48 protein-coding genes, 3 pseudogenes and 1 riboswitch (2 of these 52 cut by a window edge) are annotated in these 57,671 nt (G+C 43.4%); of the genes and pseudogenes, 16 read left to right on the top strand and 35 right to left on the bottom strand.

The window, feature by feature from the left end; genetic code table 11:
- On the bottom strand, window positions 1-578 hold the beginning of the coding sequence (cpsA, locus tag INT76_RS10935; protein ID WP_212570784.1) for an LCP family glycopolymer transferase CpsA. The gene continues 868 nt to the left of window position 1, outside the view; 578 of the gene's 1,446 nt are visible here — the first part of the coding sequence; the start codon lies at window positions 576-578; its stop codon lies beyond the left edge, outside the window.
- A gap of 114 nt (window positions 579-692) precedes the next feature.
- A complete protein-coding gene (gene yaaA, locus INT76_RS10930) occupies window positions 693-1,424 on the bottom strand; it encodes a peroxide stress protein YaaA (RefSeq protein WP_212570782.1) in 732 nt (243 codons plus the stop codon).
- Window positions 1,425-1,526: 102 nt separating this feature from the next.
- On the opposite strand from yaaA, the gene INT76_RS10925 reads away from it, so the two are divergent.
- From INT76_RS10925 to INT76_RS10915, 3 genes are all read left to right on the top strand, one after another.
- Window positions 1,527-1,967, top strand: coding sequence for a DUF1836 domain-containing protein (locus INT76_RS10925; protein WP_212570780.1), 441 nt, complete (start codon window positions 1,527-1,529; stop codon window positions 1,965-1,967).
- Entirely contained in the window at window positions 1,957-2,607 is a 651-nt protein-coding gene (trhA, locus tag INT76_RS10920; protein WP_212570778.1) for a PAQR family membrane homeostasis protein TrhA, read from the top strand. Before INT76_RS10925 ends, trhA begins: the two co-directional genes overlap by 11 nt.
- A 61-nt stretch (window positions 2,608-2,668) precedes the next feature.
- Entirely contained in the window at window positions 2,669-3,928 is a 1,260-nt protein-coding gene (locus tag INT76_RS10915; protein ID WP_212570776.1) for an aminotransferase-like domain-containing protein, read from the top strand.
- 27 nt (window positions 3,929-3,955) lie between these two features.
- On the opposite strand, the gene INT76_RS10910 is transcribed toward INT76_RS10915, so the two are convergent.
- Window positions 3,956-4,429 carry a rhodanese-like domain-containing protein gene (locus INT76_RS10910; RefSeq protein ID WP_212570774.1) on the bottom strand — a complete coding sequence of 158 codons (474 nt, stop codon included), beginning with the start codon at window positions 4,427-4,429 and terminating at the stop codon, window positions 3,956-3,958.
- A 45-nt stretch (window positions 4,430-4,474) separates the two neighbouring features.
- On the bottom strand, window positions 4,475-5,320 hold the full coding sequence (locus INT76_RS10905) for a DegV family protein (RefSeq protein ID WP_212570772.1): 846 nt from the start codon (window positions 5,318-5,320) through the stop codon (window positions 4,475-4,477).
- Between the two features lie 226 nt (window positions 5,321-5,546).
- Between INT76_RS10905 and INT76_RS11210 the strand changes: the two are divergent.
- Window positions 5,547-5,804 (top strand): annotated as a pseudogene (locus INT76_RS11210) (TetR/AcrR family transcriptional regulator); the annotation flags it as partial.
- Window positions 5,805-6,142: 338 nt separating this feature from the next.
- On the opposite strand, the gene proC reads toward INT76_RS11210, so the two are convergent.
- The 4 genes from proC to INT76_RS10880 all read right to left on the bottom strand — a co-directional run bounded on the left by proC (window position 6,143) and on the right by INT76_RS10880 (window position 11,855).
- Window positions 6,143-6,928, bottom strand: a complete 786-nt coding sequence (proC, locus tag INT76_RS10895; protein WP_212570768.1) for a pyrroline-5-carboxylate reductase — start codon at window positions 6,926-6,928, stop codon at window positions 6,143-6,145.
- Window positions 6,929-6,940: 12 nt separating this feature from the next.
- A complete protein-coding gene (locus tag INT76_RS10890) occupies window positions 6,941-8,179 on the bottom strand; it encodes a glutamate-5-semialdehyde dehydrogenase (protein ID WP_212570766.1) in 1,239 nt (412 codons plus the stop codon).
- Between the two features lie 17 nt (window positions 8,180-8,196).
- A complete protein-coding gene (gene proB / locus INT76_RS10885) occupies window positions 8,197-9,273 on the bottom strand; it encodes a glutamate 5-kinase (protein WP_212570764.1) in 1,077 nt (358 codons plus the stop codon).
- A gap of 122 nt (window positions 9,274-9,395) precedes the next feature.
- Window positions 9,396-11,855, bottom strand: a complete 2,460-nt coding sequence (locus tag INT76_RS10880; RefSeq protein WP_212570762.1) for a bifunctional DnaQ family exonuclease/ATP-dependent helicase — start codon at window positions 11,853-11,855, stop codon at window positions 9,396-9,398.
- Between the two features lie 135 nt (window positions 11,856-11,990).
- Here INT76_RS10880 and INT76_RS10875 point away from each other — a divergent pair, with 135 nt between their 5' ends.
- Window positions 11,991-12,626 carry an MBL fold metallo-hydrolase gene (locus tag INT76_RS10875; RefSeq protein WP_212570761.1) on the top strand — a complete coding sequence of 212 codons (636 nt, stop codon included), beginning with the start codon at window positions 11,991-11,993 and terminating at the stop codon, window positions 12,624-12,626.
- Between the two features lie 135 nt (window positions 12,627-12,761).
- Here INT76_RS10875 and ftsX read toward each other — a convergent pair whose 3' ends face one another.
- The 11 genes from ftsX to INT76_RS10820 all read right to left on the bottom strand — a co-directional run bounded on the left by ftsX (window position 12,762) and on the right by INT76_RS10820 (window position 26,767).
- The gene (ftsX, locus tag INT76_RS10870; protein WP_212570759.1) at window positions 12,762-13,691 is read right to left on the bottom strand and encodes a permease-like cell division protein FtsX; all 930 of its coding nucleotides are present in this window, start codon (window positions 13,689-13,691) and stop codon (window positions 12,762-12,764) included.
- A complete protein-coding gene (ftsE, locus tag INT76_RS10865) occupies window positions 13,684-14,376 on the bottom strand; it encodes a cell division ATP-binding protein FtsE (RefSeq protein ID WP_212570757.1) in 693 nt (230 codons plus the stop codon). The genes ftsX and ftsE overlap by 8 nt, the downstream gene beginning before the upstream one ends.
- A gap of 37 nt (window positions 14,377-14,413) precedes the next feature.
- A protein-coding gene (gene prfB, locus INT76_RS10860) for a peptide chain release factor 2 (RefSeq protein ID WP_212570755.1) occupies window positions 14,414-15,509 on the bottom strand; the annotation gives its coding sequence in 2 pieces (ribosomal slippage) (window positions 14,414-15,436 and window positions 15,438-15,509; 1,095 coding nt in all).
- Between the two features lie 33 nt (window positions 15,510-15,542).
- Window positions 15,543-16,670, bottom strand: coding sequence for a tRNA epoxyqueuosine(34) reductase QueG (gene queG, locus INT76_RS10855; protein ID WP_212570753.1), 1,128 nt, complete (start codon window positions 16,668-16,670; stop codon window positions 15,543-15,545).
- A 40-nt stretch (window positions 16,671-16,710) separates the two neighbouring features.
- Entirely contained in the window at window positions 16,711-17,202 is a 492-nt protein-coding gene (locus INT76_RS10850) for a VanZ family protein (protein WP_212570751.1), read from the bottom strand.
- A gap of 132 nt (window positions 17,203-17,334) precedes the next feature.
- Entirely contained in the window at window positions 17,335-17,691 is a 357-nt protein-coding gene (locus INT76_RS10845; protein ID WP_212570749.1) for a TM2 domain-containing protein, read from the bottom strand.
- A 96-nt stretch (window positions 17,692-17,787) separates the two neighbouring features.
- Entirely contained in the window at window positions 17,788-18,396 is a 609-nt protein-coding gene (locus INT76_RS10840) for a TM2 domain-containing protein (protein ID WP_212570747.1), read from the bottom strand.
- Between the two features lie 291 nt (window positions 18,397-18,687).
- The gene (locus tag INT76_RS11195) at window positions 18,688-22,122 is read right to left on the bottom strand and encodes a MucBP domain-containing protein (protein ID WP_212570744.1); all 3,435 of its coding nucleotides are present in this window, start codon (window positions 22,120-22,122) and stop codon (window positions 18,688-18,690) included.
- A 396-nt stretch (window positions 22,123-22,518) separates the two neighbouring features.
- Window positions 22,519-25,206, bottom strand: a complete 2,688-nt coding sequence (locus INT76_RS10830) for a cation-translocating P-type ATPase (RefSeq protein WP_212570742.1) — start codon at window positions 25,204-25,206, stop codon at window positions 22,519-22,521.
- A 273-nt stretch (window positions 25,207-25,479) separates the two neighbouring features.
- Window positions 25,480-25,866 (bottom strand): YwiB family protein, encoded by a 387-nt coding sequence (locus tag INT76_RS10825; protein WP_212570740.1) that lies wholly within the window; start codon window positions 25,864-25,866, stop codon window positions 25,480-25,482.
- Window positions 25,867-25,876: 10 nt separating this feature from the next.
- Window positions 25,877-26,767: a sulfite exporter TauE/SafE family protein gene (locus INT76_RS10820; protein ID WP_212570738.1), complete on the bottom strand. Its 891-nt coding sequence runs from the start codon at window positions 26,765-26,767 to the stop codon at window positions 25,877-25,879.
- A 107-nt stretch (window positions 26,768-26,874) separates the two neighbouring features.
- On the opposite strand from INT76_RS10820, the gene INT76_RS10815 reads away from it, so the two are divergent.
- Both INT76_RS10815 and yidA read left to right on the top strand, forming a co-directional pair.
- On the top strand, window positions 26,875-28,188 hold the full coding sequence (locus tag INT76_RS10815; RefSeq protein WP_212570736.1) for an HD domain-containing protein: 1,314 nt from the start codon (window positions 26,875-26,877) through the stop codon (window positions 28,186-28,188).
- Window positions 28,178-28,987, top strand: a complete 810-nt coding sequence (gene yidA, locus INT76_RS10810) for a sugar-phosphatase (protein ID WP_212570734.1) — start codon at window positions 28,178-28,180, stop codon at window positions 28,985-28,987. Before INT76_RS10815 ends, yidA begins: the two co-directional genes overlap by 11 nt.
- A 302-nt stretch (window positions 28,988-29,289) precedes the next feature.
- Here the strand turns inward: yidA and INT76_RS11260 are convergent.
- The 4 genes and pseudogenes from INT76_RS11260 to INT76_RS10795 all read right to left on the bottom strand — a co-directional run.
- Window positions 29,290-29,871: pseudogene (locus INT76_RS11260) on the bottom strand (GH25 family lysozyme); the annotation flags it as partial.
- A gap of 105 nt (window positions 29,872-29,976) precedes the next feature.
- A pseudogene (locus INT76_RS10805) lies at window positions 29,977-33,216 on the bottom strand (GBS Bsp-like repeat-containing protein); the annotation flags it as partial.
- A 432-nt stretch (window positions 33,217-33,648) separates the two neighbouring features.
- Complete coding sequence (tpiA, locus tag INT76_RS10800) at window positions 33,649-34,401, bottom strand: triose-phosphate isomerase (RefSeq protein ID WP_212570730.1); 753 nt, start codon at window positions 34,399-34,401, stop codon at window positions 33,649-33,651.
- 169 nt (window positions 34,402-34,570) lie between these two features.
- The gene (locus INT76_RS10795; RefSeq protein WP_212570728.1) at window positions 34,571-37,585 is read right to left on the bottom strand and encodes an RICIN domain-containing protein; all 3,015 of its coding nucleotides are present in this window, start codon (window positions 37,583-37,585) and stop codon (window positions 34,571-34,573) included.
- 404 nt (window positions 37,586-37,989) lie between these two features.
- Here INT76_RS10795 and INT76_RS10790 point away from each other — a divergent pair, with 404 nt between their 5' ends.
- From INT76_RS10790 to INT76_RS10780, 3 genes are read left to right on the top strand one after another with little or no spacing between them, the layout of a single operon-like run.
- The gene (locus INT76_RS10790; protein ID WP_212570726.1) at window positions 37,990-38,559 is read left to right on the top strand and encodes a DUF3796 domain-containing protein; all 570 of its coding nucleotides are present in this window, start codon (window positions 37,990-37,992) and stop codon (window positions 38,557-38,559) included.
- Between the two features lies 1 nt (window position 38,560).
- Window positions 38,561-38,779, top strand: coding sequence for a helix-turn-helix transcriptional regulator (locus tag INT76_RS10785; RefSeq protein WP_024382478.1), 219 nt, complete (start codon window positions 38,561-38,563; stop codon window positions 38,777-38,779).
- A complete protein-coding gene (locus tag INT76_RS10780) occupies window positions 38,772-38,963 on the top strand; it encodes a hypothetical protein (RefSeq protein ID WP_212570724.1) in 192 nt (63 codons plus the stop codon). The genes INT76_RS10785 and INT76_RS10780 overlap by 8 nt, the downstream gene beginning before the upstream one ends.
- Window positions 38,964-39,120: 157 nt before the next feature.
- Here INT76_RS10780 and tuf read toward each other — a convergent pair whose 3' ends face one another.
- From tuf to INT76_RS10740, 8 genes are all read right to left on the bottom strand, one after another.
- Entirely contained in the window at window positions 39,121-40,317 is a 1,197-nt protein-coding gene (gene tuf, locus INT76_RS10775; protein WP_212570723.1) for an elongation factor Tu, read from the bottom strand.
- 193 nt (window positions 40,318-40,510) lie between these two features.
- Window positions 40,511-42,280, bottom strand: coding sequence for a glycoside hydrolase family 13 protein (locus tag INT76_RS10770; RefSeq protein WP_212573076.1), 1,770 nt, complete (start codon window positions 42,278-42,280; stop codon window positions 40,511-40,513).
- A gap of 122 nt (window positions 42,281-42,402) precedes the next feature.
- Complete coding sequence (locus INT76_RS10765) at window positions 42,403-43,488, bottom strand: anti sigma factor C-terminal domain-containing protein (RefSeq protein ID WP_212570721.1); 1,086 nt, start codon at window positions 43,486-43,488, stop codon at window positions 42,403-42,405.
- Window positions 43,475-43,942, bottom strand: coding sequence for an RNA polymerase sigma factor (locus INT76_RS10760; RefSeq protein WP_212570718.1), 468 nt, complete (start codon window positions 43,940-43,942; stop codon window positions 43,475-43,477). Before INT76_RS10760 ends, INT76_RS10765 begins: the two co-directional genes overlap by 14 nt.
- 243 nt (window positions 43,943-44,185) lie before the next feature.
- Complete coding sequence (gene ppc, locus INT76_RS10755; RefSeq protein ID WP_212570716.1) at window positions 44,186-46,882, bottom strand: phosphoenolpyruvate carboxylase; 2,697 nt, start codon at window positions 46,880-46,882, stop codon at window positions 44,186-44,188.
- 29 nt (window positions 46,883-46,911) lie between these two features.
- Window positions 46,912-48,123, bottom strand: coding sequence for a cell division peptidoglycan polymerase FtsW (gene ftsW, locus INT76_RS10750; protein WP_212570714.1), 1,212 nt, complete (start codon window positions 48,121-48,123; stop codon window positions 46,912-46,914).
- 135 nt (window positions 48,124-48,258) lie between these two features.
- Entirely contained in the window at window positions 48,259-48,627 is a 369-nt protein-coding gene (locus tag INT76_RS10745; RefSeq protein WP_212570712.1) for a DUF4430 domain-containing protein, read from the bottom strand.
- Window positions 48,624-49,112, bottom strand: coding sequence for a hypothetical protein (locus tag INT76_RS10740; protein ID WP_212570710.1), 489 nt, complete (start codon window positions 49,110-49,112; stop codon window positions 48,624-48,626). The genes INT76_RS10745 and INT76_RS10740 overlap by 4 nt, the downstream gene beginning before the upstream one ends.
- A gap of 129 nt (window positions 49,113-49,241) precedes the next feature.
- Between INT76_RS10740 and INT76_RS10735 the strand changes: the two genes are divergently transcribed.
- The 6 genes from INT76_RS10735 (at window position 49,242) to lysS (ending at window position 54,549) form a co-directional block, all read left to right on the top strand.
- Complete coding sequence (locus INT76_RS10735) at window positions 49,242-50,081, top strand: glycoside hydrolase family 25 protein (RefSeq protein ID WP_212570708.1); 840 nt, start codon at window positions 49,242-49,244, stop codon at window positions 50,079-50,081.
- 25 nt (window positions 50,082-50,106) lie between these two features.
- Window positions 50,107-50,203: riboswitch (TPP riboswitch) on the top strand.
- Between the two features lie 69 nt (window positions 50,204-50,272).
- Window positions 50,273-50,836: an energy-coupled thiamine transporter ThiT gene (gene thiT, locus INT76_RS10730; RefSeq protein ID WP_212570706.1), complete on the top strand. Its 564-nt coding sequence runs from the start codon at window positions 50,273-50,275 to the stop codon at window positions 50,834-50,836.
- Window positions 50,837-50,968: 132 nt separating this feature from the next.
- Window positions 50,969-51,811: a DUF368 domain-containing protein gene (locus tag INT76_RS10725; RefSeq protein WP_212570704.1), complete on the top strand. Its 843-nt coding sequence runs from the start codon at window positions 50,969-50,971 to the stop codon at window positions 51,809-51,811.
- Entirely contained in the window at window positions 51,808-52,296 is a 489-nt protein-coding gene (locus INT76_RS10720) for an aminoacyl-tRNA deacylase (RefSeq protein WP_212570702.1), read from the top strand. Before INT76_RS10725 ends, INT76_RS10720 begins: the two co-directional genes overlap by 4 nt.
- Window positions 52,293-52,940, top strand: coding sequence for a histidine phosphatase family protein (locus tag INT76_RS10715; RefSeq protein ID WP_212570700.1), 648 nt, complete (start codon window positions 52,293-52,295; stop codon window positions 52,938-52,940). The genes INT76_RS10720 and INT76_RS10715 overlap by 4 nt, the downstream gene beginning before the upstream one ends.
- A 118-nt stretch (window positions 52,941-53,058) precedes the next feature.
- Entirely contained in the window at window positions 53,059-54,549 is a 1,491-nt protein-coding gene (gene lysS, locus INT76_RS10710) for a lysine--tRNA ligase (RefSeq protein WP_212570698.1), read from the top strand.
- 170 nt (window positions 54,550-54,719) lie between these two features.
- Here lysS and INT76_RS10705 read toward each other — a convergent pair whose 3' ends face one another.
- The 4 genes from INT76_RS10705 to cshA form a co-directional block, all read right to left on the bottom strand.
- Complete coding sequence (locus tag INT76_RS10705) at window positions 54,720-55,331, bottom strand: NAD(P)H-dependent oxidoreductase (protein WP_212570696.1); 612 nt, start codon at window positions 55,329-55,331, stop codon at window positions 54,720-54,722.
- Between the two features lie 73 nt (window positions 55,332-55,404).
- A complete protein-coding gene (locus INT76_RS10700; RefSeq protein ID WP_212570694.1) occupies window positions 55,405-55,824 on the bottom strand; it encodes a GNAT family N-acetyltransferase in 420 nt (139 codons plus the stop codon).
- 117 nt (window positions 55,825-55,941) lie between these two features.
- Window positions 55,942-57,057, bottom strand: coding sequence for a bacteriocin-associated protein (locus INT76_RS10695; protein ID WP_212570692.1), 1,116 nt, complete (start codon window positions 57,055-57,057; stop codon window positions 55,942-55,944).
- A 313-nt stretch (window positions 57,058-57,370) separates the two neighbouring features.
- Window positions 57,371-57,671, bottom strand: partial view of a degradosome RNA helicase CshA gene (cshA, locus tag INT76_RS10690; protein ID WP_212570690.1) — the final stretch only. It continues 1,274 nt past the right edge of the window; only the last 301 of its 1,575 coding nucleotides appear in the window; its start codon lies off the right edge, out of view; its stop codon occupies window positions 57,371-57,373.

Here is a 57,671-nt window from a genome sequence, read left to right as displayed (position 1 = left end):
GATTCAATCAGGCTGGCAAACACACCATTCAATACCATTGCCTGTGCCTCTCCAGCCATGAGAGATTGATAGGCAGAGGAATAAGAGGCGGCTGGTGTTGTGCTTAAGTCAACCGATTTCATCTGACTGATATTTTCGAGTAGAGCCGTGATGTTGTCTTGATCAATAGCTGTTGGAGCTAGCAGACTGGTCACTTGGCGCACATCTGTAATCTCGCTATCAACGGGAACCACAACACTCATCTCATATTCTGAGTAAGTTGAAGTGGATTGAATGGACGTTGATAAGTCTAATACGCTCTTGATTGCTAGCATGCCAATAGAGTTTGCAATCAAAGCGAGCACTAATACAACGGCTGTAAAAACCCTAGCTTTTCTTCGTACCATCAAGAAGACGGTCAGACAAGCTAGAGCAAGTGTTAATCCTGTTATCAAATGGTTGAGGTACCGAAAATCCAATATCTGGTACCGATACATGGTGAAAAGAAAGAGTCCAGCCAGTAAGGCAAACAGGATGAACAGCGCAATATTAACATACTCCAATTTTGAACGCTTGGAGTGGTTTTTTCTTTTTCTCATAACCTTAATGAAACCTTTTGTAAAAAATTTGTAACACCCTATTATAGCACAAGTAATATTTTTTCGCTACTGCTAGTAAAAAAAGAAAACGTTATTTTTGTAATAACGTTCGCCTTAAAACTTGTTTCTCAGAAAGACAACAGTGCTTTCTTGGTTCAAATCCGAACAATAAGAAAAGCCATCAAAACATAAATTCTTAACTTCCTCTAAATTGCTACAATTTTCTTCAGCTAATTTGGACAGTAACCGACCACGACCTTTTTTGGAGATGGTTGAGTGAACCTGTAACTTTCCTGCTACGGACTCCATAAACACGATACGAATCATACGTTTCTGCACTGACGGTGAAAAGACCTGTTCAAACTCTGACGACAAGAGAGAGAGAATCAAGTCATCATCTGCCAGCAAGGCATCATACTTTTTGCGCCAAAACTGTTTGAGCGATTGTTGACCGATTTTTAAACTGCCCTGAAAGTCCAAACGATGAGGAGAAATCAGTTCAAAAGGGGAAATCAGGCCATAAAAGCCGGTCGCAATCAACACTTTATCTTGCAAGTAGTCTATTTCTGACTCTGATAGATCACGTCGCTTCATATAGCGGTACATTAGACCATCATAAAGTTGCCAAGCGGGGTAGGTTTTAGCCTGCTGCGTCTGAATACGATGCCAGCGATTCTCTTCAAGTTCTGCCTTCTCTGGTTTTAATTTATAAAAAGCAGCTAATTCTTGCACAGTCATCGCTTCCATGACAGCCAATACTGCTTGACTTTCTGAACTTAAAGACTGAAAAGGGTGATTGTCAATTCTTGTGTTTAATTCTTTAGCATTTGGAAGTAAAATTTTCATACTTCTAGTATATCATATTGAGGATAATCCACTTTTTTCTTGCCTCGTTATTTAAAAAATGATATTATCTAGTTATAAAAACTAGATTGAGTGGTATGCAAAATGAACCAACTACCAAAGTGGCACCAACTGCCTGACCTGGATCTCTATCTGGATCAGGTCCTCTTTTATATCAACCAACAGACTAGCTCTGTCATTTCCCAAAAAGAAAAACCACTGACTGCCGCAATGATTAACAATTATGTCAAGCACGGCTACCTCCCCAAGCCAAACAAGAAAAAATACACCCGCAGGCACTTGGCACGTCTGATTGTTCTCACCATTTGTAAGCCAATCTTCCCTATCGCGGCCATCCATGCCATGATTGAACGATTATCGCAAGAAGAAGACTCTGCTCTTCTCTACGATTGCTTCGTTAGGTGTTTTCAGGGAGATAGTCAGGATGCCCCTATCCTCATTCAAAAAACGTGTCAAACTATCCATGCCTATCAGGAAACCTTAGCGCTTGTCCAAGAGTTAGAAGGAGATTATCATGAACTCTAATTTTAAATTCTCCATCCGTTTGTCTTTTGGTGAAGAAGTCGGTAATGCTGTTACACACGCTGTAGCTGCTCTAGCCATGTTGATTTTATTGCCGATTTCAGCTATCTTTAGCTATGAAAAAGCTGGCGCTATGCAGGCTTTCGGAGTGTCTGTCTTTATTATCAGCCTCTTTCTCATGTTTCTTTCTTCTACCATCTACCACTCCATGGCCTATGGTTCAACCCACAAGTATATCCTACGCATCATCGACCACAGCATGATTTATGTTGCCATTGCCGGGAGTTATACACCTGTGGTTTTAGCACTTATGAATAATTGGCTAGGCTATCTTATCCTCATCGTTCAGTGGGGAACTACAATCTTTGGTATTCTTTATAAAATTTTCGCCAAAAAAGTCAATGAAAAATTCAGTTTAGCTCTCTATTTGATTATGGGCTGGCTGGTCATCTTTATCCTCCCTCAAGTTGTCAGTCAGACCGGCCCCATTTTTTGGAGCCTGATGTTAGCTGGAGGTATAGCTTACAGTATCGGTGCTGCTTTTTACGCTAAAAAAAGGCCTTATTTCCACATGATATGGCATCTTTTCATCATATTAGCCAGCCTTCTGCAATACCTAGCCATTGTATACTATATGAATTAATTCTTGTATTCTGCCTCTATTTAAGCTAAAATAGAGGCAATTCATCTGTAGGGGGACAGATATGCCTAATAAGTATCAAGTCATCATCCGAGATATTCTGGAAGGAATTGAAAATCATCGCTTTAAAAGAGGGCAGAAACTGCCCTCTATTCGCCATTTAAGTCAAGTTTACAAATGCAGCAAGGATACCGTTCAAAAGGCCATGATGGAATTAAAATACCAACATCGCATCTACGCTGTGGAAAAAAGCGGCTACTATATCCTAGAAGACCAAGATTTTCAAGATAATACCGTGAAACTCAATCCAGATGATTTTCAACACCTGCCTTACGAAGATTTTCGGTCTTGCCTTAATGAAAGCCTAGTCGGTCGTGAAAACTATCTGTTTAACTACTATCACCAACAAGAGGGCTTAGAAGAACTCATTGACTCCCTTCAACGGCTGCTGATGGATTATGATGTTTATACAAAAAAAGACCAGCTAGTTATCACAGCTGGAAGCCAGCAGGCTCTTTACATTCTCACCCAAATGGACTTTGGAACCAAAGGAACGGATATTCTGCTGGAAGAGCCAACCTATCATCGCATGAAGGAATTGGTTGAGCACCAAGGGCTAGCTTATCAGACCATCGAAAGAACCTTAGACGGTATTGACTTAGAACAGCTAGAAGCTATTTTTAAAACCGGCCGTATCAAGTGTTTTTACACCATTCCCCGCCTGCATAATCCGTTGGGAACGACCTATCATTTGGAAACCAAGAAGGCCATTATCCGCCTTGCTCAGCGCTACAAGGTCTATATCATCGAGGACGACTATTTAGCTGATTTTGATTCTTCTAAAAGCTTACCACTGCATTATTTGGACACTGATAATAAGGTTATCTATATCAAATCCTTTACTCCCACTCTCTTTCCTGCCCTTAGGATTGGTGGAGTGGCTTTGCCTCACAAATTGGTTCCAGCCTTTTTAGGCTACAAAAGCCTCATTGACTATGATACCAATCTTATCATGCAAAAAGCTCTCTCCCTCTACATCGATAATGGGATGTTTGCTCGAAACAGCCGCCATCTCTTCCAACAAGTCCTGGATAAAAGGTTGCATATGGAAGCTGCCTTGGCTAGTTGCCAATTGGCCTATCCCTATCAACTGGCAACCGATTTGTTAACCATTCAGCTTCCTCACCAAACCGTCACCCCTCAGTTGAAACATAGTCAATTAGGAATTGAAATCATCAGCTGTCCTTCTTTTTCCTACTTACAACTTCCTTATAGCCAGGACTTCAAAGAAAAATTGCAACAGATTCTCACTTATTTACACTAAAAAGAACCTTCTCAGGTTCTTTTTTCATTATTCAATTTTTCCGCCAATGGCTTCAACTTGTTCAAGACCGCCTAAATCGTAGACGTATTGAAAACCCGCTTCTTTGAAGAGTTGGGCAGCTAGGGCAGATCTCCTCCCGCTGCGACAATGAAGGTAAATGGGTTTTTCTTTACTGATTTCCGGAAAGCGTCCTAGCTCTAGTTCAGAAAGCGGTAGATTTTCTGCCAGTGCAAAATGACCAGACTGAAATTCTAATGCATCGCGTACATCATAAAATTTGGCTCCATTACCCACTGCGGCTACGACTTCTTCAAAGTCGATGGTATACTTCTTAGCATCCGGACTGGCCTTGGACCAGTCAATAGTTTGAGAGCTAGAGCTTGTTTCTTTTGTCGTTGTCTGCTCTACCTTCTGGGGGCGAATGAATCCAGTGGCGATGAACCCCAGCCCCAAACATAGAACAACCACAATACTTATCAAAATAATAGTCATTCGTTTCATAAATTTCTTCATATTAACTGGAAAACAGCTCCTTCCATGATGCGACTAGATTTCATACCCCATAAGCAGGCCGTTTTCTTCTGCGTAAAAACTGCAGAGTCCAGAAGTTGGAACTATTTCAATCACAGCTGCTGGGTAGCTTGCCAGAACAAGGTCAGAAAATTGCTGACAGAACTTGTCATTATTGCGGTGGGCAATAACAATGCGTCCTCCATGATAACCAGCCTTTTGCATTTCTTCAAAAGCTGCTGAAATGGATTTCTTATGCCCACGAGCCTTTTGGAGCAGTTCCAAGGTTCCTTCGCTGCTAGCTTCTCCCACCATACGGATATTCAGAAGACCAACGACAGTTCCCAGCAACTTACTCAAGCGTCCATTTTTCACCAAATTGTCCACTTTCGCAAGGACAAAAAGCAGTTTGGTATGACTTTGGTAGGCAGTTATCGCCTCTACCACTTCTGGAAATTCTAAGCCCGAAGCAATCAAGCGATTCACTTCTTTGGTCAACAAATCCATTTCTCCGCCAGCAGAAAGACTGTCAATCAAGTGAATGTGAACATCTGGATGCTCCTCGGCATAGGTTTCGCAAGCCAGACGAGCACTGTTGAAACTTCCTGAAAGAGTTCCTGTCAGGGTGATGACAATGATGTTTTCAGCCCCTGCAAAAGCTGATTCATAAGCTTGCGGGCTTGGACAGGCAGAGCTAGCCGCCTGTGAAGAAGCATACATCACCTCCATCATGCGATCAATGTTCAAATCCGGGCTATCGACAAAGGTTTCTTCTCCAACTTGCACAGTTAGAGGGACACTTTCAAATACCGTATCTGGTGCTAGATTTTCAAGTTGTCTGTAATCACAGCCACTATCTACAACAATCTTCCATTTGGTCATGTTTCAAATCCATTCTAAAATAAGTCGTATTTCTCTACGAATATCAAAACAAGCACTTTCATAAGGAGTAAGGGTCGAATGGTTAGACCTTCTCATTAGAGGAGTTTGGTTGATTTTCAAAGAGGTGAGATATTATTTGACAAGCAAATCATCTTACCTTACAATTATATCATGAAGGTCAGGCTACTGGAAGCAAATGCTTTCGGATGTCACACAAAGGAGAGTCATGTCTACACGCAAAATTTCCCCCATTTCTCTGAAAAATCTCACCCAATCCAATAAAGAGGTCAACCAACTGACTCGTGAATCTATCGAAACTGCTCTGCTTTTTCTCCTAGAAAGAAAAGAGATGAAGCATATCTCCGTGTCAGAGCTAGTTAGGAAAGCTGGGGTTTCTCGCAACGCTTTCTATCGTAATTACAAGTCAAAAGAGGAAATTCTGGAACTTTACTACGAGCGCACTTCGCAATCTGTTAAAGAAAAATGGAATGCCCTTCAGAAAAAAGTACAACAAGACGGAGTGCAGCAAAGTTTCTCAGACTTTCTCCACCATCAGATGGAAAAGACCGACTACAACAAGGCCATCTCCAATGTTAGCCAATGGATAAAAGAAAAAACCAAACGAGGATAGAGTTTTCAGGCTCTTCCTCATTTTTTATCCCCGAATTGAGCGACAAGACTACAAAAACACCAGCCTAGTGACTGGTGTTTTAAGGAGATTATGAAAAATATTTAGGATTATCTAAAGTATACTCTCTCCTGTTTATTTTCTCATCGGTCTTAAGGCTGATTTTCAACCCTTGCACCTGATGAAGGGGTGGACTACTGTTTCCCTAGTTTTTTGGTTCGTTTCAATGCTTTTTGAACTGCATCAATGACGGCATAGCGAAAGCCTTTCTTTTCCAGAGCGACGACACCTGCGATGGTAGAACCGCCTGGTGATGTAACTTCTTGCCGCAGTTGAGCAGGGTGTTTTTCACTAGACAGAACCATCTGTGCAGAACCAATCAGAGTCTGAGCTGCCAAATAGGTAGAATCTTGAGCAGATAAGCCTGCTTGCACCCCAGCATCTGCCATAGCTTCGATAAATTGGTAGACAAAGGCTGGGCCACAGCCGGCCAGAGCTGTCGCAGCATCTATCTGCCGCTCTGCAACCTGCTTTACGTGACCTGATGATTGCATCACTTGTTCAAACAGAGGAGCTAACGCTTGGTTGGTCAAACAGTAGGTCGTCATCCCCTGTCCAATCGCTACCGGTGTATTGGGCATCATACGAATCAACTGCTGGGAAGGAATATAGTCCATCAACTGCTTCAGGTCAATTCCTGCTGCCATGGAGATCCATATTGCTGTGGGATTGCTGGCAATTTCTTCTTGTAGAGACTCTAAAACTGGAATGACTGAATTTGGTTTGACCCCAAGAAAGATGAAGTCTGCCTGACTGGCAATCTCTGCATTGGAAAGAACCTCTCCACCTAGACTGGTCTGCAGTTCCCGAGCACGTTCTTCACCATGATTACTAAGGAGCAGGTGATAACTCTCTTCTTTTGCCACTGCTTGTGCAATCGCAGCTCCCATATTTCCTAGACCGATAAATCCAATTTTCATCCTTCGTCCTTTCTAGCGCACCTGACCATTTCCTGTAATAATGTATTTATAGGTGGTCATCTCGCGAAGCCCCATTGGACCACGAGCGTGCATTTTCTGAGTAGAAATTCCCAATTCACAACCCAAGCCAAATTCGCCCCCATCAGTAAAACGGGTCGAGGCGTTAACGTAGACTGCCGCTGCATCGACATGAAGACAAAAATCATGCGCAACTGCCTGATTTTCTGTCACGATGGCTTCGCTGTGGCCTGTCGAATGCTGAGAGATATGTGCAACTGCTTCTTCTACATCTGAGACAACCTTAACAGCTAGGATATAATCCAAAAACTCAGTATCAAAATCCTGCTCTCCTGCTGGAGTAGATTGACTAAGCAGCGCTTGGCTCGCCTGATCTGCGCGCAATTCTACTTTGCCGTCCAATTCCTGCTCTAAGCGACTCAAATAAGTCTTTGCAATCTCTTGGTGAACCAACAAGACCTCTGCTGCGTTGCAGACAGATGGACGGCTAGTTTTGGCATTGATAAGAATCTGCACGGCCTTTTCTAAATCTGCATCTTTATCCACATAGATATGACAGATTCCTGTACCGGTTTCGATTACCGGAACTGTTGCCTGCTGAACCACAGCCTGAATCAGGCCCGCCCCACCCCTTGGAACCAATAAATCTACCTTGCCCTTGGCCGTCATCAACTCAACAGCAGATTCCCGACTAGTATCCTGAACCAATTCAATGACCTTCTCTGGTAAGCCCGCATCATGCAAACCTGATTTAAGAGCCTTCACAATAGCCTGAGCCGAGTGAAAGGCCTCTTTTCCGCCTCGTAAAATTACTGCATTTCCACTCTTGATAGCCAAGGCTGCCGCATCCGAAGTAACATTTGGGCGGCTTTCATAAATCATGCCAATCAATCCGAAAGGAGTAGAGCGTTTATGGATTAGAAGTCCATTGGGGCGCTCTACTTCTTCAAGAATGAGTCCAACAGGATCTGGCAGGGCAATCAGAGCTCGTATGCCATCTGCCATGGCCTGAATGCGTTCAGCGGTCAAAAGAAGTCTGTCCTGCATAACAGGTGAAATTTTCCCTTGTGCCTGAGCCATATCAAGGGCATTAGCTGCCAGAATAGGTTCTGTTTGGTCTAAGAGTTGTTCTGCCATTGCAGCCAAGGCCTGGTTTTTTTGCTCTGTACTTGCTAGATTGATTGCCGCCTTATGTTGAATGAGGCTATCTAGCAATGCTTGTGTTGTTGTCATACTGGTTTACTCTCCTTTTATAGACTCACCCAATCATTACGGTGTATAAAAATTCCTTCTGGTTTTTCTGCCGATAAGCGTTTCTGCAACTCAAACGATGAGCATTTAACACGGCCTTTTCCGATTATCCGCTGATCTCGTTGACTGTAAACTTCGACAATCTGTCCCACCTCGAACTCTCCCTCAACTGCTTTGATACCCGCAATCAACAAACTACGGCCTTGCTCCAGCATAGCCGCTGTCGCCCCAGCATCAATCTCCACCGAAGCATCTGTTCGAGCATAAAAAGCCATCCACTGCTTCTTCTGATTCATGGCCCGGCTATCTGCCAAGAAAAGGGTTCCTTTATTGTCTTGATTCACTGCCTGAAGCAGGGCAGTATCTTCCTTGGAAGAACAGATAAAAACGGGTACACCTGATTTTGTTGCGATTTGGGCAGCCTGTAGCTTGGTAGCCATGCCGCCTGTGCCGTTGGAGGAGCCTGCTCCTGCTGCCATTGCAAACAGTTCCTCGCCGATTTCTGTAATGACAGGCAGATGTTGGGCAGTCGGATCCGTAGTTGGATTTGCGGTATAGAGTCCATCCACATCTGTCAGCAACACCAAAAGGTCTGCCTTTAGCAAGGAGGCTACTTGAGCCGACAGGGTATCATTGTCCCCCACCTTGATTTCCTCAATAGCGATGGTGTCATTTTCATTGATGATTGGAATGGCTCGCTGGCGCAGAAGAACCTGCAACGCCTGCGAAGCATTTTGGTAGCGTCTGGCATCTGCAAAATCATCCTGTGTCAAAAGAACCTGGGCAGAAACAATGCCATCCTTCATCAGGTTTTGGGTATATTCTTCTATCAACAATCCCTGACCAACAGCCGCAGAAGCTTGCTTTTCCGCAATTTTGGTCGGCCGTTTGTCAAAGCCCAATCTTCGAAAACCTGCGGCGATAGAGCCTGATGTCACCAACACGATTGAATAGCCCTTTTGATGAAGCTGGGCTAGTTGATTGGTAATACGGGCGATCTTAATCCGGTCCAGGGTTCCATTTTCTTGGGTGAGAGAACTTGTCCCAACCTTAAATACAATTGTTTTTTCTGCCATTGATATTTTCAACTTCTCCTTATTTTGTGAAATTATACCATAAATCTTTTTAATTATCCATATATCAAGAAAAAGAGCCCGTAGGCTCTGGTTTGCTCCACTATGTATGGCTCGGTTTCATTTCAATCGAAAAACTCCCGCATTGCTTCTGTCAGCTCTGCTAATGGAAGTGTGTTCAAGGTATACTCTTTCTGCAAAAATTCTATGATATGACGGCCATAGCGCTTGGTCAACAGGCGGTTGTCCAATATCACAACGGTTGATTGTTGAGTAGTGGTGCGAGTGGTTCGCCCCAACGCCTGCTTGAGCTTGACCATCATCATTGGAAGACTGAAGTCATAAAAAGGATTTTTTCCTTCCCTTCTCAATCGATCGTTGACTTTACGGACAAAATGATCCTTAGGATTATCAAAAGGTAAACGGGTGATGACTAATACCATCTCTTCTTGGTTGGCAAAATCAACACCTTCCCAGAAAACACCCGTACCAAGTAAGAGTTGGCTCTCTCCCTTTTCAAATCGACGTTTGAGACTGGCTTCAGGTCCATGCTTATGCTGGGCCAAATGATCTATTTCTTTTTCATCTAAAAGAGCAGACACCGCAAGCAAGAGTGCAATTGAGATAAATAGAACCAAGATTGGTTTGCCAACTGATTGCAGGGCTTGAATTTCTTCTAAGATAAAGGCCGCATGTTCTTCTCGGCTTTTTTCAAGAATAGCCGGCATATCTGATGCCAGAAACAGCTCTTGATTGTTATAATGCCGATGACTGACACGATCAAAACTAACGTCTTTAAACCCCAAGAGGTCGGCCAAACTAACCTTCTTGCTTAAATCCAAGGTAGCACTGATACAGAATGTCTTTACCTGTGGCAAGAGAGGAGCAACATCCAGCAATTCTTCCTGACTGGCACGCAAATAGCTGACTCTCTTGTCTTCCAGTTGATGCTCCTCTAGCCAGAATTGCCGATAATCCTCCAAAACTCTGGCCAAATCACGAAATTCTTCCATCTTCATCTCAAGCAAGTTTTGCTTTATTTGACGCAGCTGTTCTGGAACAATATCTCTCTGACCACTGGAACGGTAGTGGGTGATGAGATTGTTGAGTTCAAAAGCTGTGCTTTCCAATAGACGCTTATCCAGCAGTTGTTCTGTCTTGTCCTTTTTACTTTGGAGGGTTTGGAGGATAGCCGTTAAATCAATGGTTTGACTGGCAAACTCCTCTGCCGTCAGAAGAAATTTTTGGGCTTCATCGATGACCAGCAGACGAGATTGCCAGAGGTAGTCCTGGCTCTGCAGGTGGCTTAAAAAATAAGCGTGATTGGTAATCAATACCCTGCTAGAAATGGCTTCTCTTTGCAGCCTTTTCCAGAAGTCCCAATCCATAAAGAGGCTCTTATCTTCTAACTGACCATCATGCTGAATCTCATCGAAGTACGACTGGTAGCGCTGCTTCTGCCGCAGCTCGTCCATATCTCCGGTCTGCGTTTCACAGAGCCAGACCAAGATTTGCATCTTGAAGCGATTTAGCAGACGGTTTTCATCCGCTCGTTCCAAGCTCTTCCAAAAACTATCCAATTTCAAATAGTGGGCAGGCGATTTTACAGAACTAATCGAAATGCAGAAAAGTTCCTGTAACTTCTTCCCCTCCTTGTCCATAATCTGTTGTTGCAGGATTTTGGTCGGTACAGTTATGAGAAGATTCTCCTTGCGACGTGCCAATAAGGGCAACAAGTAGCCGTAGGTTTTCCCAATCCCTGCCTGAGCTTGGATAAAGTGTACTCCCTTCTCTTCTTTTAGCCGCTCCTCAATCAGCTGAACAAATTGGGCTTGTTCAGCACGCTCATCCAGTTCAAGCAAGGCTAGATTAGTAGCAAAATCATCTGATAAATGGTAGGCTTCCAGCTGCCCCTGTGGTTTTCTTAAGGCCAATCCATGGACGAATTCTACATTCTCTGGAATACTAGCATCCATCGTCGCGAAAACCTCATCGATTATTAGCCTAGATTCATAAATCAAATGATCTCCTAAGGTCAGAATTTGCTCCACTGTTTGCTTAGGTAGACTGGCGATTTTTTCCTCAATTTTCAAGAGCAACTGAGCCGTAGCATAGGCGTCTGAAATAGCAGCATGAGCTTGCTCTAAATCTAGGTCCAACTCCTGAGCCAAATTGATGAGGCTATACTTTTCAAACTGCGGGAAAAAAACCTGCGCCAACTCAACCGTGTCCACTCGTGGTGTTCGTAATTCGTAACCTTCAAAAAAGAGAGCTTCAGCCAATAAATTAGCATCAAAGCGAACATTGTGGGCCACAAAAACAGCATCACCAATCAAGTCAAAAACCTCAGCTGCCACCTGACCAAAATCAGGAGCCTGCGCCAGTTGCTGATTGCTGATACCGGTCAACTCCTGAATATGGTAATCCAGCATCTCATACGGATTGATATCTGTTGCGTAGGTTTCTTTGATTTCCCCATTTTCCAGGATAACAATTCCAATCTGAATGATTTTAGCATCACTGCCGCTTCCTGTCGCTTCCAAATCAACGACAGCATATTTATTTGGATTCTTTCTATCTGTCATGATTCAATTATAGCATACTTTCCTTACTGCCACTAGGGAAGAAAACAGACGGATAACTTTCCTATTTTCCCGACAAATTGGATGCGGTTTTCGCCTTTTTTTGATAGACTTTAGGTAATAGAAAAAGGAGTTGCTATGAAAATACACAAATCCATCAATCCAATCGCCTATGAAAATACCTACTACTTGGAAAATGATAGCCACCTCATTGTGGTTGACCCTGGCAGTGATTGGAAAAAAATCAAAGAGACTATTGAAAAAATCGGCAAACCTCTTGCCGCTATCCTCTTGACTCACACTCACTACGATCACATTATGAGTCTAGAATTGGTTCGACAGACCTTTGGTCACCCACCGGTCTATGTTGCTGCAAGCGAAGCCAGCTGGCTCTACGAACCAGAAAAAAACCTCTCTGGGCTGGATCGCCACAGTGACCTAAACAATATCATCTGCAAACCTGCCGAGTGTATCCTCCAATACGAGGAATCTTACCATCTGGCCGGCTTTACCTTCAGGGCTCTACCGACTCCTGGACATTCTATCGGTGGTGTTTCTTTCGTCTTTCCAGAAGGGGAACTTGTTCTGACTGGAGATGCTCTCTTTCGCGAAACAATCGGGAGAAGCGATCTGCCAACTGGGAATTTTGATGAGCTAATCACAGGAATAAAGACCCAGCTTTTGACCCTTCCGGAATATTATAGTGTTCATCCGGGACATGGCTACAACAGTACTATTGCCCACGAGAAAAATCACAATCCATTTTTACGATAAAAAAAAAAAAAAAAAAAAAAAAGCCGTTTGGCTTTTTTTTATCAGTTTAAGCGACTCTTACTTTTCTCTCTGCAGCTCCCATTGGCTCACTTATCCAATCGATCCGCTGAAGTCTAGGTTTGTTTTCAAAGCCTATTAAATCTTCAAGAAGCGTCGCATGGAAATAACAGAACCAAGAGCCCCGATGACAATCCCCACAAGGAAAAGTGCACCAATCATTGCTGGAATAAAAATATTCATGCTAATCAGCGATAAGTTTTGTGAAGCAAGACTGGTGTTAACCGAAGTATAAACCATCTGATAAAGGAAGTAGACCAGAGCTGCTGGAGCAATCGCTCCTAACAAACCGACCCAGGCACCTTCCAATAAGAACGGCCCACGGATGTAACTGTTTTTTGCACCAACCAGTCGCATAATCTGGATTTCACGACTACGTGAAATAATGGTAATCCGAATGGTGTTAGAAATCAGGAAGACCGCAGTAAAGAGCAAGAGGCCTGTCGCAGCAAATCCCCAGGTACGAACCATGTCCGCCAATTTGAAGATTCGTTCTGTTTCAACTTCACCGTCCCGTACTTCTGTCACTCCATCTATAGCTGCAACTGCTGCTGCTACTGATTTGACGTATGCTGGGTCTGTGGTGTCAATAATGTAGGCATCGTAAAGAGGGTTCGCATCCCCTTCAAAGAGATTCCACGTTTCACCAAGAGTTTCTGTCAAATTCTTGAGCTGCTCATCCTTACTAGAGAAGGTCACCGTTTCTACATGCTCAAGAGCAACAATCTGGTTGTAGATAGCCTTGTAGTTTGGATTGGCAACAGTTTCCCCCGCTTCATTAACAATAGTTTCATCGTTATCTGTCGAGTTGGCACGCAAGTAGACATTGATACGCACGTTGTGCTCTAAATCAGAAGCCAATTTAGCCGTATTCAAAATAACGGAAGCAAAGATTCCGACTAGGGTTAGAGTAATAGTAACGGAAGAAACAGCTGCTACTGTCATCCAACCATTGCGTTTCAAGCTCTTCAGCGACTCGATAAAGTGTCTAAAAAATCGTCTAATCATCGTATCCGTACTCTCCTTTCTCTTCATCGCGCACCACTCGACCGTCTTCAATCGCGATGACACGGTGGCGGAGGGTATTTACGATTTGGCTGTTGTGGGTAGCCATCAAAACAGTTGTACCTTGCAGGTTAATCCGCTCCAGAAGGTTCATGATTTCCCATGAGTTTTCTGGGTCTAGGTTTCCTGTTGGCTCATCTGCTATCAACACTTTCGGGTTGTTGACAATGGCACGAGCAATCGCAATCCGTTGCTGCTCGCCCCCTGATAGTTCATTAGGGAAAGAGCGAATCTTGTGCTTAAGACCTACCAAGTCCAAAACTTCCATTACCCGTTTTTTGATGTTACGCGGCTTCTCACCGATAACTTCCATTGCATAGGCAATGTTTTCAAAAACTGTTTTCTTTGGCAAAAGTTTATAGTCCTGAAAGACCACGCCGACACTCCGGCGCAGCATCGGAACATCTCTCTTTTTAATCTTACCAAGATTGAATTTACCGACCTTCAAGGTTCCCTTGTCTAGCTTTTCTTCTCGATACAAGAGCTTAATGAAGGTGGATTTACCAGCACCAGAAGGCCCTACAATATAGGCAAATTCTCCTGCCTCTACGTTAATGGACACACCACGAAGGGCGGTTGTCCCATTTCCATATTTCTTGGAAACGTCTTTCATTTCAATGATTCCCATAAGGTTTTCTGTCAGTTGACAGTCCTTTCTATTTATTTTAGCTAATGCGCCACTTCAGATAGGCGTCGATAAATCCATCCAAATCGCCATCCATAACCTTATCTACCTGACTGACCTCAAAACTGGTTCTGTGGTCTTTGACCATAGTGTAAGGTGTGAAGACATAGGAACGGATTTGACTACCCCATGTTATCTCTTTCTTTTCTCCTTTAAGTGAGTCAACCTCCGCAGCTTTCTTCTCCTGTTCCAGCTGGTAGAGTTTGGCTTGCAAAAGCTTGAGAGCTCGGTCACGGTTGCCATATTGGGTACGATCCACTGTCGACTGGGTAACAAGCCCTGTCGGTAGGTGGGTCAGTCGAACCCCAGTTGAAACCTTGTTGACGTTCTGACCACCGGCACCCCCACTTCGGAAGGTGTCCATTTTGATCTCGTCATCACGAATCTCAATCTCAATGGTATCATCTAGCTCCGGCATGACCTCTACTGAAGTAAAGGAAGTATGCCTTCGCTTAGCCGAGTCAAATGGTGAAATCCGAACCAGACGATGAACGCCCATTTCAGACTTGAGCAGCCCATAAGCATTTGGTCCTGTAAAACTAAGAGTTACAGACTTAATACCCGCTTCGTCACCTGCCTGATAATCCAAGGTTTCCACCTTGAAACCTTTGGCATTCCCAAAACGTGTGTACATCCGCATCAGCATCTCGCCCCAATCCTGGGCCTCAGTCCCTCCAGAACCTGGATGAATTTCCAAAATAGCATTGTTGCTATCGTACGGCTCTGATAAAAGGAGGGTCATTTCATAACTGGTCATGAGTTTGTCCAACTCCCCAAGTTTGTCAACCAGCTCCTCACGAACAGATTCATCCTCAGCTAGAAAATCAAGGAGAATGTCTGTTTCATCCAACAACTCCATCATATGATGGAAATGCTGATAGGTTGCCTTCAAATCATTCAATTCTTGAGAGGTTTTTTGAGCTGATAAATTGTCGTTCCAAAAATCAGGCTCGGTCATCTTGTTCTCCAAGATGGCTATCTCTTCTTCCAGACCTTCTAAGTCAAAGAGACCTCCTGAAAGATTCTAATTTGCTAGCTAGTTCATCTTTTTTTTGTCGAATTTCTGCTGTATCCATATCTACCTCGTTTTTATACTTCTTTCTATTCTATCACACTTGTCTATTTTTGGCTATTGTCATGAATGCTTCTCGTTCTGCCAAGACATCGGGATGCTCTGTCTGAATGGCTTCTATGAAGTCTAACAAGTCGTCGTTAGGTTCTTTGACCAACTGACTGAGTGCCCAAATCGCTGTTGCCATGTGGATAGGATTTTGTTTTTTATCAATAATTTCCAATAATTTAGGAATTGCGGAGCGGTCATGGGCATTTGCCAAAGCGATGATGGCATTGCGCTGAAGGATATTCTTTCCTCTCCAGCTGGCTGCTAACTGTCCAAACTGTTCTTTGAACTGTCCATTGGATAGCTCCAAAAATGGAAGCAGCTCTGGTTGAGCCAATTCCGGATCAATAGCAACAATCGGTGGGTTACTGATACCTTTGTTGTAAGGACAGCAAATCTGGCAGATGTCGCAACCATAAATCACCGTTTTAATTTTTTTCCGAAACTCCAGCGCCATCATTCCCTTGTCCTGAGTTTGAAAAGAGAGGCAACGCCTCGCATTCATTGTTCCATCACCAATCAGACAAGAGGTGGGGCAAGCCTGAACGCAACGATTACAATCACCACAATCGTAATCAACTGGCTGGTCGGGCTCAATCTCCAGATTGGTAATCAGCTCTCCTAGAAACATATAAGAGCCGAACTCTTTTGAAATAACCAAGCCGCTCTTCCCGATAAAACCAATCCCAGCCCGTCTGGCAACGGCTGTATCTACTAGGGCTCCCGTATCGACCATCCCCTTGTATTCAAAATCGGCTGTCAATTGCTCAATCCTACGCGCCAACTGTTCCATCTTATCCTGTAAAATATAATGGTAGTCAACTCCCCAAGAGCTAGGGCTAATTTTCCCTCGTTTAAATCCTCTGTTTTGAGGCTGCTGAGGCAAGTGACGCGGATAAGCTACTGCTATGGAAATAATCGTCTTGGCTGAAGCCAAACTCAGTTTTGGACGAATACGCTCCTCGATATTTTTATGTTCAAAACCCGAAGAACGCCCCTCTTCAACTGCTGCCCGCAAGGATTTTTCCAAATAATCAAAGTCGTCTGCACTTGTAAACCCAATCTTGGAAATCCCAATTTCTTGAGCCAGATTCTTAATTTCTTCTTTTATATTCATCGCAGTACATTATAGCAAAAATAGGAGCTCTTGAAAACCTTTACATAAAAGCAACAACCAGAAGACAGTAACACACTGTCACCGCCAGAGCCAGAGCATTTAAACGACCGTAAGTTTTCTCTCTCCAGATGCTCGTCAACATATAGAGGATGTTGATCCCAATTGCTCCGCCCAGTCCATTTGCTAGCAAGTCCGTGATGTCTGCAATTCCAATCATGAATCCATATTGAATCACTTCATAAGCTAGACTTACCAAACAAATGACCGTCAGATTAACCACCCAAGAAGCTTTACGAAAGAGCATTTCCATATACATGCCAAAAGGAATGAAACAAAGAATATTGAGGAGAATTTCCTGATAGTCCAAAACGCCATTGTATACTGCTGTTCCCGCAAAAGGAATGAGATTTAAACTACGAGTGGCGTATCTGGCTTGAAAAAGGTTGGTCAAGTCCATTTTAAATAGGATTATCCAAGTCAAAAAGGAGAGATAGATGAGAAATAAAAAGATTGTGATTTTTTTAGAACCCATTGTCGAATCCCCCTTCCTTTATAAGCATTTTATTATTATAACAGAAAAACTCCCTTCACAAAGTTACAAGTTAGTGACATTTCAAGGGCAGACAAAAAGCCCTACAATGTAAGGCTGTTTATTTTGAAAGAATTAACGACCTGCTGTTGCTGCCATCAAAGCCATGTTCAACTTTTCAAGGTTAGCGCGCTTGGTAGCATTCATGATAAGGAACCAGTCAACCAAGACCCAGATTCCAAATGTTAACCAAGACAAGAACAACTTAGCAACACCAAGACCAACCTGACCGATGTAGAAGCGATCTGCTCCGAAAGAACCCAAAAGAATAGAAAAAATCAAAGCAGTTGTTGGACTCTTCAACTCTGTTGCCAAGATAAAAGCTGTTTGTGATTCATCAAGAGCATCCAAACGTTCACGAAGCATTGGAAGAGCTTCAGCTGGAAGGTTCGCAGCATTCGCTGCAAGGTAAGTATCAGAAAAACGTGACATAATAATCTCCTTAATAATCAAGTTTATAGTGTACTAGTATAGACAAAAAAGCTAATTTTGTAAAGTCTTTTTGACAAACTCTTACTGTTAGTTCCTTTATTCCGAACGTTCCTCTGAACCTTCGTCAGAAACAACTGGCTCATTTACAATCTCTTCTTGAGCCACAGTTTCTTCTTGAACCACAGCTTCTTCTTCTACAAGACTCGTTTCTTCAATGTGTTCTGTTACAATCACATCTACCGGTGCTTCTTCAACTACTTCTACCGCATCTTCTTTCACAGGCCCTTGCGTCTTAGCGACCTGGCTTTTCTGTGCCATTTTTACATAATTCAGCTGCTGGATAAGCCGCTCAAAATTCGCCTGTTTGCAAGCTCCCATGATAAGAAAAATATCCACTATCTTCCAGATATAGAGAATCGGAAGGAGGAAAAATCCAATCAAAATAAATAGGGTTACAAAAGATATGACTAGTAAACTGAGTTTTAAAATCCCTAATTCTTTATGACCAACATAAAAACGGTCAATTCCCAATTCTCCTACAAAAATAGAAATAAGAAGGGCTGTTGTTGGATTTTTTATTTCCGTCATCATCAGGGTTGTGATAGCTTGGTCATCCAGTTGTTCCACTTCCTTTTGCAAAATCGGAAGCTTATCTGCTGGGAAAGAGCTCATATTGGCCATTAAAAATGATTGTGCGTAATTCATAATTTCTCCTTTTAATTTGTTATTATAGCAGATTTTCAAGCAAATGGCAACCTGAAACCTAGGGAATTGGTCGAACTAAAAACGTATTCACTCCTTGTTATATAGTTGATACAGACTACAATGACACCCTTCCTTTCACGGAAAACCAAGCGGACAGCCTACGCTTTTATAGTGCATTGTACATCAAAACCATTTTATGCCAGCCGTCCAAGATATGGTTTAGTTGTCATGGGTTCTGACTTAAAATCACATAGACCAAAAACGACCCAATCAGATTGAGTCGTTTCCTAGTTAATCATAATAGTAAGTCACAACAAGAGGTGGCTCTCCATATCCTGGATAATAACCTGTTGCATCACCTTCTATTTCTGCTTGTATTGTACCTTCTCTGAGAATCGGTTCTGTAATATATTCACTATCAACAACACCTTCTAATACTACCTCTGTATTGTACTCAGGATTATTGCGATAGACGTGTTTTACAATAACGCTAGCTTTGAAATCATAGAATAAGGTAATGGTTTGATCTTCTGGTTTAAAGATAAAAAAATCATTTCCAGCTTCGTCTGTACTATCAGATCCGACATACAACATCCCTTTAAACTGCTTAATCGGAGCAGTGTAGGTTTCGCCAATATTGCCTCTAACAAATGTTGGAGCTGCAAATTCTACATACATGGTGTTGGAATAAAGGAAATTGATACCTGAGCGGTTTGGATTTTTAATATAGTGAACATAAACGGTGTTATCTCCATATGGTATCTCTCCACTTAGATTTCCACCCTCCACTTGATCAACAACATACTCGATATTATCTATTGGAGTAATCGTATAAGTTCCACCTGTAATAGCCTCTATCTTTTCGCTTTTTCTCAAGTTCCTTTGAAAGAAATAATCGGTACTTGTGTGTACTACCCAAAGAGAATGCTTTTTCCGTTTTAGATGATAAGTAATCGTCTGTTCTTCTGGAATAAAGTATCCTTTTTCTGGTGCACCAGTGATTTCAACTAGTTCATAAATATCACTGCCATTATAACTATTCCAACTTGTATATTGATTCCCAACATAACCACTATACGTTAATGTAGAGAGGATGTCGTTGGTTACTACATCTACAAACTTAACTGTAACAGGCCCTGCTTCTGGAAGCTCTCGGTAGTAAAGTGTCACTGTTTTAGCTTGTTCACTAGAGTAGACACCAGAAAGTTCTCCCTCATGGCGAACCAATTCATATCCATCGCTGTATGCTGTATCAACTGAGTACGGGAGACCATTCTTCCCTTTTAATGTTCTAGATTTTAACAACTGATTATCTTCGGTGAGATAGTTTACTGTCACCTCTGCCGGTCCTCTTTCCCGATAATAGAAATTAACTTCTCTCGGTTTCCGATCAAAGGTACCTGTCAAATCTCCTTCAGTATGTGTAAGTTCATAATAGTCATTCCCCTGGAACGGTTCAATAGTGTAATTGGTATCAAAGGGACCTGAAACACTGGTTGGTTCCCCTCCAGAAAGGTAGATGCCATCGCCTTTTTGGTTTAAATAATTAATCTTAACTACACCTTCTGAGAATGCATAGTTGTAGCGATAAACGACTGTCTGGGGTTCTTCTGTAAATCGTCCTGTTCTTTCTCCGCCTTCAATACCTACGAAACTATAAAAATAATGATAGACAGGATAAACACGCTCTAATGAGTATTTTTTACCCGCGACTCCTCGAATTACCTCTCGACCCAATTCTTGCCCATCCTCTGTCAGATGAAGAACTGTCAAAGAGGTATTGCGAATATCTTTATAGGTCAGCGAAACTTCTGGAATATCTTCCTTACTATAGTAACCCGTCGCAGGTCCATCAATTTTGATAAACTGATAATTATCTAGTTGAGGAATAGGCACATCATATGGTAAACCAACCAGCCCAGCCATATATCTCTTCAGTGCAAAAGCTGTTCCATCTTCTAACAGAAAGTTAGCAGCGACATAACCCTCTTGGTAGTCACTACCTTTATTGATGCTATAGTAGAAATCTATTTCCGTTAGTTCGTCCTTGAATTCTCCCCTTATTACTTCATTGTAGGAATCATAAAGTGTAAACCCCTTGATTTCTAGTGGCAGCACTTCATAACCTGAACCAATTTTCCCTTCCAACAATGTAGGTGGAGCCACCATTGTTGGTGCGTAACCCATCTCCATACTAAAGCCTGGCATGACAAAGTCGTCACCTATTAATACCCCTCCTTCACCATTTACAATCTCAAGGAGGTAATAATTAACACGAACCTTACCTTTTGGCTCTTCCGACGGAATTTGAGGCTCTTCACTAGTTGTTGTGGTGCTGGTTGTTGGTTCCTCACTCGTCGTAGTGCTGGTGCTGGTTGTTGGCTCCTCACTTGTTGTAGTGCTGGTGCTGGTTGTCAGCTCCTCAATGGTCGTAGTGCTGGTGCTGGTTGTCGGCTCCTCACTTGTTGTAGTGCTGGTGCTGGTTGTCGGCTCCTCACTTGTTGTAGTGCTGGTGCCGGTTGTCGGCTCCTCACTTGTTGTAGTGCTGGTGCTGGTTGTCAGCTCCTCAATGGTCGTAGTGCTGGTGCTGGTTGTCGGCTCCTCACTTGTTGTAGTGCTGGTGCTGGTTGTCAGCTCCTCAATGGTCGTAGTGCTGGTGCTGGTTGTCGGCTCCTCAATGGTCGTAGTGCTGGTGCTGGTTGTCGGCTCCTCACTTGTTGTAGTGCTGGTGCTGGTTGTCGGCTCCTCACTTGTTGTAGTGCTGGTGCTGGCTGTTGGCTCCTCAATGGTCGTAGTGCTGGTGCTGGCTGTCGACTCCTCAATAGTTGCAGTGCTGGTGCTGGTTGTCGGCTCCTCAATGGTCGTAGTGCTGGTGCTGGTTGTCGGCTCCTCAATAGTCGCAGTGCTGGTGCTGGTTGTCGGCTCCTCAATGGTCGTAGTGCTGGTGCTGGTTGTCGGCTCCTCAATGGTCGTAGTGCTTGTCGAGGGTTCTTCGCTTGTTGTGGTAATCGAACTTATAGTTAGGGGTTCGCTAGTAGTTGTTGTCACACTCGTCCTGGATTCCTCGGAAGTAATTTCGACCCTCTCCGGTTGAACTGGTAAAGATGGTACAAAGTAAATATAACCAATGTAGTCGTATCCCTCAATTGATTCCGGTTTATATACCATAGACTGACCTTTAGGTACATACTTCACAACGACATCCTTCAAAATAGATGATTGAGCTGATATGTGAAGCGAATAGTAGGCAGATAACCCCACTCCAGAAAGTACAATTAACCAAATAAAGCGATTCGCTTTACGATTAACTAAAGCCATGTAGATAACTGAAACAAGAAGACCTACCCCCATAAAAACAAGAGGGGCTGTGTTACTATCACTAGTATTTGGCAAATGTCCAACTAGCTTAGTCGCCTCTTCACTACTTGTCGTTTCCTTTGAGTTATCTGTCATTTCCACTGTTGTACCCGACGAAGGAGAAGTTTCCTTCATTTGGTAAACCAAAATGAATTTTTCCTCATCTGCCTTGGCAATTTCCGTAGGAAAACCTTCCTTTAACAGACGCAAATGTTCCTCTGGAATACTGGATTTTTCTGCAAAGGAATAACTTACCCTACTTGAGGATGTACTATCTTGAGCCTCCGACTTTGCAGGAGAAAAAAGGAAGATAGCAATCACAATTGACAGGAGGCCTAAAATGGTCTTATTTTTCTTTTTCAGTTTCATTTTCATCTCACACTTTACTAATTAGCAATAATTTTTAAACCATCAATTATTATAGACGATTTTCATTGATTTAGCAACCCTATAAACAACGAATATTTGTTGAAAGCCATATTTATTTAAACAACAATAAATATATGAAAAACATCAGTTTATACACTGATCTACTGCCTTTTTCATAACATTTCCCCTAATTTTTAAACTTTTATTTATTTGCCTTTTGATTGTTCAAAATTCTGTTAGTTCTACTTTCCATACATAGTAGCAATGACATCTACCTAATGTACATTTGCCTGATTAACTTTTACCCCTGATGGATACATACAAAAAGACTTAGTCTGTTTTCACAGAACCAAGTCTTTATTAGCAATTGATAAACTTCAGCACTTGAGGGTTGACTTAGATTGCCTTTTCATCCAAGCCCATTTTACGTTGAACAAATTTAACAATTTCCACAACGACAACCATGAGGCCTGAACCGATGACAGCTACCAACCATTGAGTCGGAGTCAGGATAGAAACCTTGAAGAAGGTGTTAAATCCTGGAATCACCAATGTTGACATCAGGAGCAGGAAGGCTGCCACGATAGACCAGTTAAAGAGTCTATTCTTGAATGGACCAACTGTAAAGATGGATTGGTAAACAGACTTCACGTTGAAGGCATGTACTAACTGGATCAGACCGAGGGTCAAGTAGGCCATAGTCAAAGCGTCTGCATGGATAGCGTGATTATCACCAGCGTGTTCAGGATTTAACAGGGCATATCCATAGACTCCCAGAACAAGCGCTGTTTGCAAAATACCTTGGTAGATGATAGAGCTAAGAACACCACCTGAGAAGAAGCTAGAATTGCGTCCACGAGGTTTGTGCTGCATAACACCAGGTTCAGCTGGTTCGACACCAAGGGCAATGGCTGGAAGGGTATCGGTTACCAGGTTAATCCAGAGGAGATGAACTGGCTCCAAGACATCCCAACCAAAGAGGGTTGCAAGGAAGATACAGAGGACTTCGGCGGTATTGGCTGACAAGAGGTATTGGATGGTCTTTTGGATATTGGAGAAGACCTTACGACCTTCCTCAACCGCCACGATGATGGTTGCGAAGTTGTCATCCGCAAGGACCATATCAGAAGCCCCTTTGGAAACTTCTGTACCTGTAATCCCCATACCGATACCGATGTCGGCTGTCTTGAGGGATGGCGCGTCATTCACACCGTCACCTGTCATGGCAACAACCTTACCTTCGTTCTGCCAAGCTTTTACGATACGAACCTTGTGCTCAGGAGATACACGGGCGTATACAGAATATTGTTTGAAGACTTTTTGGAATTCTTCATCAGACAGTTCATTAAGTTCTGCACCAGTGAAGACATGGTCTTCGGCATCGCCTTCTTCAATGATGCCCAAACGTTTGGCAATGGCTTCAGCTGTATCTTGGTGGTCACCGGTAATCATGATTGGGCGAATACCCGCTTCTTTGGCAACACGGACAGCTTCTGCAGCTTCTGGACGTTCTGGGTCAATCATGCCGACCAAACCTGAGAAGACCAGATCGCTTTCAAGAATATCTGATTCCAATTCTGGAATGGCATCGACATACTTGTAGGCCATCATGAGGACACGAAGAGCTTGCTTGGCCAAGTCCTTATTGGTTGCCAAAATGGTTTCTCTGTCCGCCTCTGTGATTGGACGGATGTTTCCATTGTCTTCAATCTGAGTAACACGCTTGAGGAGCTGATCAGGCGCCCCCTTGACAGCTACCAAGAATTTGCCGTCTGCCTGCTGGTGAACAGTAGACATGAGCTTACGGGTCGAATCAAATGGCAACTCTGCTACACGAGGCTCGTTGACCAAGGCGTTGCGGACATCAAAGTTTTGGTCCAAACCGAATTGCACAAGAGCTGTTTCAGTTGGGTCACCAATCAATTTACCTGAAGGATCAACTTTGGTATCATTGGCAAAGTTCATGACACGAAGGGTTGTATTGGAAGCATCAAAACTTTCTTTGGCGTCCAAGAGTTGACCATTGGTATAGACTTTCTCAACAGTCATCTGGTTCATGGTCAGGGTACCGGTTTTATCCGATGCGATGATTTCAGTGGAACCAAGGGTTTCAACCGCTGGTAACTTACGGATAATGGAATTTCGTTTAGCCAAGACCTGGGTACCAAGTGACAGAACCACTGTTACAATCGCTGGCAGACCTTCTGGAATAGCCGCAACCGCAAGGGCAACAGAAGTCATCAAGGCTGGTAAGATTCCTTCGCCACGAACAAAGACAGAAACTGCCATGGTAATCAAGGCGATAATCAAGACCGCATAGGTCAAAACCTTAGACAACTGGTGCAGGTTTTGCTTGAGTGGCGTGTCTGTTTCATCCGCATTAGCCAACATGCCTGCAATGTGACCCACTTCGGTAAACATACCAGTATTGGTCACCACACCCAAGCCGCGACCGTAGGTCACGTTAGAGTTTTGGTAGGCCATATTGACACGGTCACCAATCGGAGCATCTTCTGCCAATTCTTTCGACAAGTCCTTGTCAACTGGCACAGATTCACCAGTGAGAGCCGCTTCTTCAATCTTCAGAGAGTTGGCTTCTAGGAGACGCATATCGGCAGGAACCACATCACCTGCCTCCAAGAGAACGATATCCCCAGGAACCAGCTCCTTAGAGTCCACTTCCACGACATGGCCATCACGCAAAACACGCGCAACAGGACTGGACATGGATTTGAGAGCCTCGATGGCTGCCTCAGCCTGCCCTTCTTGGTAAACACCAAAAGCAGCGTTCAAGACAACCACGGCCAAGATGATGATGGCATCGGTCAAACCATGACTGCCTTCTGTGATGACGGTCAAAATGGCTGCTGCAATCAAGATGATAATCATCAGGTCCTTGAATTGGTCAAGGAATTTCATCAAGAGGGTGCGTTTTTCCCCCTCGTCCAATTCATTGCGGCCATACTCAGCTAAGCGCTGACTAGCTTCTTGACTGGACAAACCCTCTTTAGAGGAGCCCATGGCTGACAATACTTGCTCTTCATCTTGTGTGTAAAACAAATCGCGTTTTTGTTCTTTTGACAATTTTTTCTCCTTCTCGGTCTCTTTTTCAATAAAAAAGAGACCTGTTTTGATGAGAACCTATCTTCACAGCTCGGCACTTCCAAAAAATACCTTACTTGCGAAGACAAGTTCTAAAACAAGTCTCGCTATTTAAAATATTGCCGGAAACATTTTCGGATTGACGACAATACCACGGTCGAAACCGCCAGCTACTCCCTCGATTTGTTTTCTATTATAACAAATTTCAATCGAAATTCAAATAGAAATCGAATTGAAAACGTTTTTACCAATAGACTAACGCCAGGATATGGTCATCCGGTAACGAGCAAATAGTTGCCCCGTTTCAAGTGTTTTGAGGTCGTAATCCAATTTGATTTCCTGCTCATTTCTGTCTAGGCCATACCGATGAGTCGACGTCACAAAATGTTGAATCCCAACAGGAGTAGGAAGACTAATAACTGCATCCTTGTCAGCTAGAAACCGCATGATGGACTTGGGATCAGAAAAGCGGGTCATGACCAGTTCGTTTTCGCCACTCTTGATTAGGACTTTCTCCTTTTCTTCATTAAGAAAAATAAGATAGAGCTGATTGTTCTTTTCTGTGACCTCTACTGGATAGACCTGATCGATGACTTCTAACTGCCCATCGAGGTCAATTTCATTTCGTAAACGGATCTGCATACTCCACCCCCTAAGTTTTGGCAATCGTTTTGACAAGCGACGAACGCAAGAGAGTAAAACCAGTATAAGAGGCGATAAAGATAACCAATACCTTCAGGTGATTGACATCTAAACTTGTTAGGAAAAAGGCCGCCGTCAAGACACCCAAGACACCGCCAATAATAATCCCAGGAACTCCTGGCCAGTTGACACGACCAGACTGAATAAACTGCTTGGCTCCCGCTGTCATAATCATGGCCGCATTAAGCATCATAACTGGCAAAGCTACTGCTGGACTAATGCCCATTAGTGAGAAGAAAATCAATTCAGGGGCATAATTCCCCAGTCCCATACTCATCAGCATACCAACCATGAAGTCAAAGGCAATTCCGACTAGTAGTTTGAAACCAGTCAGTCCCTTGACCTCGTTCGTCAAATCAGCCCCAGGATTCGTTAGCATTCGATAGACCATAAAACAGGCAGCAATGATGAGAAGAATCCCTAAAATTCGCTGCACCTTCCGTGTATCCCAATTTTGCGTTACACGCGCACCGACAAAGGCTCCGGAAAAAGCAGCTGTTGCCATAGCAATAAGGGTAACCAGATCGACCTCTACAATCGTAATAAATAGCAAGGCTTCTACCAGAACTGGGATGATGTGAGCCGTTGTCATCGTTGCTGGAATTTTTCGATCATCTTCCACTAACTTGGTTGCCTTAAACAAGGTGGTGGTCGTTGCAAAAGTTCCAATCCCCAAGGTATCTAGCAAGTCAGTCACATAGCCAATCCCAAAGCCTGTCCAAAACCGCTCTGTTAGTTTTATCTTGTGCTTACGAGTGTAACTAAGAATGATATAAAGCATCCAGACAATCAGTCCGACGATAAAAACTTGAATAATTCGTAAAATAAGTTGATTTGTCATTCCTCTATTATAAAACAAAGAGGTTCTTTCGTAAATAGGTTTTCTTACTTTCTTGTCTATGACAGTTCTAGCAGGCATATCCACAGTTTTTTTGCTATAATGAAAGCATGATTGAAAAAGTATTTCGAGACCCTGTACACAATTATATTCATGTAGACCATGAACTGATTTATAATTTAATCAACACAAGAGAGTTTCAGCGACTACGCCGCATCAAGCAGTTGGGAACCACTTCCTATACCTTCCATGGTGGCGAGCATAGCCGCTTTTCGCATTGCCTTGGTGTCTACGAGATTGCGCGACGCATTACTCAAAAGTTTGAAGACAAATACCCCGACATCTGGAATGCGACCGAATCTCTAGTGACCATGACTGCTGCCCTCTTACATGATGTCGGACATGGTGCCTACTCCCATACCTTTGAGCGACTGTTTGACACCGATCACGAAGAGATGACCTGCCGCATCATTACTAGTCCTGATACTGAAATCAATGCAGCTCTCTGTCAGATTTCCCCTGATTTTCCAGACAAGGTAGCCAGTGTCATCAATCACACCTACCCCAACAAACAGGTGGTTCAGTTGATTTCCAGCCAGATTGACGTTGACCGAATGGACTATCTCCTGCGCGATTCCTACTTCACTGGAACCAACTACGGAGAGTTTGATTTAACTCGCATCCTGCGCGTCATTCGCCCTACTGAAAACGGCATCGCCTTTAAAGAATCAGGCATGCACGCTGTCGAAGACTATGTGCTCAGTCGTTATCAAATGTATATGCAGGTCTATTTCCATCCTGCTAGCCGCTCAATGGAAGTCCTCCTGCAAAACCTTCTGCATCGCGCAAAGATTCTCTACCAAGTGCATAAGGACTATTTTTCAGTTTCATCCCCACGTTTGGTTCCATTTTTTGAAGGGCAAATCAGTTTGAAAGACTATCTGGCGCTTGATGACGGTGTTATGAACACATACTTCCAATCTTGGAGTGAAGGGCCTGATAAGATCTTGTCTGATTTAGCTCAGCGCTACGTCAACCGAAAAGTCTTCAAATCCATCACCTTTAACAAGTCTAACGAAGAGGGTTTGGATACCCTAAGAAGCATTGTCAAAAATGTTGGTTTTGACCCACAATACTACACAGCCATCCACCACAATTTTGATTTGCCTTATGACATCTACCGCCCAAATGCTGAAAAGAAACGGACTCAGATTGAAATTATCCGCAAGGATGGCAGTATGATTGAATTATCTCGTCTTTCGCCTATCGTTCATTCCCTAGCAGGAACCGTTCACGGTGATAGCCGCTTCTACTTCCCGAAAGAAATGCTGTCTGATACTGGTATTTTTTCTGAACATACCCAATCTTTCACCAGCTACATCAAAAACGATCAATTTATTTACGGAGAATTACATGACCATTAAACTTGTTGCTATCGATATTGATGGCACCCTGCTCAACAGCAAACATGAAATCACACCTCAAGTCTATTCGGCCATTCAAGATGCTAAAAAAGCTGGCGTTCATATTGTGATTGCGACCGGCCGCCCCATCTCAGGTGTGGAAAAAATCTTATCTGACCTAAATTTAACAGACCGAGGAGATTATGTCATCACCTTTAACGGCGGCTTGGTGCAGGATGTTGGAACAGGTCAAGAAGTTGTAAAAGACCTTTTAACCTATGAAGACTATCTGGATATTGAACTAACAGCTCGCAAGCTGAAGCTGCCAATGCACGCAAGTACAAAGGCTGGTATGTACACCGCCAACCGCAACATCGGAAAATACACCGTTTATGAAGCCATGCTTGTCAACTCGCCTGTCTTCTATCGCACTCCTGAGGAAATGATGGACAAAGAAATCATCAAGGTGATGATGGTCGATGAACCACATGTCTTGGATGCTGCCATTCCTTCTTTACCATCCAGCCTCACCGAGCGCTTCAACGTAGCCAAATCGGCTCCTTTCTATCTTGAAGTAACGCCTAAAACAGCCAATAAGGGACTGGCCATCAAGCGCCTGGCCCAACAACTGGGCTTGACCTTGGACCAAACCATGGCTATTGGAGATCAGGAAAATGATCGTCCTATGCTGGAAGTCGTGGGCGCACCAGTTGTCATGGAAAACGGGAGTGCTGAACTGAAAAAAATCGCCAAATACATTACCAAATCCAACGACGAAAGCGGCGTTGCACACGCTATTCGAGAATGGGTTTTGAAATAAAAAATTGAACTACACCCCAACAATTAGACGCGATAGCAACTGTTGGGGTGTTTTTCTATGGAATACTCGGGTAAGTATCTCTTGTCACTCATTCTATAAAGTCTAATTGCTGACTTTTTTACAAAACAGAACCGATAACCAACAATAAGAAAAGGACTTAGCCCTGAACAATACAGAACTAAATCCTTTCCTAAAGTAATCGAACTTCCGTTTTAAAGTATAGGTTTCGTTTCTACCAAATCTTGTATCACTTAGTTGGTAAAGCGATTGGTGTAGTCAATATTCAAATCGAAGAAGGAACGACCAGGTAGCAGACGAGACTGTGATGTAAACTGCCAAGCTGCCGTCGAAGAGTGTAGATTCATCTCCCCAGCTTCTTTCAAGGTCATACCACTGTAATATGGATATTGAGCCACCCAGAAATTCTTAAGTCCAAATAGGCTGGTTTGAATTGGCCCTTTAACACCTAGTGTATTCACATCAATCCAGCTAGCACCTGTGTAATGCACGAGGTTATTGTAGCCTAGACGACGCATTTCTGCTTCCCAAGCCTGCATATTCGCATTGATGTTATTGCGGGTTTTATTTTCCTCGATGTCATTCACCATCACTACTGAGTTTGGCAAACCAAGACGTTTGGCTGCTTCAACAAAGTAACGAGCTTCCGCTTGAGCTTCTGCTGCACTTGTAAAGTGAGAATAGTGATAAACAGAAACCTTGAGTCCCACCGCTTGAGCGTTGCGAATCTGCTCTGCTGCAAATGGGTTGAGGTATTCGACACCTTCTGTCAATTTAACAACGACACCTGAAACCCCTTGATTCATCAAAGTGCGGTAATCTGCCATTGACAGGCTGCCGTTGTGGCTGCTGACATCAATAAAGGATGGTACAGATTTTTTTGTATAGGTCATCTGTGAGGTAGTTCCTCCAACGCCAAGCTGTTGACCACCTGTTGTGATGTAGAGATGGGCGTGGTAAAGACCCGTTTCATAATTGTGGTTTGCTAGACGAACCATGAGGCGGTAGGTGCCGTCTGAATGTGCAATTGCCTCATACCAGCGAACATCGTTTTGTCCATTTGCTTCTGACCAAACAGGAACATGGACAGCTGTTACACCTTTTGGAGCAAAAACCTCCGAAACAACAACTTCAAAGATTCCGTAAGTTGAATTGATATTTTCAATTGAAATCTTAGCTCGTGGGTTCAAACTAGTGATGTCAACAGAAGTAACCGTTGAATCGGCACCAACTGTCTGATTGTCAGGTGTCTTTAGATAAAGATGAACATGATAATTCCCTTTACTGTAGCCGTGATTTTTAGCTTGAATAGATAGTTTGTAGGTATCGGCTCCCTGTTTTTCAGCACCATACCAAACAATGTCATCTTGACCATTTACTTCTGACCAAACCGGTATCAGAACACTGGTTGCTCCCTTTACATTTGTAACAATGATGTCAAAGCTTCCTGTACTGTTGTCCTTATTTTGGATAGACAACTTTCCTGCAGGTTTCGCTTCCTCTAATTTAGTTGTAATCCCACCAGCTCCTTCTAAACTACCATCTGTATGGTTGTAATAAAGGTGGATGTTATAAACTCCGATGCTGTTTTTATGATTCTTTTTATCAACAGATACCTTATAACTACCATCTGTCTGCTTCTTCGCTTCATACCAGACAATATCGTCCTGACCGTTGGTTTCCGACCAAATTGGTACAATCACCTTGTTCAGAGTCTTAGGAGTAAATACATCTGCGATTCGCACATCAAAGGTTCCCGTATCTTGGTTGAGATTTTGAACCGTTAGTTTTCCATAAGGTTTCGGTTTAGTTAAAACCAGCGTCTTAGCAGATACAGCCTCTAAAGCACCATCTGTATAGGAATAATAAAGATGGGCATGGTAAACACCGGTACTGTTCTTATGATCCTTGATATTGACTGGGAGCTTATAGGTTCCGTCCGCCTGTTTGGTTGCGGTATACCAAATAATATCGTCTTGACCATTTTTTTCTGACCAAACCGGCACTTGAACTTGCTTCAACGGTTTTGGTGCATAAATATCAATAATCTGAAGTTCTGCAACATCACCACGCTGGGGATTGTAGGTGACCTTTATCTGACCAGATGGCTTTGTTGCCTGCATAGTAACTTTAGTCGCATCTAAGAACTGGCGAGTACCATCACGGAAGAAATGGTAGGCATGAACATGGTAGACCCCCATGGTATTCTTGTGTTTGCGTCTGTCAATTGTCGCAACATAATGCCCATCTGACAATTGAGTTGTTTGATGCCAAACTAGGTCATCTTGACCTCCTGCTTCAGACCATACAGCCACTCGTACAGGAGAAAAGCCACCCAGTTTGGTTGATGTAACATCTGTGGCGTGAACTTCAAAGCTTCCTGTTTGATTATTCTGCTTTTGAATCGATATCTCACCAGTAGTGAATGCCGGAGATAGATTTACCTTAATGGCTGTCACAAATGATTGACCACCGTCACTATGGCGAAAATAGACATGAACATGATAGATACCAATGCTATTTTTATGGTTAACTCTATCAACGCTGATCTTGTATCTTCTGTTCGGTCGCTCTGATGCAGTATACCAAGTCAAATCATCTTGACCACCTGATTCGGACCAAACAGCCATACGAACAGACTCAACAGTCTTGCTAGACTGGATATCTCTTACCAAAGCATCAAACCTACCCAGAGTATCATTTTGGCCAAGAATATACAAGTAACCTGTTGGCCTATACTGCGCCAAAACAGGCTTGGCTCCAGCAACAATTTGCTTGCTTCCGTCTGTATAGTGATAGTATAGGTGAACATGGTAAAGGCCTGTGCTGTGTTTGTGTCTTTCCTTGTTAATGGTTACCTTATAGCTACCGTCTGCCTGTTTTGTTGCAGTGTACCAGACAAGATCGTCTTGACCACCGGCTTCTGACCAGACAGGAACCACTATTGTTTTAAGGGTTTTATTTGAGGAGATGTTCGTAATGCGAACATCAAAACTGCCAACCCCATCGTTAAGATTCTCAATGGTAATCTGCCCGGTTGGAGTTGTACCTGCTAAAACAGGTTTAGCTCCCGCTACAAATTGCTTACTTCCATCCGCATAGCGGTAATAGAGGTGAGCATGGTAAAGACCATTGCTATTCTTGTGTTTCTTTCTGTCAATGACAACTTTGTAAGTTCCATCCGACTGCTTGGTCGCAGTGTACCAAACAAGATCATCTTGGCCATTGATTTCCGACCAAACAGGAACCACTACCGAACTAATGGACTTGGTAGAGGAAACGCCAGATATTCTTAGCTCAATGAGCCCTGCTGTATTATCTTGTTTTTGAATAGTCAGCTTGCCTGCTACTGTTGCAGGAGTGGAGCTTGCACTTGCGCTTGCTGGCCGTGGCTCCTCCAAGACTGGTTTAACCCCAGTTACAAACTGTCGGCTGTCATTTGCATATTGGTAGTAGAGATGAGCATGATAAAGCCCTGTATTATTCTTGTGCTTGGTTTTATCAACTATCACCTTGTAGCTGCCATCTCCCTGTTTGGTTGCAGTATACCAGACGAGGTCGTCTTGACCGCCTGTATCAGACCAGACAGGAACGAGGATTGTCTTAAGAGAGTGTGGGCTAGAAACGTCTGTGATACGCAATTCAAACATCCCGGTTTGATTGTTCTGGTTTTGAACAGCAATATGACCACCCAACTTTGGCTCTTCCAAGACTGGTTTAGCTCCTGCTACAAACTGCTGGCTCCCATCTGCATAACGATAATAGAGATGGGCATGGTAAAGCCCTGTACTATTCTTGTGCTTGGCCTTATCAACTGTCACCTTGTAGCTGCCATCTGCCTGCTTCGCTGCAGTATACCAGACCAGATCGTCTTGACCACCTACGTCAGACCAGACAGGAATAACTACTGAGCTGAGTGTTTTTGGACTGGAAACATCCGTTACAACAAGCTCAAACGTTCCGACTTGATGGTTTTGACTGAGCACTTTCAACTGACCAGCTAAGGGAATTGGAGTATCCGACTCCAGCTTTTCGCTTGTTGGTTCAGAAAGAGTTGTGCTACTGCTCGGAACGGTTACAGTGCTTGTACTTGTTTCGGTGCTTGCACTCGTCGATGAATCAACAACAGAAGTTGTCGCTAGTGTTGTCGTTGACTCCACTAGCCAATTAAATTGGTAGGTTGTAAAAGTATGACGACTTCCATCTACCATTTCTGCAACCAATTCAATATGAAAATCCGTTGCCTCTGTGGTGTAACCCAGACGGTCTAATACTGAAGCGTAGCTCCCTTGCCCTTCTGCAAAAAAGGAAAATACACTTGCATCGCTTCTATCAGACTTAGTCCAGACAGTTGCATAAACCTGATGAACATCACCTTCTAAGCCACTTGCAACCACCTTGACCCCTTCAGCCTGCTTTGCCACCTCAATGGTAGCTGTACGGTTTGAATGAAGCTGAGAGGTGACGGTTGCGGTATTGGCAGTAATCGTATCCGCCGCAATAGCCTGCCCCCCAATTGTGAGCGTTGCTAGAGCTAGCAAGATTAAAAATGATTTCTTTGTCATAATCTCTCCAATTAGAATAAAAAACTCCTAGCTATACAGTTAGAAGTTTTTTATCCATCTTATCTAATCCCTAGATATTTAGAAGGCAAGCAAAGCCAAGAAGCTTTCCGCTTCAAGCGATGCTCCACCTACGAGGGCTCCGTCAACGTCTGGGCAAGCCATGTATTCTGCGACGTTTGATGGATTTACAGAACCACCGTATTGTACACGAACCTTGTCAGCCACTTCTTGACCGAAGTCTGCTGCAACAACATCACGAACCGCTTTACACATTTTTTGTGCGTCATCTTTTGTAGCTGATTTACCCGTACCGATAGCCCAGATTGGCTCATAAGCGATAACCAGCGAAGCTACTTGTTCTGCTGTCAAACCTTTCAAAGCAGCTGAAACTTGCACAGCAACGAAATCTACTGCTTTCCCTGCTTCGTAAGTTTCAAGCGACTCACCACAACAGATGATTGGAGTCAAACCATTGCGGAAGATGGCGTGAGCTTTTTTATTGATATCTTCATCTGTTTCATGGAAGTAATCACGACGCTCAGAGTGACCGATAACAACGTAGTTTACGCCCATCTCAGCGAGAACTTTAGGAGATGTTTCACCAGTGAAGGCACCTGCATCTTCAAAGTAGCAGTTTTGAGCTGCAACTTTTAGGTCAGAATCTTTTGCGAACCAAAGAAGTGCATTTAAATCAACGGCAGGTGCTGCGATTGCTGCTTCTACCTTATCAGCTGCTGGCAATTTGCCTGCAATAGCCTCAACGAAAGCTTGCGCTTCTTGAGGGTTTTTATTCATTTTCCAGTTACCTGCAATAATTGGTTTTCGTGACATTTCACATACCTCTTCTTTTTTATTTTACAAATTCCATTATATCATAGTTTCATTTATAATTAAAGCCAATTATAAGAAATACTGATAAAAGTCTCTGGGACTGGCTTGAGGTTTATCAGAGGTGAACTTAGGTCACTTTTTATCAGCAATGACCTTACATGGAGGTTTCTTATTTTGCAACAATCCAAACCCCCTCGTTGTTAACATAGTATTTATTTATGTAGGTATTTCTAGCCATATGACCTGATGGGTAGAAATAATACCACTTATTCTTAATATTTCTCCACCCTGTAACCATGTAACCCGAACCATCAAAATAATACCATTTTTTGTCAATGAGTCTCCAAGCATTTTTAGGATAAGTCGCATCTGCATGTTGGTACCAGTAACCCTTGGCATCTTTTTTCCAGCCTGGGCTTGCTAATTTCTTAGATGGAATCCATTTACCGCTGATGTCAACATAGTAGGTATGGTCTATCCACTCATTAGCAGCCATTGCTCCTGAAGATTTGAAGTAATAATGCCTACCTTCCACTTTTTGCCAACCAGTGGACATATAGCCTGCACTATTGAAGTAATACCATTTGCCGCCGATCTGCTTCATACCATTCTTATGATAGGTTGCATCAGCATATTGATACCAATATCCTTTAGAATCTTTCTTCCAGCCTGGTGTAGCCAGCTTCTTAGATGGAATCCACTTGCCGCTGATGTCAACATAGTAGGTATGGTCTATCCATTCGTTAGCGGCCATTGCACCTGAAGATTTGAAATAATAGTGAGTGTTTTCTACTTTTTGCCAACCAGTGGACATATAACCTGAGGCATTGAAAAAGTACCATTTGCCATCGATTTGCTTGATACCATTTGTATGGTACCTACCATCAGCATACTGGTAACGACTGCCCTTGGCATCTGTTCTCCAGCCTGGCGTAATCTTTTTATTTACTGTCACGCGCAAAACGGCAATCTTATCCCCTGCCAAGGTTGTTACGATAATATCAGCCTGCCCAGCACTAACAGCTGTGAGTTCTCCATTGTTCACCGTGACAATAGAAGGGTTCGTTGATTTCCAGCTAACTGCCAAGCTGCTAGCATTTGAAGGAGATACTGTGGCTGTCACTTTTCTCTTTGAACCGACCAACATGGTTTCTTCGGTCGCACTCAGTTTGATAGACTGAGGTTCCGGTGCAAATCGCCAAAGTTGATTCGGGCCCTTGTGTCTGATATATAACTGCACATTGCCTCCTTCTTTGGCAACCCCTGCAGAACCATCTGTATCCAAAGCCATATTTTTCTTCTTAGAGATAATCTCGAAGAAGCCGCCTCCAGCATCTTTGATAATCCACTGTTGGGCTTCACTGTTATTGGCATTATGAAAGACTACATTGCTACCATTGTGACTGCTGTTCCCAAATGCATCCAACTGTCTTCCTGTGGTTTTTGAAATGATAGTATAGTATCCATTTCCCAAATACTTCACGTCAAATTTCTGTTTGCTATCTAGCAGATTAGAATTGATTTGGGCATTTGAATAATTCTCTGTTCCACCACCTGCTTCATTCAAGCCCATTTGCTCATTGAACTTGCTGATGATGTGGTAGGTGCCATCTGCAATCGTCCGTTTCGCATCGGTATCTACCGAAACAAATTTAAATTTTTGCGCAATGCTATTGTTTGCTTCCCATAGTTGAATATTTGTTCCCTGAGCAATTTTTCCGCCTGCAATATCTAGAACCAAGCCACTGTGACGGTTGACAATTTCAAAAGAATCACCATTTGGTTTCAAAATCCATTGCTGGTTAACGGCACCATGCAGGGCGTAGGCATTGACATTCGCACCTGGCTCTGCTGAAGTTGCATCCATGGAGTTTCCTGTGGCTTTATGAACAAGCGTATAGCTTCCTCCACCCAGGTGCTTAACTGTTATTATCTGATGTGGAGAGGTGACACTATCCCAGAGCCAAACATTCGTTCCATTTGCAGGATTCGCACCTTGAACATCCACACCCAAATTTTGATCAGCTGTTGAAACTATGTGGTAATCACCATCCGAAACAGATCGCCCAACCTGTGCAGCCAACTGTTCACCGTTGTAACGGTTAACGGCCGGAGGTGGTGGGGGAGCTGGTTTTTCTCTTAAATATACATAACCGAGAAATTTACCTGCAATTCCTGCAACTTGTGACTTGCTGTAACCCTTATTGGAAACTCCTAGATGTCCTCCCCAGTTCCCCGGCACTCCCCCTTGAGAAATCGTTACATGATCACCATTTACATCCTCAACAAAGGCAACATGCCCATAGTTATTAGAACCATATACCGCAACTGGGTTATGCTCCCACACAGCAACGGCATTCTTAGCTGGTTCTGATCCAGTTTGATAGCCGTACCTTGGCAATACTGTCCAATAAGCTGATGCTCCCGGAAGTCCGTATTTATTATACCCAGTGTTAGGCAATACAATTCCTAGCAAGGTTCGCGAACGATCCTTTACCCATTGGACACAACCAGAATATCTATAATCTCCACGAAGGCCAATTGAAGGAGTTCCTGCACTTAATAACGTAGTTGAATCTGACTCTGGTATAAGAACTGTACCATCTTTTTCCTCAGTTGTTACTAAAAGCTCCTTCAAACCATTCTTGTCTGTTTGAGTTGTTTTGGGTTCTTTTACAAGCTCTTTAGAATCTTTCGTTTTTGTTTTTTCTGCTGATTCAGCCTGCTCGGCCGTCGTGGTTTCCGATACGTCTTTAACTCGGGGTTCTTCTACACCCTTATCACCTGTCGTTGATAAGGTTGTTCCAACGGTCGTTGTCGTAGTTGACTCGCCAATTGTCTGCACAGAGCTGGTTTCGGTTGTTAGTTGAACCTCTGATTCTTCCGAACTCTCAGTACTTGTTGGAGTCGTTACAGGTTCATTTGACAACGTCGTACTAGCCGGAGCTTCTTCTGAAGTTACAGAAGTATTTGCTGTCACTTCTTCTGTTACAGGCTGACTGATATCAGCAGTTGTGACAACTGGTAGTGCAGTTACAGATTCCGTATCGGCATAGATCGATACAGAATCACACATACCGACCGCACCAATGGTGACGCTAGCAAGTCCTGCTACTGCAAATCTTGCCAATTTAGCCTTTTGCCTAGCTTTGCGTTTAAAGCGCTTTCTTTTTCTTTTAAACATAAGCTCCTCCTTATATTTTTTATCATCCTGATTATACCAAATATAAAGAATAAATCAATTATATATGTGCTTCTGTTCGGTTTTTCCTTATTTTCTTCTGCTCATAAAAAATTGAATTTAGTTGGTTCTATTTAAAATCAGCAAACATCTCACGATGAGTAATGAAGGACGATTTTCTACTGCTAATCCTTTCTTTGCTGTCTGGTTCAGAAATGCCTGTTCAACACTAGATTTATCAAATATTGAACAAAATACTGTTCTCTAAAATGTTATAAAAAATTAACATTTTACTTGACAGCACTTTCTTAGTGTGATATATTTATAACAGAAAGAGTTAGAAATAAATAACATTTTAAAAATGACGAATTGAAACTAGCTCAAAAAAATAATAAAGGATGATTCTCATGCTTAAAAAATACGCTTGGCTTCTAGCCTCCCTCATCCTAACTGGGGCTATCTGGTTTCTGACCCCTGCTTCTGATCCTACTTGGATAAAAAACAGCATCTTTGCAGGTTTTCTTATCTACCTGCTTCTTCTCTTCCTCTTCTTCTCCAAACTTCCCAAGCCAGACCCAGAAACATTCTATTTTGGTTTGACAGAAAAACTCTATACGGTGACACTCTTAGCTGCCATGGCAATCTATGGTAAAGGTATTTGGGTCATCACTCCCGCTACAAATCCCAGCTGGATTAAGGATGGCTTCCTAGGATTTGGACTCTTCTTGTTGCTGGCTTTCTTCCTCTACTTTTCTTTTAAAAAAGTGGACGAGAAACCAGACGATCGCTTCTATACCAATCTGGCCAAGGCCGCTTGCCTAACCCTGTGCCTTGTCCTTCTTAGCCTGATGATTCTGACTATCATCACCTTCTTCCAGCCCTTCACACTCCAAGCTGGCATGATTCTGATTTTCAGCGCCGCCATAATTCTCGCCTTTGACTTCGCCTTTTTCTTCTTTGAAAAGAGAGGTGGTTAAGATGGCCAATATCATCACCAATCTCAAAGAATACCGAAAAGCAAGGAAAATCAGCCAACAGGAACTGGCCCAACTGGTCGGTGTCCGTCGGGAAACCATTGTTCATTTGGAAAACAATCGCTACAATCCTTCTCTCGAGATGGCCTTAAAAATTGCGGAAATTTTTGATTGCCATGTCGAAGAACTCTTTCAACTCAAAAAGGAGGCAGAAAATGACTAAATCCATGACTTGCTCCTATTGCGGAGCTTCCGACACCATCCTATGTAAACAGCCACACGGCTATTCTAGCGTAACTCCTGCGGATAAAAAAATGGCCTTCAACGGCCAAACCCTTTACCATGACATCTGCAAAAATTGCGGCACCGTAGTTCGCTCTTTTATCAATGGACCTGAAAAATTGTAGAAAAGACAAGAATCCCTAGAACAGAAGTTCTGGGGATTTCTACTTTACAATCCAATTCTGCTAGGCTATTGGAATCACAAAAGACTCACCGCCTCGCGACAGTGAGTCTCATTTAAGTTGTCTGACTTAAATTGTTATTTCTGGGAACTTAATCGAATTAAGCTTCGATTGATGTAACCATACCTGAACCAACAGTACGTCCACCTTCACGGATAGAGAAAGTAGTACCTTGTTCAACGGCGATTGGGTGGATCAATTCAACGTCGATAGTTACGTTATCACCAGGCATTACCATTTCAGTACCTTCTGGCAATTTGATTGAACCAGTTACGTCAGTTGTACGGAAGTAGAACTGTGGACGGTAGTTGTCGAAGAATGGAGTGTGACGTCCACCTTCTTCTTTAGTAAGGATGTAAACTTCACCTTTGAATTTAGTGTGTGGGTTGATTGAACCTGGTTTAGCAATAACTTGACCACGTTCGATTTCGTCACGTTGAACACCACGAAGAAGCACACCAACGTTATCGCCAGCAAGACCTTCGTCCAATTGCTTACGGAACATTTCAACACCAGTTACAACTGCTTTAGAAGTTTCTTCCTTGATACCAACGATTTCGATTTCGTCGTTGACACGAACAGTACCACGGTCGATACGACCTGAAGCAACAGTACCACGACCAGTGATTGAGAATACGTCCTCGACTGGAAGAAGCAATGGCTTGTCAGTGTCGCGTTCTGGTTCTGGAATGTACTCATCAACAGTGTTCATCAATTCCATGATGATGTCTTCGTATGCTGAGTCACCTTCAAGAGCTTTAAGAGCTGAACCTTGGATAACTGGAAGATCGTCACCTGGGAAGTCGTATTCTGACAAGAGGTCACGGATTTCCATTTCAACCAACTCAAGCAATTCTTCATCGTCAACCAAGTCAACTTTGTTCATGAAGACGATAAGGTGTTTAACACCAACCTGACGAGAAAGAAGGATGTGCTCACGAGTTTGTGGCATTGGACCGTCAGTAGAAGCTACTACAAGGATCGCACCGTCCATCTGTGCAGCACCAGTGATCATGTTTTTAACGTAGTCCGCGTGTCCTGGAGCGTCGATGTGGGCATAGTGACGTTTTTCAGTTTCGTACTCAACGTGTGCAGTGTTGATAGTGATACCGCGCTCACGTTCTTCTGGAGCAGCATCGATAGACGCATAGTCTTTAGGTTGGTTAACTGATGAAGGCAAGCGACGTGCCAATACAGTTGTGATAGCTGCAGTCAAAGTAGTTTTACCGTGGTCAACGTGTCCAATGGTACCAATGTTAACGTGTGGTTTACTACGATCGTATTTTTCTTTTGCCATTTTGGTAAAAGCCTCCAATAAAATATATTTTATAGATAGACAGTAGGCAATACGGTCTAACTTTACCTTACTATTCTATCAAATTGTAGCAGAAATGCAAGCATTTTCTATCTTTTTTCTGATTTAATCCATATCTAGCCGCAAACAGCATGGATTAAAAGCAGGAGCATCCGCCTCAAAAAAGTCCATCTCTTTAACTAGCTGAACGATACGTTTCTTCTCGGCTCACCACTACTATTCCTTGAGGCAGCAAACTGAGTCTTTCCTTATCTAGTTGACACAAATTACTGAGGAGGACTTGCTCCGCTTTTTCTAGGAAAAAGATCTGATTGGTTTGATTGAAATAAGCTTCTAGTCTACGGCCATGGTAGTGATAGCTCAGCAAGACGACACCTGCCTCTAGGACATCTAGTCTGAACTCCCCCTTCTGGATACTGTCTTGCTGTTTTTTACGAAGTTTTATCAGTTGCTTCATGAAGGTCAGGAGTTCTTGATCCTGCTGGTCTGTTTCCCAAGGCATGACCCGTCTGCAATCGGGGTCTTCCCCTCCAAGCATGCCCACTTCGGTTCCATAGTAAATACACGGGGTACCTAACTGTAAAAAGAGGAAGGTTAAGGCAGCTTTGACTGCATCCTTATCGCCTTTGGCAGTCGTCAGAATCCGCTCTGTATCATGAGAGTCCAAAAGATTAAACAGGACTTCTGTTGTTTGCCTGCGGTAGGTCAGCAGCTGACTGTAAATATGAGATTGAAAGGTTAAGGCTGATAATCTCTTCGTTAGGAAATAGTCCTTGATTGATTGTGAAAGCGGGTAATTCATCACCGCATGAAACTCGTCGCCACCCAACCAAGCATGGGCAGAGTGCCAAATTTCCCCTAGAATATACAAGTCTGGTTTGATGGCAAGAACCGCCTTCTGAAAATCTTTCCAAAAACCATGGTCGATTTCGTTGGCCACATCAAGTCGCCAGCCGTCAATATCACATTCCTGAATCCAATAGGTAGCTACCTCAAGTAAATACGCCTTAACCTCTGGATGACTGGTATTGAGTTTGGGCATTTTCCCTTGAAAAGCAAAGGTATGGTAGTTGAGTATTTTGTCTTTTCCTACCTCTTCTACTAGAGGGAATTTTTTAATGTGAAACCAATCTTTGTAGGGTGAGGCTTCACCCTTTTCCAATACGTCCTGCCACTGGGGAGAAAGGCTGCCGATGTGATTGAACACCGCATCCAACATCACTTTCATGCCTCGTTTATGAGCTTCTTGAACCAGTTGCTTAAAGAGTTTCTTATCCCCGAAGTACGGGTCAATTGAAAAATAGTCCGTCGTATCATATTTGTGGTTGCTAGGAGCCTCAAAAATCGGACAAAAATAAAGACCTGTAATTCCTAGTTCCTGCAAATAATCCAACTTGTCCAAGACCCCTTGAAGATTGCCACCGAAGAAATCACGATGCCCCGGTTTACGATTTGGATCCCATGCCAAACAGTCCTGAGGAGAAGAGTTTAGAGGCCCTTTGGCAAAACGTTCTGGAAAAATTTGGTACCAAATTGTTTCTGCAACCCAGCTTGGTGTTTTGCAACAATCTGCTTGATGAAGATAAGGGAGTTTAAAGCCGTTCATATAAAAGGAAAGATTTTCTTCCGAATAAGGTAGGGCCCCACGGTCACCAAATAAGATGCGGTCGCCATCACTTGACTGGATGTCAAAGAGATACTGAAGCCGGTTGTAATCGGCCACTACTTCAACCTGCCAATAGTCAAACCAGTAGTCTGCTCCAATTTTCTTCATGGCAGTCTGGTATTGGTAAGAGGATTGGTAAAAAATAAAGGGGTCGCCATGGTGTACAAGAACGGTTGTTACTTCATCTTTTTTCGTCTTCAGACGGAGATGGACCTTTTCTTCATCATAGAGGTAGCCGTACTCTGTATCGGGCCGGTGGTAAAGGGCTGTGATAGAGATAGTCATGCTAGATTCCTTCTTTCTGTTTGAAACACCTCTAGTCTAGCACAAGCAAATAAATAATGCAAACGTTTTCGTAAACTGATTAAAAAGAAGCAGCCTCGCTGGGGCTGCTTCTGCTATTATGGGTTTAGGTGATGGTAGGGCTGAAGTTCCAAGGTTTGACCAATATTTGAACCAAAAATCCAATCCGCTCCTTCAAGGCCGGCAAAATCTTCTGTCCGACCTGTTAGGATTACACCGGCAAACTTAGCAGACTGGCCATCCTTATTGGCTGCTAGGTAAGTTTTGATGTCTGTTTCGAGATCAAACTCTCCGTTGTTAACAGTATAACCCGCCCATCCCTTGTCTAGGGCAGTTTGGAGGTTCACTTGGAAGAAGCTAAAATTGTTAGAGAAATTTTCCTGTGCAGTCAAAGCTGCTACTTCCTCTTTGATTTTCTCCTGCTTTTGTTGAATCTCTTCGTCAGATAATTCTTTTTTCGCTTCTTCAGCCAGTGCCTGTCGGTTTTTTTGCGCTTCCTCATAGCTTTCAATTTGGTTTTTGACTGGTGAAAAACCGATTTGAGCATCTAAGGGGAGTTCTTTTGTATCGTATTGGCTTTCTGTTCCAATCCAGTACCAGTTGATTTTAAGCTTATCCGGTATCAAGGCTTCGATTTCTTCAAAGTTATAGGACTTGTCAAAAGTCACAGCTACTTCTACGGCTTGATTTGACTTCTGTGAAAGCAGCTGAATGTCCTGAGTGGGCAGCAAAGAACCATCCTGTGAGTAGTTAAATTTTGTGTTGAAAAATACGGGAACCTTAAAACTTGAACCATGTGTGTACTGGGCTGTACCGTCTTCTGACCCGTAAATATTGTCAGCCTGGCTTCCCTTGTATAGCCCCGAACGCAGGCCGTAGTAACTCTCATAGTCCTCGAAAGGAAGACTAATCCCCGCAAGATCCTTCACCTGATCAGAACGATAGACTCCCGTAAAAGACGAAGTGGGAATAAAAGACCAGTTGATGCTTTCAATGTTAGGATAGCTGATCGCGTTTTTCAATTCATGAAAACGCTGAATTTCCCAAGCATTGTCAGAAGTTATCTTGTTTAAAATCCAATAACCGCTTGAAAGAATTATCAGACTCCCTGTCACCGATAAAAGAACAGCTTTGAGAAGGCTCTTTCGCTTGCTTCTCTTGGTTACCACTTCAAATGTTTTCATATTCGTACCCCTTTTCTTTTAATAGACTAGCTAATTTTTTTCGGCCTCGATAAAGATTGATTTTGACTGCACTCTGGCTGCTCCCCAAAATCTGGGCAATTTCCTTGATAGACATATCCTGAAAATAGTAGCAATCAATCACTGCCTGATACTTGGCAGGCAGCTCCTCCACCGCTTGATAAAGATCTGCATAGTCCTCATGGTCAAATGGAACAATGCCTTCTTCTTTAAAGAATTCCTTTTGCAGAATTTGGTGGTAGCGCTTGTCCCGTCGATATTTATCGATATAGGCTCGGATGGCCGAGCGATAAAGCCAGGCTCTCAGTTTCGGGAGAGGAAGGACAATATCAGCTTCAAGAATTTTGACCAAGACATCCTGAGCAATATCGTCACTGTCTGCACGATTGGCGCCTGATTTTTGCAGATAGTAGGAAATCTCCTGGGAGATAGCCATGACTTCTTTTTCATATTCATCTAACTTGATTGTTCTCCCCTCCTTTCACTGATATAACGAATAAAGTGGTAATTGGTTACATAAACTTACTGTCTAAAATGGAAGCCCCGAGACCTCTCTCCTCCTTGCTTCCAATCGTTAGCTGGGCAAGCTCTGGTGTTTAGTGAGTTCGTTCTCTCAATCTAGCATATCATGTTTTTGCTTTTTTTAAAGATGAAAAAAATGGCCCCAAGGACCATTTTCTTAACCGGAATTACGCAGACCGGTTGCTATACCGTTGATGGTGATGTGAATGAGATTTTCCTGTTCTTTACTCAACTCACCGCGTCGCAAGCGGTTGATCAGCTCAATCTGGATATAATTGAGAAGGTTGAAGTAAGGCATTCGATAATCTAAGCTGGCCTTGAGAGAAGGAAGCTCTGCCAAGAGTTCATCATGTTTCTCAATCTCCAAAATGATATTCTTGGTCAATTGCCACTCGTCCAAGATGATGTTGAAAACATGGCGAACTTCTTCGTCTTCACACATTTTTGCATATTCAAAGGCGATATTCATATTGGATTTTGAAAGCACCATATCCACATTCGACAATAGCGAACGGAAGAAAGGCCACTGTTCATACATGTGTTGCAGCTGGGCAAGGTTGGCTGGGTCTTTATCGATATAGCGTTTAAAACTAGAACCTACTCCATACCAACCCGGAAGCATCACGCGGTTTTGTGACCAAGAAAATACCCATGGTATGGCGCGAAGACCACCAATTTCTGTAATCGTCTTACGAGCAGCTGGCCGAGAACCGATGTTGAAGCTGGATACTTCTCGAATCGGACTCGCTGCAAAGAAGTAATCATAGAAATGCGGGTTATTAAATACCAAATCGCGGTAAATGTGGTAGCTATCATCCACGATGTCATTCATCACTTCGCGGTAGCCATCAATTTGATTTGGATCTGCAATCATCTGTGTTACCATGCGATCCAAGGTTGCCGACATCAGCATTTCTAAGTTGTAGTAGGCGGCATCCTTGTTCCCGTATTTATTTCCAATCACTTCACCCTGTTCAGTCAAACGAATACGGTCTTTGATGGTGCCAAAAGGCTGGGAAGTAATGGCTTCATAAGATGGGCCGCCACCGCGACCAACTGTTCCGCCACGACCGTGGAAGAAGGTGATTTTTACACCGTTTTCTTCACCAATTTTGGTCAGTTCATTCTGAGCTTTATAGAGAGTCCAACCTGAGGACAGATAACCGCCATCCTTATTGGAATCAGAATAGCCCAGCATGATTTCCTGATAATTGTTATTGCCGGTAATCCAATTGCGAGCAAGCGGAAGCTGAAGGTACTGGCGCATGGTGTCTGAGGCGTTGTCCAAATCTTCGATGGTTTCAAAGAGAGGAACGATCTGCACACGCGCCTTCTTGCTATCTACCAGACCAACTTCCTTGAGAAGCACAGCTAATTCTAGCAGGTCTGACACGCTTTCTGAGTGAGAAATGATGTGTTGTTTGATGACCTCTTCTCCCAGCTTATCCTTTAGCTCACGCGCGGTGGCAAAGATGGCCAACTCTTTTTGGAGCTGTTCAGACTTAGGCGCATGGGTAGCCGAAAGAATCCGTGGATCTTCCTCCAATTCCTTGAGCAGGACATGGCACTTGGCTTCTTCCGACAAGCTGCTGTAATCCATAACAATCTTGGCAGAAGCCAACAATTCTGCTACACTGGCTTCATGAACAGAGGAATCCTGCCGCATGTCAATACTAGCCAGATAGAAACCAAAGGCCTCAACAGCTTCTAAAAGTTCTGTGAAGTCACCCTTCAACAAAGCTGCTGTCCGGTTTTCTTCCAAGGATTCCTTGATAGCAAACAAGTCTTCCTTAAATTCCTGAACATTGGCATAGCGAATCGTATGCTTCTTATCGTGGATTAAATAATCCTGAGTATTCGCTAGCTTCATCTGAATATAGTGGAAAGCGCGGCGGTAAGGTTCGTGTTCGCGATAAACAGATTTATCCTCTGACAAATCAGCCAGTGCTTGAACAGCTGGACTGACCTTAACGATTGTCGTAGATAGGGAGAAATTCCGATAAAGTTTATAGATTTGCTCCTGATAATAATCCATAATCACTTGACACTGGGTCAAGGCAGAAAGTTTCAGGGTTTCGGCTGTCACGAAAGGATTGCCATCCCTGTCACCACCGATCCACATTCCCATGGTAATCGGTGTGGGATTGTTGAGGTGAATTCCTTTTGCTGTAGCCAGACGTTTATACTCTGTTTGCAGCTTGGTCACTGCCTTGATAAAGGAACTATTGTAGTACTCCATCACATTGGTGATTTCATTGGTGACCTTGAGCTTTTTCTCGCGAATCATCTCCGTCTGCATGATAATCTCAATGTAGCAACGAAGCTCATCTTCCCATTTGGTTTTATTGAGAAGGCCCAGCTTAACATCACGGTAGCGGCGGAGCAGCTCATGGATATGTTTGGTCAAATCCAACATGGACTGACGTTGCACCTGAGTCGGGTGGGCAGTTAGCACCGGTACTACGTTGAGATTTTCTAAAATTTCAGCAGCATTCTCGTGTGACGCAACCACATCAATGGTTGTTGAAATCTTACCTAGATAGTCGTTGCCGATGTTATTTTGGTGGTTAATTTCATAAGCCAAATCCACATCTTCTGAAATGTTGATTAGAAGCGGCAAAACGGCAAAGTAACGAGCGATAACAGCCAACTCATCGTTGGTTAGCTGACTGATAATTTCTAACAAACGTTGGTAATCGTCTTCGGTCGCTAGGTCTGCCAATTCAATGATTTTGTTAAAGGCTTCTTCTGAAAGCATCTGACGGGCTACATCCTGCAAGGTTGTCGTCAGGATGGTGATTTCTTCTTTAATGGTTTCTTTGTTGTTGTAGTTTTCTAGTTTTTGAATAGACATCTCACTTCCTCTTTTCATAGATTCAGGACTTAGGTCATGGTTCGCTCAATCTCTTCAACCAAGAGTACCCGTTTTTCGTTGGCATCGATATTGAGTACAAAGGCGATACCAATAGATATAATCAACAGACTGTTTCCCCCTTGAGATAGGAAGGGGAAGGTCACTCCTGTCGCCGGAATCAAACCTGAAATTCCGCCAACATTGACAAAGGTTTGAATCAAAAGCATACCACCAATCCCTAGGGCCATCATCGCATTGAAGGGATTGCGGGCTCGAATCCCCACGATAATAATGCGGAGAATTAAAAAGAACAAGAGGGCCAAAATCAGACTGGCACCAACCAGACCCAACTCCTCAATCACAATGGAGAAGGCAAAGTCTGTATGGGCTTCTGGCAGGTAGCCATTTTTTTCGATTGAGTTGCCCAAACCTCTGCCTAGCCAGCCGCCATTACTCATGGCATAGTAGGAGTTAGCCAACTGAAGCCCTGCTCCTGTTTCATTTTCAAAAGGGTTAAAAAAGGCAGAGAAGCGTCGGGCGATATAGCCAAAGACGGGAATCTTTTCTACAACTTCAACCCCTAAGGCCCAGATAGACCCCAGCAATGCGGTCGAGCCAGCTACAATGGCTAAGAGAATCGTTGAAAACCAACGATAGCCGATTCCACTGACTGAAATCATAATCACAACAGTCAGAGCCAAAATTGTTGCATTCCCCAAATCAGGCAGGGTTCCGACCAAGGCAATGAACAAGAGAGATACCAAGCGCCAGTCATTCAGATGATTGGGAATCCAGCGCCCCTTGGTCAGGGCTCGGTAATCATAGGTCCGAATCTCGGGCTGCATGCGAGCAAATTTGTGGGCCAGATACCAGACGATAATCAATTTTAGATATTCTGCTGGCTGCAAGCCAATGAAACCAAACCGTATCCAACCATGGGCTCCATTGACGGGTTCAAAAAAACGAGAAATAACCAATAAGGCGACTTCCACTATCAGGACAACCTGAATCACCTTAGCCTGCCGTAAAAAACTCAGCTTCATGCGATAAATAACAAAAATGGCAGCCAAACTCACTATCCAAAAGAGAGATTGGTTAATCACTTGGTAAAAAGGGTTGCTCCCTTCGCGAATCAGGTTGGCGCTGGTGGTAGAATACACCATAATCAAACCGATTACAGAAAGCATCAGATAGGGAATAAGGATAGACAAATTCAACAAATGTCGTTTATCAATGTTCATGTAAACTCCTAGTATGACAGGTACATCATGTTCTTAGAATATTTTATCTATTATAGCATACTTTTTGAGAGATTGGCGGCTCTTTCTGCAGGAAAACGTTTGACAACTACAAAAGAGAGCGGAAAATCCGCCCTCTTACTCAAAAGTTTCTAAATAGAATTCTATCTTGTCGCCCTCAGCTACCAACTGACTTTCTGCACCTTTTTCGGCTAGCTCACCGTTGATGGTATACATCCAGTAAGTGTTGGTTGCGGGATCTTGGCTTACACCGTCAATAGCTGTTACCATGCCATTGGTTTCTTCAACCTGATGGTATTCTTCCAAGACATCCATAACTGTATCACCTTCTTCAAAAACAACCTCTTGACTGGTGGTGTCTTGGGTAAATACTACTGCCAGATTGGCCTTGTAGGTTTTTTCAGCTGTTTCTGTTTCCTGCTGAGAACAAGCCGTCAAACCCAGAAAAACAAACACCAATGAAAGAGCGACTAAGAATTTTTTCATTCTAAAAATCTCCTAAAAATATGATAAATAATAGGGTAGAACAAGGCAGTGGAAAGAACGTGTAAGAGGTCAAACGTCAGGCCATTCAACCAATATACAAAGGGATTCACCCCATATTGGACAGCTGACAGCAGACTAATCAGAAAGCCGTAGAAAAACATGGAGAAGCCTGCCAAAAAAGACTGAAGGGGTATAGACAACTTCCCGCTCTTTATAAGGGGCAAAACCAAGTATTTCCATAGCAACAAAACCCCAGCAAAACTAAGGATTTGCCAGCATACTACTATTCCAAAACCAAAAAGCAAGCTACTCCCCAACATCGTTAGTGTCATAATCAAAAGACTATCAAACAGAGGGAAATACAATAAACAGATGAGAAATATAGCTGCAATCGGTTTGATATTTGGGAAACTAGCAAATGCAAACCGCAAGGCAATCGCCAAAGCAGCTAGTATAGCCACCCGACTCATCCGTTTTGTTGACATCTGGCACTCACTTTCCACACATTATTCTAGTATAAGACTATCCTATTCTCATAAACCTGTCAAGAAAGCGCTATTCTTTTTAGACGCTTATTTTTGATTTTTTCGTTTATTTACGGTAGAATGGGAACGATGAGAAAGAAAATAAAACCTATTTTTGTTGTTATCTTTTTCCTATCATTTATTAGTCTTCTTCTTTATACGAAGGGTCTGGGACAAGATACAACTCAGCAATCGGTTGACCTAGGGCAGGAAACAAGTCCGTCTGGTACGGCTACAACCACCGCCAGTTCAACCTACTATATTGAAAATTCCTTAGACATGAAGCCGATTATCGACCTTTCAGCATGGCAACGTCCTGCTGAAATTGACTACGATGTCCTTTCATCGAATATCTCTGGCGTCATTGTTCGCATTCAAAGCGGTTCGCATACAACCAACGATAATACTGCTTCTGACGAAAATGGTTTGGACAAGTCTTACAAGACCCACATTGAAGAATTTCAGGCTAGGGGGATTCCGGTAGCTGTCTATGCTTATGTTACTGGGGATAGCATCGAATCGATGAAAAAAGAAGCCCAAAGTTTCTACAAGGCTGCTTCTCCTTACAACCCAACCTTTTACTGGCTGGATGTAGAGGAAAAGACAATGGAAGATATGGATGCTGGTGTTGAGGCCTTTCGCAAGGAATTGAAAAAACTGGGTGCCCGTAAGGTAGGTATTTATATTGGAACCTATTTTATGGAAGACCATAGTATTTCAACCAAGCGATTTGATGCCATCTGGATTCCAACCTATGGGACGGACTCTGGCTACTATAATGCTGCGCCAAGCACCGATTTAGACTATGACCTACACCAATACACTTCCAGAGGGTATGTGAATGGCTTTCCCCATCATCTGGATCTAAATATCATCACAACCCTCAAAGATCCCAATGAAGTTTATCAAGAACTATTTACAAGCCCGTAATAATAGGGTATACTAACATCACTAACATATCACAAAGGAGTGCTTCGGCTGAGATCGCTTTTGGCGAAATCCTCGAACCTGATCTAGTTAAAACTAGCGTAGGAATTGTGCTTTATAGGTGGTTTCTTTCTTAGAAACCAGTCATTATAAACCATTCGAGCTCCTCTGTCGTACAGAAAAGGAGTTTTTTTATGTCTCAAAACAAATTGCGTGTCCTAACGGAACTGGCTATTTTTTCTGCCATTGCTTTGGTATTTGATAAACTGCCACTGTTTACCATGCCTCAGGGCGGCTCTGTTTCTCTGGTAATGCTGCCTATTCTTCTTTTGGCTCTGCGCCACGGACTATCAATGGGGATCCTGTCTGGAGCTATTGTCGGTATCATCCAGCTCTTTTATGGCGGTTATTTCCTCAATGTTTTTCAGGTCTTCCTAGACTATGTTCTCTCCTATGCAGGCATCGGTCTCGCTGGTTGCCTGGCTGGTCAATTAGGCAAAAAGAGCAACTTCTCTCAACAGGCGCTTATAATCGGCCTGGCTGCTACTTTGGGTGGAAGCATGCGCTTTATAGGCAATTTCCTTGCAGGGGTCATCTTCTACGGAGATTATGCCCCAGAAGGAGTGCCTGTTTGGCTTTACTCTTTCCAATACAATATCAGCTACATCCTGCCAGCCACCCTTATTGCAATTGCGGTGCTAATTGTTTTACTCAAAGCCCAACCAGGATTTTTCAAGCCAACTTATAACAAAGGCTAACCCTATCTGCGCTGTGTGAACAGCGTTTTTCTTTATTTCTTTTTGAGAAAGCAAAAAGAATTCATTAAATCTGCCAGTCTGCTGCAAATGTGCTATAATAGGAACGTTGTAATGATTGATTGGAGGAATCAAATGACTTCTTGGATTGCAAGATTGATTAAAGGAATGATTATCGCATTGGGCTTTATCCTGCCCGGTGTTTCCGGTGGTGTGCTTGCTGCCATCCTCGGTATTTATGAGCGGCTGATTGGTTTTTTGGCCAATATCCGCAAAGATTTCAAGGAAAACCTGCTCTTCTTCGTGCCTGTCGGTATTGGTGGCATTCTGGGGATTGCCCTTTTCTCTTATCCTGTTGAGTACCTGTTGGCACACTATCAGGTTCCTGTCCTCTGGGGCTTTGCAGGAGCTATCATCGGAACCGTACCAAGTTTGCTGAAGGAATCTACCCAAAAGAGCAAGCGCGACAGCCTTGACTGGGCTTGGTTAATCGGAACCTTTATCATCTCTGGCCTCTTGCTCTACTTCCTGAATGACTTGGTTGGCACATTACCGGCTGGATTTGCTAGTTTTGTCTTAGCAGGTGCTCTTATCGCTTTGGGTATCTTGGTTCCTGGTCTCAGCCCATCCAACCTGCTCTTGATTTTGGGGATTTACACTCCAATGCTCAATGGCTTCAAATCGCTAGACTTGTTTGGTACCTTTTTACCTATTGCAATCGGTGGCGTCTTAGCTATGGTCGCCTTCTCAAAAGCGATGGACTTCGCCCTTAAAAACTACCATTCCCGAGTCTATCATTTTATCATCGGCATCGTCCTTTCCAGTACCATCCTAATATTGGTGCCACAAGCCGGAAATAAAGAAGCCATTTCCTATGCTGGGGCGGGTGTGCTAACTTGGATTTCAGCCCTAGTCCTCTTTATTCTAGGCATCTGGCTGGGACTCTGGATGAGTAAACTAGAAGAAAAATACAAATGAGTAAAAAAGCCAAATTAAAGAAAACCCTAGTAGACCAAATTTTAGACAAGGCTAACATTCCCCACGATAGCCTTGTTTTAAATGCCCTGGATGGTCAGCTGCCTGACGGAATCCAACCAAAAGATATTTACAAAACCCTAGCCCTGACAGGCGACAAGACTGGGCCCTTGATTGGGATCCTGCCCATCACCCAGCATCTGTCTGAAAAGAAATTAGCCAAGGTATCTGGCAACAAAAAGGTTAGTATGATTCCCCAGAAAGACTTGGAAAAAACGACCGGATATATCCACGGGGCCAACAACCCTGTCGGCATCCGGCAGAAACATAAATTTCCTATCTTTATCGACCAGTCTGCTCTGGAGGCGGGAAGCATGATTGTTTCTGCTGGCGAAATCGGGCGCTCCATCCGGATTGATAGCCAGACCCTAGTGGACTTTGTAGGAGCAAATATTGCCAGTATTAGTGAAGGAGAAGAAAAACATTGAAAATTTATTTTGTACGACATGGAAAAACAGAATGGAACTTGGAAGGACGTTTTCAAGGCCAACGCGGTGATTCAGCCCTCTTGCCAGAAGCCTTTGAGGATATTCAGCTCTTGGGAGAACATTTAGCAGATGTGCCTTTTGACCGCATCTTTTCCAGCGATTTGAAGCGCGCTCACATCACCGCGGAGCTAATCCATCAAGCCAACCATCACTCAAAAATCGTTGAGACCACTCCCCAGCTTCGGGAATGGGATTTCGGTCGCCTGGAAGGAACAAAGATTCGTCTGATGCAGGATATTTATCCGCAGCAATATACTGCGCTCAAGACCAACTTGGCCCAGTTCAACAGCAGTATGTTTGAAGCCGAGACTGTTTACCAAGCAACCCAGCGCATCATTCAGTTTGTCAAAGACCTTAAGGATAGCCAAGCAGAAACCGTCTTGATTGTTAGTCACGGCGCTATCCTGACCGCTTCTATCCGTAGCCTACTTGGTTTTGAACCTGCGCAACTGCGTCATAGAGGTGGACTAGATAATGCTTCTATTACGGTTCTAGAAACTCAGGATTTTGAACATTTTACAGAACTCATCTGGAACGATACCAGCTACAAATTGACAGAAGCCGCAGCCGTTGCAGCTAGTTAAGATAAACTGAGATAGGCTTAGCTGTCTCAGTTTTTTGCCTAGAATACATATTCTTGCTGATTTTTCACCTATTCTATGATAGAATAAGACTAACAGACTTTGGAGGAATGAAATTTTTATGTCAAATGAACATCTTGCTGAGTTAAACGACCAGCAAATTATCCGTCGCGAAAAAATGGCTGCCCTTGCAGCTCAAGGAATTGATCCCTTCGGCAAACGTTTTGAACGTACTGCTGATTCTGCCCAGTTGAAAGAAACTTACCAAGATAAGACAAAGGAAGACTTGGAAGAACTCGGTGAGTCAGCAACAATCGCCGGCCGTATCATGACTAAACGCGTGAAAGGAAAGGCTGGCTTTGCCCATATCCAAGACCGTGAAGGCCAAATTCAAATCTACGTTCGCAAGGATGATGTGGGTGAAGAGGCCTACGATATCTTCAAAAAAGCTGACCTTGGTGACTTTATCGGTGTCGAAGGCGACATCATGCGTACCAACATGGGAGAACTCTCTATCCATGCCCGCAAGCTCACCCACCTATCAAAGGCCCTTCGTCCGCTCCCTGAAAAATTCCACGGTTTGCAAGATATTGAAACGCGTTACCGCAAGCGCTACTTGGATTTGATTACCAACCGCGATAGTTTCAATCGCTTTGTGACCCGCTCAAAAATCATTTCAGAAATCCGCCGCTATTTGGATGGCCTTGGTTTCTTAGAAGTAGAAACACCCGTCCTGCACAACGAAGCTGGTGGTGCGGCGGCTCGCCCATTCATCACCCACCACAATGCACAAAACATTGACATGGTGCTTCGTATCGCAACAGAACTCCATCTCAAACGTTTGATTGTCGGTGGAATGGAACGCGTCTATGAAATTGGCCGTATCTTCCGAAACGAGGGAATGGATGCGACCCACAACCCTGAATTTACTTCGATTGAGGTTTATCAGGCCTACGCAGACTTCCAAGATATTATGGACTTGACGGAAGGAATTGTTCAGCATACTGCTAAGGCTGTCGTGGGCGATGGTCCTGTAACCTATCAAGGTACGGAAATCAATATCCATCTTCCATTCAAACGCGTTCATATCGTTGACGCTATCAAGGATTTGACTGGAGTTGACTTCTGGCAGGAGATGACTTTTGATGAAGCTAAAGCTGTTGCCTTGGAGCACAAAGTCCCTGTCGAAAAGCATTATACAGAAGTCGGACATATTATCAATGCCTTCTTTGAAGAATATGTCGAAGCTACCCTCATCCAGCCAACCTTTGTTTACGGTCACCCTGTTGCTGTATCTCCTTTGGCTAAGAAAAACGATGATGATGCTCGCTTCACTGACCGTTTTGAGCTCTTTATCATGACCAAGGAATATGGTAATGCCTTCACTGAGTTGAATGACCCAATTGATCAATTGGAGCGCTTTGAAGCACAAGCCAAAGCCAAGGAGCTCGGTGATGATGAGGCAACTGGCGTAGACTACGACTACATTGAGGCTTTGGAATATGGTATGCCACCAACTGGCGGGCTCGGTATCGGTATTGACCGCCTTTGCATGCTCTTGACAGATACAACCACCATCCGGGACGTACTCCTCTTCCCGACGATGAAGTAACATTCTAAACATCACCAAAGAGTTGGTGACACCTCCCAACACAAAAAGCTCTGAACCAAGCTTCCTAAGAATATGGTTCAGAGCTTTTTATTTTTTCAATTTGTCGATGGAGTTGGTCGTCATCACGGATTGTCTTGACAGCTCCCTTGTAAGGCCTTATTTGTAGATTTTTAAAATGTTTGAGCTAGATTGGTCAGTTCTTCTACGGCAGCTTGCAGGATGGCTTCTGCTTCTTGTGGGGCGTAGGCATGACCTTCGATATAGACAGATTGGATGTCGGTTAAGCCTAAAAAGGCAAAGACGGAGCGGATATAGTTAGAGGCTGGGTCAGCTCCATTGTAGACTCCACCATTGGCTTGGATGTGAAGTAATTTCTTCTCTTTTGCTAGGCCGACAGGGCCGTCTTTGGTATAGGTAAAGGTCTTGCCAACGACTGCAATGCTATTGATCCAGGCAACTAAATGGCTGGGAACCTGCAAATTCCACAGGGGATTGGCAATGACGATCTTGTCCGCGTCCAAAAATTGCTGTGTATAGGCATCAAAACGGGTTAACAGTTCCCTTTCTTGCTGACTCAAAGGCAACCCTTTTTTAGCTGATTTTTGAGCTTCTAAGAGAGCCTTGTCTAAAACCGGTAGCTGAGGGTCATAGACATCTATATAGGTCAGAGAATCATTTGGATGAGCTTCTTGGTAGGCTTGGACAAATTGCTTCAAGGCACGAAGGGAATAGGATTGACTTTCGTCCAAGGGATGAGCTTTCACAATTAAAACTTGGGCCATGGGCATCTCCTTTTATCACTAATTAGCGTTTTGTTTATTATACTACTTGCTTCTGATTTCTCAACTCATTTGCTCATTCGGATACTTTTCGCAGATAAGTATAGGCAACACAGTTCAAATCACCAACAGCTGTGAAACCAAGGTCTTCGTAGAAAGACCTCGTTTTTTCATCATCGTAGGTTAGAAGATGAAGTTGATATACATCCGGAAAATGAGAGAGGGCTTGCTCCAGGAGAGTTCGACCAATGCCACTGCGTTGATAGGCTGGTAGGACTAAAATATCCTGAATAAATACAATCGAATGCCCATCACCAACCGCACGCAATAAGCCGACTAAACGGTCACCATCAAAAGCGGCAAGAACCAACAAGGTATTGGCAATAGCCTGCTCTAACATCTCTGGCCGAGAGGTATAGTTCGCCCATCCCACGGAAGCATAGAGGTCTAGGACAGATTGCAAATCTAGTTGAGGATTGTCTTTGTAGTGAATCATTTTCTTCCCCTTCTTTGCAACTATTCTTATCTTAGTATAACAAAAAACGCCCCAATCATGAAGCGTTTTTGAAACGAAGCCTGCCGATCCCCTGAAAAGAATCAATCAGGAAAACGGTCAGCCTTCTATGTTGTGTTGGGATAAAAATGCCTTTTGCTCTGAAACCGCCTGATCAACAAGGGCAAACCAGATTTTCTGTTTCTTGATTACTTCCTTCTGGTCTTGTCTCGGTTCTACTCCTTCGCGGCCCATAGACAAGGAAATCAGGTCACTTTCTTTGTTCCAAACATGTTGACCTTGTTCCTGCTGCTTCCAAGCCTGAGAATAAATGAGGGTTCGATTGGCTCCCGTAGCAACAATCGTGATGGCTAGGAGTTGACCGACTAAAATCAGACCGATAATGCCTTTGACAGGAATTTGACCCTTGATCACCTGCATCAAATGGACTTTTTTAATAGTGACTGTAAACAAGCTCGCAAAGAGCAAGGAAATCATAAGGAGGCACAGGTTGTAAACAAGCAAACCAAGACCTAGGGGATAGAAGGTCACAAAAGGAAGGGAGACCATTTGCCCCAAGATAAGTGCCAGGCCAAGCCCTGCGACACAACCTGCCAAAGCATTAACGAGGTCTTGGCGAAGCGGTCTGAGAAAGATTTTCCAGCGACTTTCACCCGAGATCAAGCGAATCCCTGCCGTTCGCATGGAGCGAATTTGGCTAATTAAACTAAGGGCGCCAAAAGTAAGGAAAAAAATCAATAGGCAGATACGCTGAAATCCGCTACTAAATAAATTAGCCAAGGTGTTCAAGCCAGAGGGGCGATAGGCATGTAGGTTCATCAAGCCTGCTTGGCTGAGCCTATCTTTCAAGTGCTCGACATCTACGTTTCCACGAAAGACAAAGTAATTGGTTATAAGACTGCTATTTGCGGCTTCTTCAAGATGTTTTTCTGTTAAACCATCCGGCAATTCCCCTCTTCCGAAAGGTGTGTATGAAAAGACAGGGCTTCCTGATGAGCCGGGGTCCTGATGTTGAATAGCAATCAGACTGTCCGTTTCCGTCGCGAGCTCTGTTAATTCTTCTGAAACTCTTGTGAAGCTACTATCAGGGGAGGAGCTCAAAACAGCGACATTGGGATAGTAATAAGACACATAGGTATCCGACCAAATTGTCAGTATCCATACAAAAAATAGGCCGGTCAGTAAATTAGATAAGACTACAAATACTCTCTTCATAAACATGCCTCTTTCTTTCAGAAAACGGCAGGAGTATTCCTGCACCAAAAGATTAACTACACTGTCATTTTTTGTATCTCATACAATAGGATTTTCTATTTTCCGCCAAACTCACACTGCCTCAACCCACACCCTTGTAAGATGATAAGAATGGTTCGTTACATCTGCTGAGTCTGTCTTGCTTTTTGAGATCTAAATTATATTATTGTGTTTTTGCAACAGGGCGCTTTCTCAGCCCTTTTTTGACCATCTACTCCTTAATCTTAGTATAGCAAAAAACGCCTCAATCATGAAGCGTTTTTGAAAAACTATTTTACTTGTCGCCCTTGTTACGGATAACAAATCCTGTCTTCTTTTCACTGGAAGTGCGTTTGTGTGGCTTCTTGCTATCCTGACGACGGTTATCGCGTTTGAACTTGTCGTCACGGTGATTGCGGTCAGGGCGTTCCCCTCGGCGACCACTACGATCACGATTGCGTTCTCCGTCGCGACGGCCACCACGGTCACGACCGCTACGTCCGCCCTTGCCCTTAGCTTGGCCTGGAGCAAACTTGAATGGTAATGGTTTTTCGCGCGCAATCTCCACTTCTGGTAAGCTGTCTGGATCTTGTACG

Origin of the sequence: Streptococcus oriscaviae (genome assembly GCF_018137985.1) — a bacterium.
In the GTDB taxonomy this organism is placed as follows: domain Bacteria; phylum Bacillota; class Bacilli; order Lactobacillales; family Streptococcaceae; genus Streptococcus; species Streptococcus oriscaviae.
Note: the sequence above shows the minus strand (reverse complement) of the source record. Positions and strands in the feature narration are given on the sequence as shown.

Excerpts from the sequence above, each read along its gene's own strand:
- INT76_RS10785 (WP_024382478.1), top strand. The coding sequence starts at position 38,561 with ATGGCCAATATCATCACCAATCTCAAAGAATACCGAAAAGCAAGGAAA.
- ftsW (WP_212570714.1), bottom strand. The coding sequence starts at position 48,123 with ATGAACATTGATAAACGACATTTGTTGAATTTGTCTATCCTTATTCCC.
- INT76_RS10910 (WP_212570774.1), bottom strand. The coding sequence starts at position 4,429 with ATGAAACGAATGACTATTATTTTGATAAGTATTGTGGTTGTTCTATGT.
- INT76_RS10875 (WP_212570761.1), top strand. The coding sequence starts at position 11,991 with ATGAAAATACACAAATCCATCAATCCAATCGCCTATGAAAATACCTAC.
- INT76_RS10840 (WP_212570747.1), bottom strand. The coding sequence starts at position 18,396 with ATGAATTACGCACAATCATTTTTAATGGCCAATATGAGCTCTTTCCCA.
- yidA (WP_212570734.1), top strand. The coding sequence starts at position 28,178 with ATGACCATTAAACTTGTTGCTATCGATATTGATGGCACCCTGCTCAAC.
- INT76_RS10765 (WP_212570721.1), bottom strand. The coding sequence starts at position 43,488 with ATGAAAACATTTGAAGTGGTAACCAAGAGAAGCAAGCGAAAGAGCCTT.
- INT76_RS10905 (WP_212570772.1), bottom strand. The coding sequence starts at position 5,320 with ATGACCAAATGGAAGATTGTTGTAGATAGTGGCTGTGATTACAGACAA.
- proC (WP_212570768.1), bottom strand. The coding sequence starts at position 6,928 with ATGAAAATTGGATTTATCGGTCTAGGAAATATGGGAGCTGCGATTGCA.
- INT76_RS10705 (WP_212570696.1), bottom strand. The coding sequence starts at position 55,331 with ATGGCCCAAGTTTTAATTGTGAAAGCTCATCCCTTGGACGAAAGTCAA.
- INT76_RS10880 (WP_212570762.1), bottom strand. The coding sequence starts at position 11,855 with ATGACAGATAGAAAGAATCCAAATAAATATGCTGTCGTTGATTTGGAA.
- queG (WP_212570753.1), bottom strand. The coding sequence starts at position 16,670 with ATGAATATAAAAGAAGAAATTAAGAATCTGGCTCAAGAAATTGGGATT.
- INT76_RS10720 (WP_212570702.1), top strand. The coding sequence starts at position 51,808 with ATGAGTAAAAAAGCCAAATTAAAGAAAACCCTAGTAGACCAAATTTTA.
- INT76_RS10850 (WP_212570751.1), bottom strand. The coding sequence starts at position 17,202 with ATGGGTTCTAAAAAAATCACAATCTTTTTATTTCTCATCTATCTCTCC.
- tpiA (WP_212570730.1), bottom strand. The coding sequence starts at position 34,401 with ATGTCACGAAAACCAATTATTGCAGGTAACTGGAAAATGAATAAAAAC.
- INT76_RS10740 (WP_212570710.1), bottom strand. The coding sequence starts at position 49,112 with ATGTCAACAAAACGGATGAGTCGGGTGGCTATACTAGCTGCTTTGGCG.
- thiT (WP_212570706.1), top strand. The coding sequence starts at position 50,273 with ATGTCTCAAAACAAATTGCGTGTCCTAACGGAACTGGCTATTTTTTCT.
- INT76_RS10825 (WP_212570740.1), bottom strand. The coding sequence starts at position 25,866 with ATGCAGATCCGTTTACGAAATGAAATTGACCTCGATGGGCAGTTAGAA.
- ftsX (WP_212570759.1), bottom strand. The coding sequence starts at position 13,691 with ATGATTAGACGATTTTTTAGACACTTTATCGAGTCGCTGAAGAGCTTG.
- lysS (WP_212570698.1), top strand. The coding sequence starts at position 53,059 with ATGTCAAATGAACATCTTGCTGAGTTAAACGACCAGCAAATTATCCGT.
- INT76_RS11195 (WP_212570744.1), bottom strand. The coding sequence starts at position 22,122 with ATGAAACTGAAAAAGAAAAATAAGACCATTTTAGGCCTCCTGTCAATT.
- INT76_RS10890 (WP_212570766.1), bottom strand. The coding sequence starts at position 8,179 with ATGACAACAACACAAGCATTGCTAGATAGCCTCATTCAACATAAGGCG.
- INT76_RS10695 (WP_212570692.1), bottom strand. The coding sequence starts at position 57,057 with ATGAAGAGAGTATTTGTAGTCTTATCTAATTTACTGACCGGCCTATTT.
- ppc (WP_212570716.1), bottom strand. The coding sequence starts at position 46,882 with ATGTCTATTCAAAAACTAGAAAACTACAACAACAAAGAAACCATTAAA.
- INT76_RS10925 (WP_212570780.1), top strand. The coding sequence starts at position 1,527 with ATGAACCAACTACCAAAGTGGCACCAACTGCCTGACCTGGATCTCTAT.
- INT76_RS10815 (WP_212570736.1), top strand. The coding sequence starts at position 26,875 with ATGATTGAAAAAGTATTTCGAGACCCTGTACACAATTATATTCATGTA.
- INT76_RS10780 (WP_212570724.1), top strand. The coding sequence starts at position 38,772 with ATGACTAAATCCATGACTTGCTCCTATTGCGGAGCTTCCGACACCATC.
- INT76_RS10795 (WP_212570728.1), bottom strand. The coding sequence starts at position 37,585 with ATGTTTAAAAGAAAAAGAAAGCGCTTTAAACGCAAAGCTAGGCAAAAG.
- tuf (WP_212570723.1), bottom strand. The coding sequence starts at position 40,317 with ATGGCAAAAGAAAAATACGATCGTAGTAAACCACACGTTAACATTGGT.
- INT76_RS10820 (WP_212570738.1), bottom strand. The coding sequence starts at position 26,767 with ATGACAAATCAACTTATTTTACGAATTATTCAAGTTTTTATCGTCGGA.
- INT76_RS10725 (WP_212570704.1), top strand. The coding sequence starts at position 50,969 with ATGACTTCTTGGATTGCAAGATTGATTAAAGGAATGATTATCGCATTG.
- INT76_RS10735 (WP_212570708.1), top strand. The coding sequence starts at position 49,242 with ATGAGAAAGAAAATAAAACCTATTTTTGTTGTTATCTTTTTCCTATCA.
- INT76_RS10745 (WP_212570712.1), bottom strand. The coding sequence starts at position 48,627 with ATGAAAAAATTCTTAGTCGCTCTTTCATTGGTGTTTGTTTTTCTGGGT.
- INT76_RS10915 (WP_212570776.1), top strand. The coding sequence starts at position 2,669 with ATGCCTAATAAGTATCAAGTCATCATCCGAGATATTCTGGAAGGAATT.
- INT76_RS10845 (WP_212570749.1), bottom strand. The coding sequence starts at position 17,691 with ATGTCACGTTTTTCTGATACTTACCTTGCAGCGAATGCTGCGAACCTT.
- proB (WP_212570764.1), bottom strand. The coding sequence starts at position 9,273 with ATGGCAGAAAAAACAATTGTATTTAAGGTTGGGACAAGTTCTCTCACC.
- yaaA (WP_212570782.1), bottom strand. The coding sequence starts at position 1,424 with ATGAAAATTTTACTTCCAAATGCTAAAGAATTAAACACAAGAATTGAC.
- INT76_RS10760 (WP_212570718.1), bottom strand. The coding sequence starts at position 43,942 with ATGGCTATCTCCCAGGAGATTTCCTACTATCTGCAAAAATCAGGCGCC.
- INT76_RS10700 (WP_212570694.1), bottom strand. The coding sequence starts at position 55,824 with ATGATTCACTACAAAGACAATCCTCAACTAGATTTGCAATCTGTCCTA.
- INT76_RS10790 (WP_212570726.1), top strand. The coding sequence starts at position 37,990 with ATGCTTAAAAAATACGCTTGGCTTCTAGCCTCCCTCATCCTAACTGGG.
- ftsE (WP_212570757.1), bottom strand. The coding sequence starts at position 14,376 with ATGGGAATCATTGAAATGAAAGACGTTTCCAAGAAATATGGAAATGGG.
- trhA (WP_212570778.1), top strand. The coding sequence starts at position 1,957 with ATGAACTCTAATTTTAAATTCTCCATCCGTTTGTCTTTTGGTGAAGAA.